Consider the following 56,444-nt stretch of genomic DNA (forward strand, 5'->3'; position numbering starts at 1 on the left):
GCAGACGAGCCTGTCGTACGTCATGCGCTTTCTCCTCCCGCGCGGCGGTGCCGCAGTAGACACGGGGCCAACGCTCAGGGAAATGGGTTGGTTCCCCTTCCACTGTGCCAGCTTCCGTCCGGTTCGGCGCGCCCCGCACGATTCCGTGCCGCATCCGTACCGGTTTCGTGGCCGTTTCGGCCGCCCCGCGACAGGTGGCTTGTCAACCGTTTGACCCCAATAGTGCAGTGAAGAAACCCACCCACGCCGGACGGCGGACTGCGCGCCCATGCGCGCTTCGCGTATGGTCACGCTCACCGACGGGAGCCGCTTCGGCTGCGACCCGTACCGCTACCCAGGTCACCGTGGTGCTCCAGTGATCCGATTCGACAACGTATCCAAGACCTACCCCAAGCAGAACCGTCCCGCACTTCGGGATGTCTCGCTCGAGATCGAGAAGGGCGAGTTCGTCTTCCTGGTGGGCTCCTCGGGGTCGGGAAAGTCCACATTCCTCCGCTTGCTGCTCCGCGAGGAGCGCGCCAGCCATGGCGCGGTCCATGTGCTCGGCAAGGATCTCGCGCGGCTGTCCAACTGGAAGGTGCCGCAGATGCGCCGCCAGTTGGGGACCGTCTTCCAGGATTTCCGGCTGCTCCCCAACAAGACGGTCGGGGAGAATGTCGCCTTCGCGCTCGAGGTGATCGGCAAGCCGCGCGGCGCCATTCGGAAAACCGTTCCCGAGGTGCTCGATCTCGTGGGTCTTGGCGGTAAAGACGACCGTATGCCCGGCGAGCTCTCCGGTGGTGAACAGCAGCGGGTGGCCATCGCCCGCGCGTTCGTCAACCGTCCGATGCTGCTGATCGCCGACGAGCCGACGGGAAACCTGGACCCCCAGACCTCCGTCGGCATCATGAAGCTGCTGGACCGGATCAACCGGACCGGCACCACGGTCGTCATGGCCACGCACGACCAGCAGATCGTGGACCAGATGCGCAAGCGCGTGATCGAACTTGAGAAGGGCCGCCTCGTCCGCGACCAGTCCCGCGGCGTCTACGGCTACCAGCACTGAAAGGACGCCATGCGCGCCCAGTTCGTCCTGTCGGAGATCGGCGTCGGTCTCCGCCGCAATCTCACGATGACCTTCGCGGTCATCGTCTCCGTGGCCCTCTCGCTCGCCCTGTTCGGCGGGTCCCTGCTCATGCGCGAGCAGGTGAGCACGATGAAGGGCTACTGGTACGACAAGGTCAACGTCTCGATCTTCCTCTGCAACAAGAACGACAAGGAGACCTCGGCCAACTGCGCCAAGGGTGCGGTCACCGAGGCGCAGAAGCAGGAGATCGAGTCCGAGCTCAAGCAGATGAACATCGTCGAGTCGGTGCACTTCGAGACCAGTGAGGAGGCGTACAAGCACTACAAGGAGCAGTTCGGCGACTCCCCGCTGGCCGACTCCCTGACCCCGGACCAGATGCAGGAGTCCTTCCGCATCAAGCTGAAGGACCCCGAGCGCTATGACGTCATCTCCACGGCCTTCGCCGCGCGGCCCGGAGTGCAGGAGGTCCAGGACCAAAAGGCCCTGGTCGACGACTTGTTCAATCTGCTCAACGGCATGAACTTCGCGGCGCTCGGCGTGATGACGCTGATGCTGATCGTCGCACTGATGCTGATCGTCAACACGGTGCGGGTGTCGGCCTTCAGCCGCCGCCGGGAGACCGGGATCATGCGGCTGGTCGGCGCGTCCAGCTTCTATATCCAGATGCCGTTCATCATGGAGGCCGCCATCGCGGGGCTGCTGGGCGCGGGCTTCGCCTGTGTACTGCTGGTGAGCGGGCAGTACTTCCTGGTCAACAACTGGCTGGTGGACAAGATCGATGTGATCAACTTCATCGGCTGGGACGCGGTGCTGGCGAAGCTGCCACTGGTGCTCGCGATTGGCCTGCTCATGCCCGCTCTCGCGGCGTTCTTCGCGCTCCGCAAGTACCTCAAGGTGTGACATTCGCCTAGGGCGCCGTACCGGATAACCCCCGGTATGGCGCCTGTTGGTGCCCTACACTCACCGGCATGTCGGGCCCGTGTTTGTTCGTCCATCCCCGCCGCATTCGCCGCGGGGCCGCCCTGACATTGGTCTTCGCCGGCGTGCTCGCCACCGGGGCGGCCGTCGGTTCCTGGGGCGCCGAGCCCGGATCGCGCCGGGACCCCCAAGCCGCCCGGATACCGGCCCGCGCGTACGTCGGCGCGGTCGAGAGCGACCAGGTCAAGGCCGCCGCGGCCCAGGCCCAGGAGGACGGGAAGTCCGGTTCCAAGGCCGCCCGCGAGGTGGTGAGCCGCAGCGGAGACCGGTGGGGCGCGGTCTACAGCGCCCGTGAGTACGAGGGCTACCGCCAGACCCTCGACGGCGCCTACGTCGGCGTCGGGATCTCCGCCCGCCGGGACGCCCAGGGGCGGATCGCGGTCGAGCGCGTCGAGCCCGGCAGCCCCGCCCAGAAGGCCGGGGTCCGGGCCGGTGACCGGCTGCGCACGGTCAATCACAGAGCCGTGACCGGGCGGCCCGTCACCGAGGTCGTCGCCCTGCTGCGCGGCCCCGCCGACGGCTCCCCGGGCACCCGGGTGGAGCTCGGGCTGCGGCGCGACGGCCACGAATGGACGCAAGAGCTCCGCCGGGCCCGGCTGACCACGGACCCGGTGACCGTCGACCGGCTCAGCGGCTACGACGACCACAGACCCGGCGCCGTCCGGATCAAGGTCGACTCGTTCACCAAGGGCACCGGGGACCGGATCCGGCGCGCGGTGCGCTCCATCCCCCGGGGCGACGGCGTCCTGCTCGACCTGCGGGGCAACTCCGGCGGGCTGGTCTCCGAGGCCGTCACCGCCGCCTCCTCCTTCCTCGACGGTGGCCTGGTCGCCACCTATGACGTCCGCGGTGAACAGCGAGTTCTCGACGCGCGGCCGGGTGGCGACACCGACAGCCCGCTGGTGGTGCTGGTCGACGGCGGCACCATGAGCGCCGCCGAACTCCTCACCGGCGCCCTCCAGGACCGCGGCCGCGCCGTCGTCGTGGGCTCCCGGACCTTCGGCAAGGGCTCGGTCCAGATGCCGAGCGAACTCCCCGACGGCTCGGTCGCCGAGCTCACCGTCGGCCACTACCGGACCCCCGCCGGGCGTAAGGTCGACGGCGAGGGCATCGCCCCGGACCTGACCGTCAAGGGCGACGACGGCCCCTCCGCGGAAGCCCGGGCGCGCACGGTATTGAGTGGCCTCGGGGGCGGGTCCTAGTGCGAGAATGGCCTGACCATGGCTAAAGAGACGGGTCGCAAGCTGATCGCGCAGAACAAGAAGGCGCGGCACGACTATCACATCCTGGACACCTACGAGTGCGGTCTGGTGCTGACCGGGACCGAGGTGAAGTCGCTTCGCCAGGGGCGCGCCTCGCTCGCGGACGGCTTCGCCCAGCTCGACGGCGGCGAGGCATGGCTGCACAACGTGCACATCCCCGAGTACAGCCAGGGCACCTGGACCAACCACTCGGCGCGCCGCCGGCGCAAGCTGCTGCTGCACCGGGCGGAGATCGACAAGCTGACCGGCAAGACCCAGGAGACCGGCCACACCCTGGTGCCGCTGGCCCTGTACTTCAAGGACGGCCGGGCCAAGGTCGAGGTCGCGCTGGCCAAGGGCAAGAAGGAGTACGACAAGCGCCAGACCCTCCGCGAGAAGCAGGACCGCCGCGAGACCGATCGGGCGATCTCGGCGGCCCGCCGCCGCGAGCGCGCCTGACCAGCCGGAAGGCGTGCCCCGGGCGGCGCTCCGGGCGGCGGGAATGATGTGGCCTTGTCGCGCGTTGTTCACCTATGATGGCTCTGCGCCCCACCGAGGGCGTGGCACCACCTTTGAAAAATCCACATGGGGATGATCGGTTTCGACAGCGGCTGTCGAAGCAGGGGAAGCGAGCCGAGGAAGCGGCAATGATCTCGTTAACCATATGTCGCAACCAATAATCGCCAACACCAAGCGCGATTCCTTCGCCCTCGCTGCCTAAGTAGCGACTTTGCGAAGTGTCAGCCCGGGGCTGTTCCCGACCCGGATCCTGGCATCGACTAGGGAACTAAACCACTAGACCCGGTCACGGGGTGTAGTGGGAAATCAAACAGTGACTGAGCCCGTCGGAGACTTGTCCGCGTGATCTCCGGGGCCGAGAAAATCACAGCGGACTGCGCTCGGAGAAGCCCTGATTCCGCACCGTTGGACGCGGGTTCGATTCCCGCCATCTCCACTCATCCCATGTACGACGAAGGGCCCCGCCACCACGGCGGGGCCCTTCGTCGCGTCTGCGGCCCGTGATCAGCCGAGCCGGTGTTCCCAACGCAGTGCGGGCCGGTCGCCGATCCAGTACGTGTGCGAGCGGGGGGGGTGACACGGAGCCGTACGGTGCCGATGCCGGGACGTTCGGCGTCCTGCCAGGCGGTGAGCGTCCGCTCGATGTCGTCCCACAGCGCCACCGGACCGCCTTGCCGGACGGTCCAGCCGGAGCCGATCTCGGCGAACGCGGCGAAGGACTCGCGGTCGGCGTCGATGACGTAGAGCTGCCGGTGGCCATCGCTCCCCGTGGCACGTACGAGCTGGGCGCGGGGCGCGGCGAGCTGGGCGAGGAAGGCGGGCATCCACTCCTCCAGCAGCGTCGGCGCCACCTTCGCCGGTCTGGCGTACCCAGGTATGGGGGACGCGGTGTACCGCACAGGTGGCGATCACCCGAACCAGCGACTTGGGGGGGCGGGTTCGGGGTCGGCGGCCTCGCTGAGGCGGAGGCCGGAGGGGCGGAGGGCTGTCAGGGCCAAGGTCCCGGTCAGCGCAAGGCGGCGCGGACGTGGTTCCTCAGCCGCTCGTCGCTGATGGTGTCCAGGCTCCGCCATGCGAAGCCGCTGACCTCCTCGGCCTGCAAGGTCACGTCGCTGCCAGTAGTGGTGCGGAACAGGTAGCGGAAGTCGAAGTGCTGGTGGTCGGGCTCGCCCTTGGCGTCGTTGGCCGGGATGGGGTGTACGTCGACGTGCACCGGGACGGGGGAGAGCGGGGCGATACCAGTACTGATGCCGGTCTCCTCGCCAGTTCCCGTAGGGCGGCCCCCATGAGGTCGGCGTCGTCGGCCTCCAGGTGGCCGCCGGGCAGTAGCCACTTGCCGAGCGCCAGATGCTCGATGAACAGGGCCTGCCCGTCGTCGTCGATCAGGACGGCCCCGGCAGTGGCGTGGCCCCGGAATTCCTTCCGGCTGGTGAGGTCGGCGCCGCTGTCCAGCAGATCGAGAACGGGTGCGAGGGTCGTCTTCTCCTCGGGGTGGGCGCTGATGTAGTCGCCGATGACGGCGCGGATCTGGTCGGCCGTGATGGTCACGGGTCTCCCTTAGCGGTTGTAGTAGTTGAGCCAGGTCGCGGCGATGGTCGCACGGTCCTCGGACGGCACCTCGTGCATGCCCGGGGCGAGGTCTCCCCGCGCCAGCATGCGGAGGGCGGCCAGTATCTCGGCCTGTACGAGGAAGATGAACGGGCCGACGCTGGCGCCGTGCAGAAAGTTGACGGCGTTGCCGTTGTTGAGGCAGGGGCCTGTGGGGTGGTGCGAGGGCCGCACCGGCAGGCGTGCGGGGCCTATGTGTGGGGTGGCGAGGTCATGGCGGTGGCGTGTGCCGTCGCTAAGGCGGACGGGGCTTCCGGTGTCGCACCGGTCGCCCGTCACGCCAGGTGACCCGGGGTGGCGCACTCGGCCCATACGCCCTTGCCCCACGGCTTGGGATCGATGCCCCACCGGGAGGAGATGGCCTCCACCACGGCCATGCCGCGTCCGGACTCGGCCGTTTCCGTCGACTGGACGACGCGGGGGACGGAGCGGGACCGGTCGAACGTCGAGATTCGTACCAGGTGATCGCTGGGGCGTTCGACCTTGAGGCGGAAGCAGCCGCGCTGCTCGGGGTCGGGGATATGGCGGGTGGCGTGCCGGATCGCGTTGGTGGCCAGCTCTGAGGCGATCAAGCGGGCGTCGTCCACCAGGTCCTCCAGCCCCCAGGCCCGCAGGGTCGCGGCGACCGATAGGCGCGCGATGCCTACGGACTCCTCGGCGCACGGGAGCGACTGGGTGTAGGTCGGATGGCCTGTGCCAGTGGGTGTGAGCGGTGAGGGCTTGCTGGTCATCATCGTGGTCATCTCGTCGGCATTCTGGTGAGTGGGCCAGGCGGCGTGGTGACCCCGGGGAACGGGCTGCTCGTGTGGACGGCCTGGCGCTGCATGACACCCAGTCAACGCTCGGGAGCGCTCCGTGTTTAGGGCATGTGCAAGCCGCCCTGCCCGCATGCACCCGGACCTTTTTGCCTGCCCTTGACCAAGTTCCTTGGTGGGCTGTGCGTGCGTGTCTACCGTGGAAGCATGGGGAACCAAGCCCTCCAAATGGCCCTGGACGATGCTGGATTAACGCAGGAGAAGTTGGCTGAGGCGGTGAACAAGGCCATCGAGCGGGTGACCGGAAGACCCGGCCGGATCGGTGACCGGGTGGTGCGGCGGTGGCTGAGCGGACAGACCCGCTGGCCCCACGAACTCCAGCGCCGCGCCCTCACGATGACACTGGGCCGGGCACCGGTCGAGCTGGGATTCGTTCCCCCGTCGGGCCCTCTCCCCGCCGCCCCTCCGGAGGACAACGTGAACCGCCGCCAGGCCCTCGCCACGGGAGCCGCGCTGGGAGCGGCCGTGACCGCACCGGCTCCCGCCACGCCTTACCACGTCGGCATGGGCGACGTACGGGCCCTGCAAGGCCGCTTCGCCAAACTCATCGCCGCCGACCACAAGAAGGGCGGGGACGAGCAGACCGAGGCCGCTGCCCTGGCCCTGGCGGATGAAGCCGTTGCCCTGCGCCAGCGTGGTTCGTGTTCCCAGCGCGTCAGGCACGCCCTGTACGCCACGGCCGCCGCCTGCGTGTCCAGCGCCGTGTGGGCCGCCACCGACGGGCGTCGTTTCGACGCGGCCCTACGGCATCATGAGCGGGCGGCCAGCCTTGCCCAGGAGTCCGGCGATCAGGCCATCCTGTTCCGCGTCTGGTCCCACAAGGGCAGTCTCTACCGCCACCTGGGCCGACCGGCCGATGCCCTCGACGCCAACGATGTCGCCCGGCGCCTGTCCATCACCCGCCGTGACTCGCTCTTCGCCTCCCTCGGCCACGCCCGGCACGCCGCGATCCTCGGCCTGACGCGGGACAAGGCCGGTGTGGATCGCGCCCTGGGCTGTGCCCGGGAAGCGATGGTCCGAGCCGATCCGGGCGAGCGACGGCCGCTGTGGCTGACCGCGTTCTACGACGAAGCCGAAGTGCACAGCCTTGCCACCACCGCGTACCTGGCCGCCGGGCGAGGGGCCGAGGCGGAGGCGCACGCCCATGTCTCCCTCACCCTGTTCCGCCCCCATCTCGTCCGCTCCCGGGCCATCACGACCGCCCGCCTGGCCCGCGCCCAGCTCGGGCAGGGCGAGGCGGAGCGGGCCGTGGCCACCGCTGCCTCCATTGACGTGGAGCACCCCCGGGTACGGTCCATGCTCGACTCGTTCACCCGTGACCTTCGCCGGATCTCGCCCGGACCTGTCTACGACTTGTGGGAGCAGCAGTGGAAGACGGCGTGAGTCTCGTCCGGATCGGGGACGTGGAGTCCGTGTGGGATGACCTCGTCGGGATCTACAAGGAGTGCTGGGCGCACAAGCTTCATCTGCCGCACTATGCCCCGGAGGCGTTCGGGGAGCGGCTGCGGCGGCATGCCGGTGAACCGGGGTGGGAGGCCGTGGTGGCGTATGACTCAGGTGAGCCGTTCGGCTACCTCTACGCTAACCGGCTCACCGGAGCGGACGACCGCTGGTGGGGCCGTACGCGCCCGGAGCCTGAGCCGGGCATCGCGAGCGCTTCGACCGTCGCGGTGAAAGAGATGATGGTCCGCCAGCAGTGGCGCAGGCAGGGGACCGCCTGCCAATTGCATGACGTGCTCCTGGCCGGGCGGCCCGAGACGCAGGTCTCATTGATGGTGAACCCTTTGAACCAGGACGGGAGGGTGCAGGCCCTGTACGCCTCGTGGGGGTACGCGGTGGTGGGCACCGCCCAGTCCTCGCCGGAGGCGCCGGTCCTGACGGTCATGGTGCGCCCGGTGCGGCCCGAGGTGGCCGCCGGGTAGCACCATTCCCTCCAGCGGATCTGCCTGCCGCATGACGGTCCGGCTCCCGCGGCGGGTCTGCAACCAGGTCACCACCGCCCCGGCCAGCACGGTGGCGACACCGCCGGGTTCCAGCAGGGCGAGGACCACGTCCGTCCCGGTGCCCATGGCGCCCGGCGGCGGGGCGTCGCCGGTGGCTCTGCGCACTCTGCCCCGCAGCGCGGGCTGCCTGGCCAGCCAGCGGCGCAGATGTGGCCTGTTTCGCGTAGCTTGTCCCCGGGATGGTAGTGGCGACCGTGTCGGGAGGGAGAGCCCTGATTGCGCCAATACGGCATCGTCCGGAGCGCGGTCCGGTGGGGCGGCCCCTCCGAAAACGCTTGATCTGGAGCAACTACCTTGTCAAGGGTTTTCGAGAAAGGTACCCCCTGCGGCGTCGAGCGCGACGGTGGACCGTCCAGGCATGGCGGTGGATGCGGAGTCCGGCGGTCCGGCGACGGGCCTCGCCCCCCCCGCACACGGATGCCGCCGCCGGCGGTCGCTCCCACCGGCCCGGCGGTCGGCGGTCGCCCCCACGCCCCCGCCCCCTGTCCCGCTGCTCAATCGCGCGAAGCGCGCGAGACGGCGCCGCACCCGGCCAACGCGCCGCACCCGACCGATGCGGCACCCCCGGCCGAGGCGGCCGGTCGGGCGAGGTGCGTCGGCCGTCTCGTCGGCCAGGTTTCGCGGACCCCGCTGGTGCACCGCGCCATCCGCCGCGTAGGCGCGGCCCGGGGGCGGGGACGACCTCAGCCGATGTCCAGGACCGCCTTGCCGTGGAGGCGGCGGTCCAGGAGGGCGGTGACGGCCTGCTCGGCTTGGTCCCAGCTGCCGCGCCAGGTGATCTGGGGGTCGAGGTCGCCCGTCGCGACGCGCTCCGCGAGCCAGCCGAGGTCCGTGCCGATGTCGGGGCGGTCGAGGAGGTAGAAGGTGACGATGGAACGGTTGTGGCGGCCGTCGTTTCCGTAGAGGGCGCCGAACGGGAAGGTCTCGGGCTGGCCCGTCACATGGCCGACGGATACCAGGGTGCCGTGCGCGGCGAGCTTGTCGTACGCGGTCACCAGCTGCGGTCCGCCGACCATGTCCACCACTCCGTGCACCGGCTCGCCGACCTCCTCCGGCCCCGCGATCACCTCATGCGCGCCCAGCGCCCGTAGGTCGTCGCCGTGGGCGGTGGGGTCGCCGGTGGTGGCGATGACGTGGGCGCCGCCGAGCCGGGCGAGCTGGACGGCGTAGCGGCCGACCCCGCCGGTGGCGCCCGTGACCAGGATGCGCCGGCCGAGGGTGTCGCCGATCCGGCGCAGGGCGCGCAGGGCGCTGCCGCCCGCGACCGGGATGGTGCTGATGGCGCCGGGGTCGGCACCGGCGGGCGGGACGCCGAGCATTCCGGTGTCCACCGCGCGCAGCTCGGCCCAGCCGCCGTCCGTGCCCAGGGTGACGACTGGGGTTCCGGCGGCCGGTCCGGAGCCGTCGGCGGCGGCGCGCTCGACCACTCCGGCGGCGTCCCAGCCCAGCACGGTGCCGTCGGGGGCCTCGGTCCGGTGGGCGACCTCGCCGTAGTTGAGGGAGGTGGCGGTCACCCGGACCAGCGCCTGGTGGGGGGCGGGTTCGGGGTCGGCGGCCGTGCCGAGGCGGAGGCCGGAGGGGGAGGAGTGGTCAACGAGCAGCGCGCGCATGGCGGTTCGCCTTTCCGGTGAATGATGGCGACATCATTTATGCCACTGAGTGGCAAACGCGTGCAAGTGGCGTCATCGATGACGGCTACACTTTTCGCCGTGACTGCCGCTCCCAACTCCTCACTGCGCGAACGCAAGAAGCGGCGCACCCGTCAGACGCTGATAGACACCGCTCTGGAGCTGTTCACCCGGCGCGGCTTCGGCGGGGTGACGCTGGACGAGCTGTGCGAGGAGGTGGAGGTCTCCAAGCGCACCTTCTTCCGCACGTTCACCAGCAAGGAAGACGTCGCGATGGCCCCCGACCAGGACCTGTGGCGGGCCTTCCTGGAGGAGCTGGAGACCGCGGACCCGGCCGCCGGGCTGCCGGTGGTGGAGCTGGGGCGGGACGCGCTGCTGGCCGCGCTGGCGCGGATGGACGACGAGGGCTGGGCCCGCCGGATGCTGCTCAGCCGGCGGCTGGCCGAGCGGACGCCTTCGATGGGCGCGCACGGTTTGCAGTTCTGCGAGGCCACCACGCAGGAGGCGCTGGGGATCCTGCACCGCCGGTTCGGCCTCGGCGCGCCGGGCGACCTCCGGCCGCGGCTGGCGGTGGACATGCTGGTCGCCGCGTTCCACGGGGCGCTGGCGAGCTGGGTGGCACAGGCCGAAGAGGCCCACGGGGCGGGCCGGGCCGAACCGCCCGCCGCCGGGGAACTGGCCGACCGCCTTCGCGAGGCCGTCGCCGCCCTTCCCGCGAGCCTCGCCCTGACGGCAGCGTCCGGTGGGGACGGCGGGGACGGCGGTTGACGTCCGGGCTCTGGGCCGAGAGCGATGGTCAGCTGAAGGCGATCACCAGGCCGAAGCCGAGGAAGATCGTGCCGATCAGGGTCAGGACCACCGCCGGGCCGAGTATGTGGCGTCGCATCCATACCCGGGCCTTCTGCGACTCGCCCGGGAGGTACAACACGTCCACCCTCCGGCCGGTCGCCAGCCCCAAGCCGACGCCCTGGACCGCGGTCGTGAACTCCACCATGTAGCCCTGGTGGTCGTGGAACCGGATGACCGGGGTCTGGGTCGTGCCTCGGTCCCGGCGGTTCACGATGTTGGCGACCACCACCCCCTCCGTACGGACCCCGTCGCGGCGCAGCCGTCGCACCAGCTGGGTGTCGCGCCAGGCGAAGACGTAGAGCAACAGGCCGACCGCGACGCACAGCAGATCGGCTCCGGGCATGGCCATCGGTGGGCCGCCTCTCGTCGTGTCCGAGTGTCCGAATCTCTGTCCGCCATAGGAGACGCGATGATCCGGAGCTTCGGTTGCCGCCCGCGCGCTCTGTCGCGAAATGGTGGCGTGCGGGATCCTCCCGTGACATGAGCAGACCCCTGAACCGTCGTGTGAGCGGCTGGATCTGGCCCCTCGTCATCCCTCTCGTCATCGGACTCGCCTTCACCCTTACCTGGAGCTCACCGGCAGGTGCGGACGCCTCCCGCGCCGGGATCGGCGACGCCATCGACACCATCCTCGCCGACCCCCTGCTGAAGGGCGGCGCGGCCGGGGTCGTGGTCGCCGACGCCGACTCCGGTGCCATGCTCTACCGGCACCGGCCCGACGACCGGCTGATGCCCGCCTCCAACACCAAGCTGTTCACCTCGGCCGCCGCCATGGGGGTGCTCGGCCCCGGCCACCGCTTCCGCACCGATGTGCTGACCGACGGCGCCCGCCGCGGGCACACCCTCCGGGGCGATCTCTACCTCCGCGGCACCGGCGACCCCACGATGCTCGCCGGGGACTACGACCGCCTGGCGAAGGGCGTCGCCGACGCGGGGATCACCAAGGTCAGCGGGCGGCTGATCGCCGATGACACCCGGTTCGACGCCCAGCGGGCGGGCCGCTCCTGGGCCGCCGACGACGAGTCCTCGTACTACGCGGCGCAGATCTCCGCGCTGACCCTCGCCCCCGACACCGACTACGACGCGGGCAGCGTCATCGTGGAGGTGACCCCGGGCGCGGCGACCGGCGACCGGCCGAAGGTCACCGTCACGCCGCCGAACGCGTACGTACGGATCGACAACCGCGCGACCACCGGAAGCGGCAGCCTCACCATCGAGCGGCAGCACGGCTCCAACACCATCACCGTCAACGGGGCCCTTCCGGCCGGGGCGGCGACCGCCAAGGAGTGGGTCAGCGTGTGGGAGCCCACCGGCTACGCCACCTCGGTCTTCGCCGACGCCCTCGAACGGCACGGCGTCCGCGTCGCCGGGCCCACCCGGCTGGGCAGGGCCGCCCCGGCGGGCGCCCGCACCCTCGCCGCGCACCGCTCCATGCCGCTGAAGGATCTGCTCATCCCCTTCATGAAGCTGTCCAACAACATCCACGCCGAGGCGCTCACCAAGGCCATCGGCTACGAGACGGCCGGGCGCGGCACCTGGGACGCGGGGCTCGCCGCCATCGCCGACTGGCTGAAGAAGCGGGGCGTGGACAGCGGCACGGTGCGCCAGGTGGACGGCTCGGGGCTGTCCCGGATGGACAACATCGCGGCCGGGCGCCTCACCGAACTGCTGCTGTCGGTGCGCGACGAGCCCTGGTACGCCGACTGGTACGCCTCGCTGCCGGTGGCCTGCGCCCCGGACCGGTTCGTGGGCGGCACCCTGCGTACGCGGATGTGCTCCACCCCGGCGGCCGGGAACGCGCGCGGCAAGACCGGCTCCCTGACCGGCGCATCGGCGCTCTCCGGCTATGTCACCGACGCGGACGGCAGGGAGCTGGTCTACAGCGTCGTCCTCAACAACTACCTCGCCGCGTCCGTGAAGAACCTGGAGGACGCGATCGTGGTGACGCTCGCGAAGTCCGGCGAGGGCCATGCGGAGGCGGTGCGGCCCCGTGCCGTACGGGGTGCCACGGACGCCTCGGCCGACGCCGGACGCGAGTGCTCCTGGGCCAAGCCCCGGCGCTGCTGATCGGCAGAGTCAGAGCGGCACCGTCAGCACCGCCGTCCCCGCCGCCGCCTCCGCGGACGGGCCGCCGGCCACCTCAAGCCGCCATGGCGCCGGGGTGCCGGTGGCCTCCGCGCGCAGTACCGCCCCGTCCCGGACGACGGTGAAGGTGGCGGCCGTCGTGCCGTCCGGGCGCGGCACCCGCACCGTGACCGGGTCCGCCGCCGGTTCGTACACCCGCAGCGTGATCCCGTCCGCCCAGTCGGCGTCGGGGCGGTCGTCGGCCGCCCCGAACGGGATCACCGCGCCGGGGCGGGCCAGCAGCGGGACGCTGCGGAAGCCGTGGGTCTCGCGCACCCAGCGCGGGCCGCGCACCGTCCGCCCGCTGGGCACATGCGTCCAGACGCCCTCCGGTACGTAGTACGTCACCTCGCCCTCGTCGTCGAAGACCGGGGCGACCAGCAGATCCCCGCCGAGCATGTACTGCCGCTCGAGACCCGCGCACCCGGGGTCGTCCGGGAACTCCAGGACCATGGCCCGCATCACCGGGACGCCCTCGGTGTGCGCCTGCCGCGCCGCCTCGTACAGATACGGCATCAGCCGCAGCTTCAGCCGGGTGAAGTGGCGCAGCACCTCGACCGACTCCTCGTCGAAGAGCCACGGCACCCGGTAGGAGGACGAGCCGTGCAGCCTGCTGTGCGAGGACAGCAGCCCGAAGGCGATCCACCGCTTGAACAGGGCCGGGTCCGGGGTGCCCTCGAAGCCGCCGATGTCATGGCTCCAGAAGCCGAAGCCGGAGAGACCCAGCGAGAGCCCGCCGCGCAGCGATTCGGCCATCGCCTCGTAGGTGGACTCGCAGTCGCCGCCCCAGTGCACCGGGAACCGCTGGCCACCGGCCGTGGCCGAGCGCGCGAAGACCACCGCCTCGCCCTCGCCGCGCCGCTCGCTCAGCGCCTCGTGGACGGTGCGGTTGTAGAGGTGGGTGTAGTAGTTGTGCATCCGCTCGGGGTCGGAGCCGTCCGCGTAGACCACGTCCAGCGGCACCCGCTCGCCGAAGTCGGTCTTGAAGCAGTCCACGCCCATGTCCAGCAGCGCGGTCAGCTTGGCCGCGTACCAGGCGCGGGCGTCGGGGCTGGTGAAGTCCACCAGCGCCATGCCCGGCTGCCACAGGTCCCACTGCCACACCGAGCCGTCCGGCCGCTTCAGCAGATGCCCGGCCGCCTTGCCCTCGGCGAACAGCGGGGAGCGCTGGCCGATGTACGGATTGATCCAGACGGAGATCTTCAGCCCCCGTTCGCGCAGCCGCCGCAGCATGCCCTCCGGATCGGGGAAGACCCGCGGGTCCCAGGTGAAGTCGCACCACTGGTACTCGCGCATCCAGAAGCAGTCGAAGTGGAAGACGGACAGCGGCAGCGCTCGCTCCGCCATGCCGTCGACGAAGCCGCTGACCGTCTCCTCGTCGTAGGAGGTGGTGAAGGAGGTGGACAGCCACAGCCCGAAGGACCACGCGGGCGGCAGCGCGGGGCGGCCGGTGAGCGCGGTGTAGCGGCGCAGGATCTCCTTCGGGGTGGGCCCGTGGATGACGTAGTACGTGAGCTCCTGGTCCTCGGCGCTGAACTGGATCCGGGACACCGCCTCCGAGCCGACCTCGAAGGAGACCCGGCCCGGGTGGTCCACGAAGACGCCGTAGCCCGCGTCGGTGAGGAGGAACGGGACGTTCTTGTACGCCTGCTCGGTGGCGGTGCCGCCGTCGGCGTTCCAGACGTCCACGGCCTGGCCGTTCCTCACCAGCGGGCCGAAGCGCTCGCCGAGGCCGTAGACGGCGGTGCCGACCCGCAGCGCGAGCCGTTCGCGCAGGTGGTGGTGGCCGTCGGCGGTCTCCATGATGCCCATGTCCTTGACGCCGCTGCTGGTGAGCGTGTGCCCGGCGGCCTCGAAGTCCATCCGCCAGGACCCGGTGCGGGCGAAGCGCACCGAGAGCGCGCCCGAGGTGAGCCGGGCCTCCCCGTCGTCGCGGCTCACCTCGGCGTCGTGCGTCTCGCGGGCGATGTCGAACGACGGGCCGCGCGCCACCCCGCCCGCGAAGTGGGTGATCCGGACGGCGATCACATCGGGCATGGGGGCGGTGCAGGTCAGGGTGAGGGCGGGGCCCTTGAGCAGATCGCCTCGGTGGCCTACGGGATGGGTGGGGGCGTGGACGGTGAGGGTGCCGGGGGCGGTCTCCACGTCGAGCACCCCCTGGGGGTACGCGGCGTGGACGCCCTCGCGCAGTCTCCAGTAGCCGTCGCTGAACTTCATGCGGCCCTCCTCGTCATTTGACCGCGCCCATGGCGATGCCACGGGTCAGGGTCCGCTGGAAGATCAGGAAGAAGCAGAACGCGGGGAGCACCCCCAGCAGGGCGGCCGCGTTGGTCATGGTGGCGTCCATCAGCCGCTGGCCCTGGAGGACGCCGAGCGCAACCGAGACCGTCTGGTTGTCGTTGGAGATCAGCATCACCAGGGGCAGCAGGAACTCGTTCCAGGTCCAGATGAAGAAGAAGACCAGCAGGACTCCGATGGTGGGGCGGCTGACCGGCACCACGACCCGCCACAGCACCTGCCATTTGGTGGCGCCGTCGATCCGGGCCGCCTCGATGACCTCCTTGGGGAAGGCGCCGAGCACGGAGGAGAGCAGATAGGTGCCGAAGGCCGACTGGATCACGGTGAAGACGATGATCACGCTCAGCCGGGTGTCGTACAGGCCCACCTGCTTGGACAGGTAGTAGACGGGGTAGACCAGGGCCTCCTGCGGCAACATGTTGGCCAGCACGAAGAAGGCCAGCACCCAGGGGCGGCCCCTGACCCGCCCGATGCCGATCGCATACGCGTTGAGCACCGAAAGCAGCGCGGCGAGCACCGCCACCGAGCCGGAGATCAGCGCGGAGTTGAACAGCTTCCGGCCGAAGTCGACCCGCTGCCAGAAGTCCCTCAGGCCGTCGAGGTGGATCCCCTCGGGCAGGCTCAGCGGGCCGTTCGCGGAGTAGTCGGCGGGCGATTTCACGGCGTTGAGGGCCACCACGAGGAACGGCAGCACCATGAGCGCGGCGGCCACGGTCAGCGCGGCCAGCACCGGAAAGCGGGCCGGGGCCTGGTGTCGTTTGAGGGCGTTCACTGGTCCTCCGCCCGGGTTTGCAGGCGCAATGCCGCCAGGGCCAGCGCCAGGATGATCACGGTGAGGGCGGTGGAGACCGCGGAGCCGTAGCCCACCTGCGTCTTCTCGAAGAAGGACTGGAAGGAGAAGTACGAGGGGACATTGGTGGCCCCGCCCGGCCCGCCCTTGGTGAGCACGTACACCGCGCCGAAGACCTTGAGCGCCGCGATGGTGCACCACAGCAGCACGACATAGATCTCCGGGCGGATCTGCGGCAGCGTCACGTGCCAGAACCGCCGCCACCACGAGGCCCCGTCCAGCTCCGCCGCCTCGTGCAGGGACGGATCGGCGCGCTGCAGCCCCGCCATGAAGACCACCAGCGGAAAGCCGAGCTGGACCCACACCATCACGGCCATCACGCTGTAGAGCGCGAAGTCCGGGTCGCCCAGCCAGTCCTGGCGCAGCGAGCCGAGGCCGACGGCGCCCAGCGCCTCGTTGAGCGCGCCGTTCTCCGGGGCCAGGATCCAGCTCCAGACGATTCCGGCCACCGCGATCGGCAGCACCTGCGGCAGATAGAAGCAGGCGCGCAGCACGCTCGCGGTGCGGGTGCCGATGTGTTTGGCGATGTAGTCGAAGAGCGCGGCGGCCAGCACCAGGCCGAGGGCGGTGGGGAGCACCGCCATCGCCACCACCATGGCCAGGCTGTGCCGGAAGGACTCCCAGAAGGCGGAGTCGTCCAGCAGCTCGCGGTAGTTGGCGAGCCCGGCCCACTTGGGGCTGCCCACGCCCTGCCAGTGGGTGAGGCTGATCCCGGTGTTCATCAGGAACGGGACGACGATGACGGCGAGGAAGGCCAGCGCGCCGGGGAGCAGGAACAGGGCGTACGGATATTCGCGGCGCCCGCGGCGGACGCCGTGGCCGTGGGAGCTCATCGGGAGCTCATCCCTTCGGCGCGCCCGCGTCGTACGCCTTCTTCAGCGCGTCCAGATAAGCGTCGGGCCCGGCGCTGCCGGTGATCAGCTTCTGGGTTTCGGAGACGAGGACGTCGTAGAAGCCGGGGACCGGCCAGTCGGGGTAGAAGGCCAGGCCGTCGCCGTCGGCGTAGGTGGTGAAGTCCTTGATCAGGGCCTTGGACTTGGGGTCGGTGATCGCCGAGGGGTCGGCGGCCACGGGCACCCCGCCGTTGTCGCCGAGGGTGTTCTGGATGCCCTTCTTCATCGTGATGTCGATGAAGTCGTAGGCGAGTTCCTTGTTCTTGGCGCCCTTGGGGACGACCCAGAGATTGCCGCCGGAGCCGAGGGTGAGCTTGGAGCCGGGGAAGGGGAAGGTGCCCCACTCGTCCTTCATCTCGGACTTGAAGCGGCCGAACCACCAGCTGCCGGAGAAGAACATCGGATACTTTCCCGCGATGAAGGCCGCGCCCGCGTCCTCGGCCTTGGCGCCGCTCGAACTCTTGGCGATATAGCCCTTCTTCACCCAGTCGGCGAAGGTGGTGGCGCCATAGGTCCAGGCGGCGTCGTGGAAGTCCGGCTTGCCCTGGTACTGCTCGTAGGCGTCCACCCAGGAGCGGTCGGCCTTGGAGAGGGCGAGCTGGTAGACGTACTGGTGGGCGGGGTATTCGGCGCCCGCGCTGGCCAGTGGGGTGACGCCCTTGTCCTTGAACGCTTTCAGGGCGGCGGTGAATTCGGCGAAGGTGGCCGGGACCTTGACGTGGTGCTTGGTGAAGAGGGTCTTGTTGTAGAAGACCATGGTGTATTCGGCGTAGTTGGGGATCCCGTACCAGTTGCCGGAGCCCATCAGGCCCTGGGCGTCGTAGCGGCTGGTGGTGCGCACGCCGGGGCTGAGCGGCTTGTCCCAGCCGCGCTTGGTGACCTCGGGGGTGAGGTCGGTGAGCAGGCCCTGTTTGGAGAGCAGCCCGGTGGTGGCGTTGCCCTTGTTGTACTCCATCAGATCGGGCGCGTCACCGGAGTTGAGGACCATCGAGGCGGTCTTCTGGATCTGTTCGAAGCCCTTCTCCTCGACCTTCACCGTGACGCCCGGATGGCTCTTCTTGAACTCCTCGATGGCCTGCTTCCAGGCGATGCCCATGGCGCTGTTGGGCGCCTCGTAGTGCCAGAGTTTGAGCGATTTGCCGTCCCCGGCCTCGTCCCCGCTGTCCCCGCAACCCGCTATGACCAGGGATGTCGCGAGCGCGGCCGCGATGAGGGCCACCGTTCGTTTCGTCCGTTTCCGTGCCGCCAACATCCGCTGCCTCCGGGTTGGTTGGAAGGAAGGGCGCATGTGCAACGTTCGTCGAAGCGCTTCGATGGGGAGAGGTATACGAGGGGTGATAGAGATATGTCAATGCCGTTGACAAAACGGGCTTACCCGGAAGCGCGGAAGCGGCGGGGGCCTCAGCCCTTGTGGACCTGGCGCACCGTACGGAGGAAGGCGCCCAGGACGCTCGGGACCGGGCCGAAGCGGTGGGCGAGGTGGAACTCCAGCCCGGCGGCGGCCGGTTCCAGCGGCAGCAGGGCCACCCCCACATGCCGGAAGCGCCGCATCCCCGCCGGTCCGATGCCGATGCCGAGCCCGCAGGCGACCAGCCCCAGCAGGGTGTGCAGATTGTGCGCCTCATGCGCGATCCGCGGCTCGACCCCGGCGGCGCGGCATACGGTCAGCGCCACATCGGCGGCGGCGGGCTCGGCCTGCCGCGAGGAGAGGATCAGCGGCTCGCCGTCCAGCGCCCGTACGGGCACGGCCGCGGCGCCGGTCAGCGGATGGCCGGACGGCACCGCCGCCACCAGGGTCTCCTGGGCCAGCGGCAGGCTGGTCAGCCGCCGCCGGGCGGCCGTGGGCGGCGGGCCGCAGATGACCCCGGCGTCCAGGCTGCCGTCCAGCAGCGCCTCGATCTGCCGGGCGCTGGGGAGTTCTCGCAGCTCCAGCCGGACCTGCGGGCGGCGGGCCCGGAAGGCGGTGAGCACCTCGGGCAGCACGGCGGCCAGCGCGGTGCCGAGGAAGCCGATGGCGAGCGAACCGGTCTCGCCCCGCCCGGCGTCGGCCGCGTCCCGTACGGCGAGGTCGAGATGGTCCAGCACCTGCCGGGCCCGGGCCAGGAACGCCTCACCCGCGGCGGTGGGCCGCACCCCGTGCCCGGTGCGGTCGAAGAGCCGTACGCCCAGCTCGGTCTCCAGCGCCTTGATCTGCTGGGACAGCGGGGGCTGCCGGATGCCCAGCGCGGCGGCGGCGCGGCCGAAGTGGGCGTGCTCGGCGAGGGCGAGCGCGTAGCGGAGATGGCGCAGCTCCATAAGGGCCAAGCCTATATCTGCTCGCGAATAATCCCTTCACGTCTCATATATCAAAGAGGAAAGCATCGTCACACTGGTGCTCGACTGCCCCACATGAGCGAAACACGAGAACACCGCGAGACGACGATCGAAGGCGTACGGCTGCACTGGGTGCGGGCGGCGGGGCCGGGGACCCCCGTCGTGCTGCTCCACGGCTGGCCGCAGACCTGGTACGCCTGGCGCAAGGTGATCCCCGAACTCGCCCGCCACCACGAGGTGTTCGCGGTGGACCTGCCGGGCCTGGGCGACTCGGGCTCCTCCCCGCACGGCCACGGGGTCCGGATCGCCGCCGACCTGCTCGACGCCTGGCGCGCCGAGCTGGGCCTGGACCGGGTCCATGTCGTCGGCCACGACCTGGGCGGTCCCATCGGCTATGCGTGGGCCGCCGCCCACCCCGCCCGGGTCCGCAGCTTCACCCTGCTCGCCGTGCCACTGCACGGCTTCGGGCTGAGCGAACTGATCGCCCGCGCCGGGCTCTGGCACTTCGGCTTCTTCTCGGTGCCCGGCCTCGCGGAGGAGCTGGCGGAGGGCCGGGAGCGGATCCTGCTGGAGCACTTCTACGGGCACGCCCTGGAGACCGGGGCCATCCGCCCCGCCGACGTCGACACCTATCTGCGCACCTACACCCGCCCGGGGCGGCTGGCCAACGGCTTCGCGTACTACCGCAACGCCCCCGCCGACACCGCCGCCCTCGCCGAACTCGCCCGCACCCCGCTCCCGATGCCCACCCTGGCCGTCGGCTGTGGCCGGGCCGGTGGCCCGGCCCCCGTCCACAGCCTCGGCCAGGTCGCCCCGGCGACCCGCGGCGCCGTGATCGACGACAGCGGCCACTTCCTCCCCGAGGAACGCCCCGGCCCCCTGCTGTCCCTGCTCGAACCGTTCCTGGCGGAGGCCGACGCGTCATGACCGCCCGCTCGGATCGGGCACCGCACCGTAGCGGGGCCGCAGCCGATCCCGCCCCGCCCAGGCGATGGCGAAGGCGAGGGCGGCCGCCGTCGCCGGGGTGAGGTAGGCGGAGGTGGAGCCCAGGTGGTCCACCGTCCAGCCGCCGGCCGCGGCACCCGTGGAGATGCCGATGAGCAGACCGGTGTAGACGGTGGTCATCCCCTCGTTGAGGCGGGCGGCCGGGATCAGCCGGTGGACCAGGGTCATACCGGTGATCATCGTGGGGGCCGTGGCCATGCTCGCCAGGAAGAGCAGCGGGGCGAGGGCGGCGAGGCTGTGGGCGGTCCCTGCCGCTTTGGCGCTCGGGTGATCACCAAGCAGTGATCTGCGGCAGGTAGACGCGCTCGTGCCGGGGAACCACCTGGCAGAGGAACATACCGCCGGGCACAAGAACGTTCTCACCGCGCGGCGACGGCCGCTGGTACGCCGGACCGTCCAGGTACGAGGCGGCCGCCGCGCGGACCAGCTCGTCCGCCTTCTTCTCCACTTCGGCGATCAGAGAGGGCGGGGCGCCGCTCGCGACGTGGTCTTCGCTGGGGTCGTACTACCAGGCCCAGCTCACGCGGTGGCCTCTCGGGCCTCGTTCACCACGGCCAGGAGTTCGTCCATGGCGGCCCGCCAGGCCGGGTCGTCCTTGCCGAGAGTGTGCACCGCGTGTTCGGCGTTACGCCGTCGTGCGGCCAGGTCGGGGCGGCGCTCGATCTCCACCTCGCCGGCCCAGATGGGCAGCCATTGGCGGATGGGGCCGAGGTTGTTGTGTTCGGCTGCCAGGGCGAACGCCTCGTTCTTCTGGGTTTCCATCTCGCCCAGTCGATGGGGAGCTACGCGGGCGAGCGCGAGGCGCAGCGATTCGGGAGTGCGCTCCGGCCGGGGGATGAGGCCCCCCGTGGGCGGCTCCATAGGGTGTGCGCTCATACGGTCCTCCGGGCTGTTCGGTGTCCGTATGCACCGTACTGGCCATGAAGGCACCCGGGCGGCGAGCGGCGGCTTGTATGACGAATCCGGCCGATGGCAGGGGACTCGCGCCGATCGGGGGCATCAGCGTCGCGCCGACCGGGACCCGTGTGGTTGGGGTGTCGGCTCGGCCACGCGGGTGCGGTTCCAGGCCCGCAGTCGTCGGACGAAGGTCGCGAGGGTGGTGAGCGGGGAGCGGCGGGGTGGCGGGGTGGTGCCGGAGTGGGAGGGGCGGGGGACGACGGGTCGGGAGGCGAGGAAGAGGATCACGCCACTACGGTCCCGGGCCCGGCCGGGGGCGGTCCAACACCTGATCGGGGGCCGTTCACGCATCTCCGTTGTCAATGCCGGCCGGGTGAGGACCGGGCGTCGCGTCGGTCACCATGTGCGAGTGAACCGGGACATCGAACCGCGCCTGCTGCGCGCCTTCACCGCCGTCGCCGACGAGCTGCACTTCACCCGCGCCGCCGCCCGCCTCTACGTCGCCCAGCAGGCCCTCAGCCGCGATATCCGGCGCCTGGAGCGGGAGTTGGGCGCGGAGCTGTTCGTCCGTACCACCCGCCAGGTCGCCCTCACGGCCGCGGGCGAACGGCTGCTGCCGTACGCCCGGCGGGTGCTCCAGGCCCAGGACGACCTGGCGGCGGCCTTCAGCGGGGCCGAGCGCCGCCCGCTGCTGGTGGACGTGAGCGCCCCGGTGAGCACCGGAAGCCAGGTGCTGGCGGAGGCGCGGCGCCGGATCGGCCCCGAGACCGAACTGGTGGCCCGCTTCCACAGCGGGCTGGCCGGGGCCGCCGCCGAACTCCTCGCCGGACGCCTGGACGTCTCCTTCGGCCGGGCCCGCGGCCTCGACCCCGCCGTGCTCGCCCGGCTGGACCACCGGCTGATCCGCCACGAGCGCATCGCCGTGGTCCTGCGCGAGGACCACCCGCTGGCCCGGCTGGAGGAGATCCCGCTGTCCGCGCTCACGGGCGAGACCCTGTACGCGGCGGCGGGCAACGACACCACTACCGAGTGGACGGACCTGGCCGCCCAGCTCTTCGCGGGGCGCGGGATCGCGATGGCGGAGCCGTTCCCGGAGATCGACGGGGACGAGGAGTTCATCCGGGTGGTGACCAAGCGCCGCTGGTCGGTGCTGGCCAGCGAGGTGTTCACCCAGCTCCCCGGCGCGGTGCTGCGCCCCCTCACCGAGCCCGTTCCGCTCTCACCGGTCTCCATCGTGTGGCGCAAGGGCCTCACCCACCCCGGCCTGGACGCCCTCCACGCCGCGGCCCGCGCGTTCGCCACCGCGTCCGGCTGGCTCCACCGCCCACCGGGCGCGTGGCTGCCGCAGCCTGAGGCGGGCGTGTTGATCAGAGATTGACGCGGTTGATGTAGACGCGCATGCGATGCGGAATCACCTGGTACCAGACGAGCATCGTCTCGACGCTGTACGTGCGCAGGCGATGGGGTTCGGGGTCGTCGTCGAGGAGACCGTCCGGGCCGAGCCCCTGGGCCGCGAGGTCGGCCAGAGCGCTGCCGATCACCTCGACCGCGCACCGGTCCGTGTCCTTCATGCCGCCGACGACCCACTCGGCGTCGGGGTTGTACTCCCAGGCCCAGCCGGCGGTGTCCTCGACGCCTTCGCCCCGTGTGTTCACCTGGCGGCCCCGGTCTCGGCGGACGCCTCGCGGAGGATGCGGGCGATGGTCTGCTGCGCGGCCCGGAACTCCTCTTCCGTGGCCCGGGGATCGCCGGTGACGCGCTCCGCCTCGCGCATGGCATGGAACCTTCCGGGGTGGCGTTCGATCGCGACGACGGTCGCCCACTTCTCGAGGAACAGTCGCATCGGCGTGGTGGAGGCGGTCTGAACGGCGCGGTCGAACGCCTCGCCCAGCTCGCGGTCGAACTCCGCGGTGCGCGCGAGGTCGAGCCGTTTGACCGCTTCCCGCAAGGCGTCCCGCGTCATCGGTGGCTGCGGGATGACGGGCACATGCGGGTGATCCGGCTGGCTGCTCATGCGATCCTCCGGCGGGGCGGGGCGGGGCGGGCGGTGCACCGCGTACGGTACCGGGCGATACCTCGCGTCGCGTATGCGATGGGCACGGCTCCACCGGATGAGGGAGTCCCCGGGGCGCGGGACCCGGGCCCCGGGAATCCCCCTCACCGCCACCCGGCTCCCCGGGTGAGAGCAAGGTTTCGTCCGCGTCACCTGCCGCCACAGCCCGGAAATCCGCCGTCCCTACCGTCTGTAGCCACACCGAGAACTGTGGAGGCGTGATGACTGCCCCGACCACCATCGCCGCGCGCAAGGGGGGCCGCTGGATCGAGCAGTGGGACCCGGAGGACGAGAGGTTCTGGAGGGAGCGGGGCGAGCGGATCGCCGCCCGGAACCTGGTCTTCTCCATCCTCTCCGAGCACATCGGGTTCTCGATCTGGAGCCTGTGGTCGGTGATGGTGCTGTTCATGGGGCCGGAGTACGGGGTCGACCCGGCCGGGAAGTTCTTCCTGGTCGCGATGCCCACTCTGGTGGGCGGGGTGCTGCGGGTGCCGTACACCTTCGCCGTCGCGCGGTTCGGCGGGCGCAACTGGACGATCGTCAGCGCGGGGATGCTGCTCGTGCCCGCGATCACCGCCGCCGTGGTGATGGAGCCCGGGACCTCGTACACCACGTTCATGGTGGTCGCGGCGCTCACCGGGGTCGGCGGCGGCAACTTCGCCTCGTCCATGACCAACATCAACTCCTTCTACCCGCTGCGCAGGAAGGGCTGGGCGCTCGGCCTCAACGCGGGCGGCGGCAACATCGGCGTCCCCGTGATCCAACTGGTCGGGCTGCTGGTGATAGGCACCGCCGGAGCGGCCCATCCGCGGCTCGTGCTCGCCGTCTACATCCCGCTGATCGTCGTCGCGGCGGCGCTCTCGGCGCTGTTCATGGACAACCTGGCGCCGGTGCGCAACGACGCCGGGGCGGCCAAGGAGGCGGCGCGGGACGCCCACACCTGGATCATGTCGCTGCTCTACATCGGCACCTTCGGCTCGTTCATCGGCTACAGCTTCGCCTTCGGTCTCGTGCTGCAGAACCAGTTCGACCGCACCCCGCTCCAGGCCGCCTCGCTCACCTTCATCGGCCCGCTGCTCGGATCGCTCATCCGGCCCGTCGGCGGCCGGCTCGCCGATGCCCACGGCGGTGCGAAGATCACGCTGTGGACCTTCGCCGCCATGGCCGCCGCGACCGTCGTGGTCGTCTACGCCTCCGCGCAGAAGTCGCTGTCCGTCTTCCTGATCGGCTTCATCGCCCTCTTCGTCCTCAGCGGGCTCGGCAACGGCTCCACCTTCAAGATGATCCCCGGCATCTTCCAGGCGAAGGCCGTGGCCCGCGGTCTGACCGGCGAGGAGGCCGCGGCCTACGGGCGGCGGCTGTCGGGCGCGGCGATGGGACTGATCGGGGCGGTCGGCGCGCTCGGCGGGCTCGGGATCAATCTCGCCTTCCGGGAGTCGTTCGCGGGCGCCCACTCCGGGACCCCCGCCTTCGTCTCCTTCCTCGGCTTCTACGCGGTGTGCTCCGTGGTCACCTGGGCCGTATACCTCCGTGGCGCCCGCCGCCCGGCCGCGGTGTCCGCCGCGCAGGCGGGTGCGCATGATCCGCGGTCGGAGCGGCAGCCCGCCTACGCGGACGTCTGAGCGGGCCGCCGAGCGGTCCGCCGAGCGGGGTCCGAGCGGGGTCCGAGGGGGTCGAAGGGCGGGGCCCGAGCGCGCCGCAGGGCGGGCTCGGGCGGCCTCCGGGCGGGCGTCCCGGCGGTTCGGGGCGTACGGTCGGCCGGTGGGACCCGTACGGTCGGCCGGGGAAGCTCCCGGCCGGCCACTCCGTTACGCCTGGGAAACCTCCGTGAACCGCCACCGACACGGGACGGCGACAGGATGCGGAACCGAAGGCGCCCAAACACGAGTGAATCGGGAGACCGGAAGATCGGGACGAGAGCCATGCACCGAGAACAGACCGGAGCCGCGGGCGACGAGACGCCCGTCGGCCCTCTCGCCGGATTCACCGTGGGAGTCACCGCCGCGCGCCGCGCGGATGAGCTCGGCGCCCTGCTGCGGCGCCGCGGCGCGGAGGTGATGCACGCGCCCGCGCTGCGGATCGTGCCACTGGCCGACGACTCCGAACTCCTCGCGGCCACGAAGCAGTTGATCGACAGCGCACCGGATGTCGTGGTCGCCACCACCGCCATCGGCTTCCGTGGCTGGGTCGAGGCCGCCGACGGCTGGGGCCTGGGCGACGCCCTGCTCGACCGGCTGAGCGAGGTGCGGCTGCTGGCCCGCGGGCCCAAGGTGCGCGGGGCGATCCGGGCCGCCGGGCTCACCGAGGAGTGGTACCCGGCCTCCGAGTCGATGGCCGAGGTGCTCGAGCGGCTGCTGGAAGAGGGCGTCGAGGGCCACCGCATCGCCGTCCAGCTGCACGGCGAGCCGCTGCCCGGCTTCGTCGAGTCGCTGCGGGCCGGGGGAGCGGAGGTGGTCGGGGTGCCGGTCTACCGCTGGATGCCACCGGAGGACATCGGACCGGTGGACCGGCTGCTGGACGCGACGGTGGCCCGCGCCCTGGACGCCGTCACCTTCACGAGTGCGCCCGCCGCCGCGAGCCTGCTGGACCGGGCGGAGCGGCGCGGAATGCGCGACGAGCTGCTGGACGCGCTCCGCCATGATGTGCTGCCCGCGTGTGTCGGACCGGTCACCGCGCTACCACTGGAGGCCCACGACATTCCCACCTCCCAGCCCGAACGGTTCAGGCTCGGGCCGCTGGTGCAGCTGCTGACCGCGGAACTCCCCGGGCGGGTGCGGCCGTTGCCGGTCGCCGGGCGGTGGCTGGAGATCCGCGGCCACGCGGTGGTCGTGGACGGGGAGCTGCGTACGGTGCCGCCCGCCGGGATGGCGTTGCTGCGGGCCCTGGCCCGCCGGCCCGGCTGGGTCGTGGCGCGGTCGGAGCTTTTGCGGTCGTTGCCGGGGGCTGGGCGCGATGAGCATGCGGTGGAGACGGCGATGGCTCGGCTGCGGACGGCTCTTGGCTCGCCCAAGCTGATCCAGACGGTGGTCAAGCGGGGGTATCGGCTGGCGCTCGATCCGTCGGCCGACACGAAGTACGCGGACGTGTAGCTGTTCTGTTGCCGGGGCTCCGCCCCGGGCCCCGGCGGGGCTCCGCCCCGGGCCCCGGCGGGGCTCCGCCCCGGGCCCCGGCGGGGCTCCGCCCCGGACCCCGCTCCTCAAACGCCGGAGGGGCTGGGGTTCCGCCGGAGGGGCTGGGGGTTCCTCCGGAGGGGCTGGGTTGAAGGGGTTACGGGTAACACGCGGGGCGGGCACTCTGAAGGGTGACCGGATCGGGCCTTCCCCGAAGGGGTGACGGGAACATGGCGTCGGCGTCGGCCTACGACCTGCGGTTCGACTCGGGGCGGATCTGCCTGGACCTGGTGGCCACGGTCGGCGGCCGGCTCAGCGAGGCGCCCGTCGAGCGGCTCGGCGGGGTGGAGCCCCTCAGGGCGTGGCTGCTGGGCGCCGGGCTGGTGCCCGGTGGCACCTCGCTCGAGGCCGTGGACCACCGCTGGCTCATCCGCTTCCGGGCCGCTCGTGACCTGCTGCACCGCATCGTCCACACCGAGGTCGAGGGCCATGCCGCGGCCGCCGATCTGGAGCGGATGAACGCGCTGGCCGCCACCGCCCCGCCCGCCCTGCGCGCCGTACGGACCTCCGACGGCGCCCTGGTCGGCGCCCTCGCCGGGAAGGCGGACTGCGGTGCGCTGCTCTCCCAGATCGCCCGGGACGCGGTGCAGCTGCTCACCGACCCGGTGGCGCGCGGGCAGTTGCGGCGCTGTGAGGGGGAGACCTGCTCGCTGGTCTACCTGGACACCTCGCGCGGCCGCCGCAGGCGCTGGTGCTCCAGCGAAGTCTGTGGAAACCGCGAGCGGGTTGCCCGTCACCGCCGCCGGGTAAACCCGAGCATCAGCAAAGCATGAGCGATATTCAGTCATGACCCGGACACCACCCGGACATGACGCAGGCCCCGGATGGGGGGACCGGGGCCTGCGGGGCGGATTTGGGGAGGGAGCCCTTCCTGGCAGCCGGCGCCCGCCCGGCGTCGGCCTTACTCGGACTCAAGTACGCACCGCACAGCGGGAGATGTTCAGTCCGGGAATGGGATGTACATCACACGGTGGTCGATGAACGGCGAGCGTTTCCAGCCCGTACCCCCCTCGACCCGGCGGCTTGCGTACGCAAAGATGCCCTCGTGACCGAGAGGACGACACCGGACGACGCGCTCATGCGCGCGCTCTACGCGGAGCACGCAGGCCCGCTTCTCGCCTTCGTCCTGCGCCTGGTCGCGGGCGACCGGCACCGCGCCGAGGACGTGGTCCAGGAGACCCTCCTGCGCGCCTGGCGCAACGCCGACCAACTGCGGCGCTCCGGAGGATCGGTACGACCCTGGCTGGTGACCGTGGCCCGCCGCATCGTCATCGACGGCCACCGCCAACGCCGCGCACGTCCCCACGAAGTGGACGCGGCGCCGCTCCATGTGATGCCCGCCGCGGACGACATCGACCGCGCATTGCGCCAGATGACCATCTCTGACGCGTTGAATGACCTCACCGACGCACATAGAGCGGCGCTCGTAGAGACATACTTCAAGGGACGGACGGTGAGTGAGGCGGCCGAAGTGCTGGGCGTTCCCGCCGGGACGGTGAGGTCCCGGGTCTTCTACGCGCTGCGCTCCCTGAAGCTCTCGCTCGAGGAACGGGGGGTCACGGCATGATGCCGGCAGCGGACGACCAGCAGCACACCGCGGTCGGCGCCTATGCGCTCGGGGTGCTCGACCCCGCCGACGCGGCGCGCTTCGAGGACCACCTCATCGGGTGCGAGCGGTGCGCCGCCGAGCTCGACGAGCTGATGGGCCTCCCGCCGCTGCTGGCCGAGTACGCCACCGCCGCCGACGGCACCGCGCTCCCGGATCCGGCGGTGGTCACCGCCCGCCCGGGGCCCGAACTGCTCGACCGGCTGATGGACGACGTCGCGGTGAGTCGCAAGGCCTCCGGCAGACGGCGTCTCTTCCTCGTCGCCGCGGCCGCCGTCCTCATCGTCGGCGGTCCGCTCGCGGGAGCGGCCATCACCGCGAGCTCCGACGACGGCGGGGGCAAGGACCAGGTGGTGGCCTCCTCCTCCAAGCAGGTGTACGACCAGGGTGAGAAGTTCAGCTCGGTCGACCCCGTCACCAAGGTGGACGCCTCCGTCTCGCTCCAGCAGAAGGGGTGGGGCACCTCCGTCGCCCTCAAGCTGGGCAACCTGAAGGGGCCGCGCACCTGTGACCTGGTCGCCATCGGCAAGGACGGCCACGAGGAGACCATCACCACCTGGGCCGTGCCCACCTCGGGCTACGGCGTCAAGGACGGGGACGGCTCCCGCTGGAGCAAGGAGCCGCTCTACGCCCAGGGCGGGGCCGCCATGAACACCGACGACATCGAGCGGTTCGAGGTCCGCACCCTGGACGGCCAGCGCCTGGCCCAGGTCAGGCTCTGAGAAACCGCTCCCCTTCAGGTGTACGGTTGACGGCTGCCCTTAAGAACACAGAAGGGGGCCTGGGTGGCCGCGCAGAACGCCACGCATGACGACCGGACGGCACCGCGGGGGGACCGCGGGGACGGGGTCCGGGACAGCGAGATCCGGATCGAACAGGCGCATCTGGACCGGGTGTACCACCGCCTCGCGGAGAAGATCCACGAGGCGGAGTTCCTCATGGACGACGCCGCCAAGCGCGGGCAGGTCGGCACGCCCGGCGCACTCGCCGAACGGGACGCCCAGGTCTTCCGGGCCGGTGTCCACCTCAACCGGCTGAACAGCGAGTTCGAGGACTTCCTCTTCGGCCGCATCGATCTGCTGCCGGGCAAGGACGGACGGCGCGGCCCCGACGGCGCCTACACCTCGGTCGAGCCCGCCGACGACGCCATCCGCACCGGCCCGGACGGCGACCGCGCGGAGATCGCCGAAACGTTGCACATCGGCCGCATCGGCGTCCTGGACGCCGACTACGCCCCGCTGGTGATCGACTGGCGGGCGCCCGCCGCCGCGCCCTTCTACCGCTCCACACCGGTGGCCCCCGGCCGCGTCGTCCGCCGCCGGGTGATCCGCAGCAAGGGCCGCCGGGTGCTCGGCGTCGAGGACGACCTGCTGCGCCCGGAGCTCAGCGCCACCCTCGACGGCGGGGCGCTGCCGGTGGTCGGCGACGGCGCGCTGATGGCCGCGCTCGGCCAGGCCCGCGGCCACACGATGCGCGACATCGTGGCCTCCATCCAGGCCGAGCAGGACCAGGTGATCCGCGCCCCCGCCGCCTCCATCACCGAGGTCGAGGGCGGCCCCGGCACCGGCAAGACGGCGGTCGCGCTGCACCGCGCGGCGTATCTCCTCTACCAGGACCGGCGGCGCTACGCGGGCGGCATCCTCGTGGTCAGCCCCACCCCACTGCTGGTCGCCTACACCGAGGGCGTGCTGCCCTCGCTGGGCGAGGAGGGCCAGGTGGCCATCCGGGCGGTCGGCTCGCTGGTGGAGGGCGCTGAGGCCACCACGTACGACACCCCGGCCGTGGCCCGGGTCAAGGGCTCGTCCCGGATGGTGAAGGTGCTGCGCAAGGCCGCGCGCGGCGCGCTGGAGCTGCCGCGCGGAGCCGCCGCACCCGCCGGTTCGGCCCCCTCGTCGCCATCCCCTTCGTCGTCATCGGCGTCGTCCGCGTCGTCCGAGTCATCCGAGTCATCCGGCAATGGCCAGCTGACGCTGGACGGGGCGCTGGAGGCCCACGGCGGCAGACCCGGTGCGGGGGCCGGGTCCAGACCCGGCGGCCCGCCCGAGCGGCTGCGCGTGGTCGCCTTCGGCGCCCGGATCGAACTGGGCGCCGATGAGCTGCGCACCATCCGCCAGAACGTGCTGGGCGGCACCGCGCCCGTCAATCTGCTGCGCCCCCGCGCCCGGCGGCTGCTCCTGGACGCGCTGTGGACCCGATCCGGCGCCCCCAGGCGGTACACCGACCCCGAGCTGGCCGCCGAGGCGCGGGAGGGCTTCGACGAGGACATCTCCACCGAGGACTCCTTCCACGAGTTCCTCGACGCCTGGTGGCCCGAGCTCACCCCCCGCTCCGTCCTCGCCGCCATGGCCGATGAGAAGCGGCTGAACCGCTGGTCACGGCGGGTGCTCAACCCCCGCGAGGTCCGGCAGGTGGCCCGTTCGCTGGCCCGGCTCGGCCCGGACGGGCAGGGCCCGCTGTCGGTCCACGACGTGGCGCTGCTGGACGAGCTGACCACCCTCCTGGGCACCCCCGCCCGCCCCGCCCCCCGCGAGGCCGATCCGCTGGACCAGCTCACCGGTCTGGACGAGCTGACCACTTACGCCGACCGGGCCGGCCCCCGCCGCAGCCGCGCCGAGCGGGCCGAGCGGGAGCGCGCCGACTACGCCCACGTGATCGTCGACGAGGCGCAGGACCTCACCCCGATGCAGTGGCGGATGATCGGACGCCGCGGCCGCCACGCCACCTGGACGGTCGTCGGCGACCCGGCTCAGAGCTCCTGGTCCGACCCGGACGAGGCGGGGCGGGCCCGGGACGAGGCGCTCGGCAGCCGCCCGCGCCGCCGCTTCACCCTCACCGTCAACTACCGCAACCCGGCGGAGATCGCCGAACTGGCCACCAAGGTCCTCACCCTCGCCATGCCCGGCACCCCCGCCCCCGAGGCGGTCCGCTCCACGGGCGTGGCGCCGCGCTTCGTACCGGGCGCGGACGGCGACCTCGGCGCGGCCGCGCGCCGCGAGGCGGCACGGCTGCTGGACGAGGTCGACGGCACCGTCGGCGTCGTCGTCGCGATGAACCGGCGCGCCCAGGCCCGTCAGTGGCTGACGGGCCTGGGCCACCGGGTGGTGGCGCTGGGCAGCCTGGAGGCGAAGGGGCTGGAGTACGACGCGACGGTCGTGGTCTCGCCCGCCGAGATCGCCGACGAGTCCCCGGCGGGGCTCCGGGTGCTGTACGTGGCGCTCACCCGCGCCACCCAGCGGCTGACGGTGGTCTCGGGCGACCGTGACGAGCCGGACGGCAACGCCGTCCCCGACCTGCTGCGGGACTGACCACCACCCCGGCCGGAGGACCCCCGCGCCCGGTGCTCCGGGGCCCTCCGAAATCCACCCCCCGGGAGGGGAATCCCTTCCCGGGCCTGTTTGTTAGCCTTGGTGTGGCACCGGCCCGATCCAAGCCCCCGGGCCCAACCTTCGTCGCTTCGAGCGACCACTTGCCGCGAGGCGAGCATGGCGGGTCGGTGCCACCTTTCATCTCTTCCGCAAGAGGTCCGCGCCCGGCGGCATCAGCCGCCCAGGACGCGGACCTCTTCCGCTTGGGGGCCCTTGCGGCCCTGCACGATCTGGAATTCGACCCGCTGCTCGTCGACCAGGCTGCGGTAGCCGCTGCCGTCGATCGAGCTGTAATGGACGAAGACATCCGGTCCGCCGTCCTCCTGGGCGATGAAGCCGTAGCCCTTCTCGGCGTTGAACCACTTCACGGTGCCCTGAGCCATGCCCGCGCTCCTCGTTGTCTCTTCCTCGACGTCCTTACGACGCTGTAGCGCGCCAGAGCCTAGGGCGGCGGCTGCGGCGGACGGCCCGCCTCGCCAGGCGTTCCCGCGAAGGAGTGGGGCTTTCCACTCGCCTGACCCCACTCTGCTATGTCAGAACAATATGTCCGAAAGTCGGGCCGGGTTACCCCGTACCCAGAGGTAGGTGTAACCATCTGAGGACGTGGCCCGGCATTCCGAGGCCCGGAGAGCATGAACAAGGGAAAGCAGAGGAAGCAGGCCATGGCAACGGCGCCCAGCGTCTCGTACTCGATTACGGTCCGGCTGGAGGTGCCCGCGAGCGGTACCGCGGTCAGCCAGCTGACCACGGCCGTGGAGTCCTCCGGTGGCTCGGTAACGGGCCTCGATGTGACCGCCTCCGGCCACGAGAAGCTCCGTATCGACGTGACCATCGCCGCGACCTCGACCGCGCACGCCCAGGAGATCGTGGAGAAGCTGCGGGGCATCGAGGGTGTCTCGCTCGGGAAGGTCTCCGACCGTACGTTCCTGATGCACCTCGGCGGCAAGATCGAGATGTCGTCGAAACACCCCATCCGCAACCGTGACGACCTCTCCATGGTCTACACGCCGGGCGTGGCCCGGGTCTGCCAGGCCATCGCGGACAACCCCGAGGACGCCCGCCGTCTCACCATCAAGCGCAACAGTGTGGCCGTCGTCACCGACGGCTCCGCGGTGCTGGGCCTCGGCAACATCGGCCCCAAGGCCGCCCTGCCGGTCATGGAGGGCAAGGCGGCCCTCTTCAAGCGGTTCGCGGGCATCGACGCCTGGCCGATCTGCCTGGACACCCAGGACACCGACGAGATCGTCGCGATCGTGAAGGCCATCGCCCCCGGCTTCGCGGGGATCAACCTGGAGGACATCTCCGCCCCCCGCTGCTTCGAGATCGAGGCGCGGCTGCGCGAGGCCGTGGACATCCCGGTCTTCCACGACGACCAGCACGGCACCGCGATCGTGGTGCTGGCCGCCCTCACCAACGCGCTGCGGGTGGTCGACAAGAAGATCGAGGACGTGAGGGTCGTCATGTCCGGCGCGGGCGCCGCCGGCACGGCCATCCTGCGGCTGCTGATCGCCGCGGGCGTGCGGCACGCCGTGGTGGCCGACATCCACGGTGTGGTGCATGCCGGGCGCCGGGACCTGGTCTCCGCCGATCCGGAGTCCCCGCTGCGCTGGATCGCCGACAACACCAACCCGGAGGGCGTCACGGGCACCCTGCGCGAGGCCGTGCGGGGCGCGGACGTCTTCATCGGCGTCTCGGCTCCGAACGTGCTCTCCGGCGACGACGTGGCCGCCATGGCGGACGGTGCGATCGTCTTCGCACTGGCCAATCCGGACCCCGAGGTGGACCCGGCGATCGCCCGCCAGACCGCGGCCGTGGTGGCCACCGGACGCTCGGACTTCCCGAATCAGATCAACAATGTCCTGGTGTTCCCGGGCGTTTTCCGTGGTTTGCTGGACGCGCAGTCGCGTACGGTGAACACCGAGATGATGCTGGCTGCTGCCGGTGCGCTCGCCGACGTCGTCCACGACGACGAGCTCAATGCCAACTACATCATTCCGAGCGTCTTCAACGACAAGGTCGCGGGGGCGGTCGCCGGGGCCGTGCGAGACGCGGCGCGCGCTGTGACCGGTACCACTGCGGTCTAGGCGGGGTACGGCGCGTCGCGCGCTCCGGGGTCCCGGAAGCGGCCATAGGGTGGCGGGCAGGAAAACGACCGCCACGGCGCTTTTCGTGTGACTCTCCAGGGCTCCGGATTGGCATTCCCGCCACAGGTGGGGGCAGGATGCGTTCCGGGCGCGAGGGTCTGAACAGCAGACCCGGGTCCGGGGACTGTCCGAGGGCCCTGGCAGCATCGGCTTCGATCTCACGCCTCATTGGCAAGATGAACACGGGAGTACAACATGAACCGCAGTGAGCTGGTGGCCGCTCTGTCCGAGCGCGCCGAGGTGACCCGAAAGGACGCCGACGCCGTGCTGGCCGCCCTCGCCGAGGTGACTGGTGAGGTCGTCGCGAAGGGCGACGAGAAGGTCACCATCCCCGGCTTCCTGACCTTCGAGCGCACCCACCGTGCCGCTCGCACCGCGCGCAACCCGCAGACCGGTGAGCCGATCGAGATCCCGGCCGGCTACAGCGTGAAGGTGTCCGCGGGCTCCAAGCTCAAGGAAGCCGCCAAGGGCAAGTAAGCCCCCGCGCATGAGAAGGGGCGGCCACCCGCACGGGTGGCCGCCCCTTCGGCGCTCCTACGGGCCCTGAGGCCCGTCCACGAGCCTCTACGAGGCCCCAGGGAGGCTATGCGAGGCCCGGCGGAGGCCCTACACGGCGTTGCCGCCGCCCGGGAGCTCCACCTTCGCGCCGAGTTCGACCAGTTTCTCCATGAAGTTCTCGTAGCCGCGGTTGATCAGGTCGATGCCGTGGACCCGCGAGGTGCCCTGGGCGGCCAGGGCCGCGATCAGGTAGGAGAAGCCGCCGCGGAGGTCGGGGATGACCAGGTCGGAGCCCTGGAGCTTGGTGGGCCCTGAGACGACCGCGGAGTGCAGGAAGTTGCGCTGGCCGAACCGGCACGCGGAGCCGCCCAGGCATTCGCGGTAGAGCTGGATGTGCGCGCCCATCTGGTTGAGCGCCGAGGTGAAGCCCAGCCGGGACTCGTAGACCGTCTCGTGGACGATGGACAGGCCCGACGCCTGGGTCAGGGCCACCACCAGCGGCTGCTGCCAGTCGGTCTGGAAGCCGGGGTGGACGTCGGTCTCCAGGGCGATCGCGTTGAGCTTGCCGCCCGGGTGCCAGAACCGTATGCCCTCGTCGCCGATGTCGAAGGCGCCGCCGACCTTGCGGTAGGTGTTCAGGAAGGTCATCATCTCGCGCTGGCGGGCGCCGCGCACATAGATGCCGCCCTCGGTGGCCAGCGCCGCGCTCGCCCAGGAGGCGGCCTCCAGGCGGTCCGGGAGGGCGCGGTGGTTGTAGCCGCCGAGCTGGTCGACGCCGGTGATCCGGATCGTACGGTCGGTGTCCATGGAGATGATGGCGCCCATCTTCTGCAGTACGCAGATGAGGTCCTCGATCTCCGGCTCGACCGCCGCGTTGGAGAGTTCCGTCACACCCTCGGCGAGCACCGCCGTCAGCAGCACCTGCTCGGTGGAGCCCACCGACGGGTACGGCAGCCGGATCTTGGTGCCGCGCAGCCGGTGCGGGGCCTCCAGGTACTGGCCGTCCGCCCGCTTCTCGATCGTCGCCCCGAACTGGCGCAGCACGTCGAAGTGGAAGTCGATCGGCCGGCCGCCGATGTCGCAGCCGCCCAGGCCCGGGATGAAGGCGTGGCCGAGGCGGTGCAGCAGCGGGCCGCAGAAGAGGATCGGGATCCGCGAGGAACCTGCGTGTGCGTCGATGTCGGCGACATTGGCGCTCTCCACGTGTGTGGGATCGAGCACCAGCTCACCGGACTCGTCACCGGGGCGCACCGTCACGCCGTGCAGCTGCAGCAGCCCGCGCACCACCCGCACATCGCGGATGTCGGGGACGTTGCGCAGCCTGCTGGGCGCACTGCCGAGCAGGGCGGCCACCATGGCCTTCGGCACGAGGTTCTTCGCGCCGCGGACACGGATCTCGCCTTCGAGCGGGGTGCCGCCATGGACGAGCAGGACATCGTTCGAGCGGGTCATCTGGTCTCGCGTTCCTGAGACGGGCAAGGGCCAAAGGCACAAGGGCCAAAGGGCAAGAGTAATAGCCCCGGAGACCGCCTCCGTAAGGCTCTTGCACCCTTTGCGTCACCCCGTAGGCGACACAACACGTTCCGTTTCGATCGGAGGGCCCGCAGTCACGTGCGCCGCATCTGCTGTCTTGCGCCCCGACCTGCTCTCATACGGGACTCGACTTCCACTCCCCCTCCGGCCCGGATATGGGGGATCATGTGGCCATGACCGAGGTGTCCTCGCTCACAGGACGGCTGCTTGTCGCGACACCGGCGCTTGCTGACCCGAATTTCGACCGTGCGGTGGTGCTCCTCCTCGACCATGACGAGGAGGGCTCGCTCGGCGTGGTCCTGAATCGCCCGACCCCGGTGGGGGTGAGCGACATCCTGGAGTCGTGGGCCTCGCTGGCCGGGGAGCCGGGGGTGGTCTTCCAGGGCGGCCCGGTCTCGCTGGACTCGGCGCTGGGCGTGGCCGTCGTGCCGGGCGAGTCGGGCCGGTCCTCGGCGCGCACCGAGGACGGGCCACTCGGTTGGCGCAGAGTGCACGGCGCCATCGGCCTGGTGGACCTGGAGGCGCCGCCGGAGTTGCTGGCGGCGGCCGTGGGCTCGTTGCGCATCTTCGCCGGTTACGCGGGCTGGGGGCCGGGTCAGCTGGAGGACGAGCTCGCCGAGGGCGCGTGGTACGTGGTGGAGTCCGAGCCGGGCGATGTGTCCTCGCCCGCCCCCGAGCGGCTGTGGCGGTCGGTGCTGCGCCGCCAGCGCAGTGAGCTGGCCATGGTCGCCACGTATCCGGACGACCCTTCTCTCAACTAGGCATGAGTACCCTAGGGCTGTATGAGCACTCTTGAGCCCGAGCGCGGGGCAGGCACGGGGACCCTCGTTGAGCCGACACCACAGGTGTCGCACGGTGACGGCGACCACGAGCGCTATGCCCACTATGTACAGAAAGACAAGATCATGGAGAGCGCCCTCTCCGGATCTCCGGTCGTCGCACTCTGCGGCAAGGTCTGGGTCCCGGGTCGTGACCCGAAGAAGTACCCGGTCTGCCCGATGTGCAAGGAGATCTTCGAGGGTATGGGCGCCGGTGGCGACAAGGACAAGGGCAAGGACGGCGACGGCAAGAAGTAGCCGGTCCGTCGGCCCTGGGCGCTGACGAGAAGCCTCGCGCGAACAGACGGCACGCCCGGCCCGCGATCCCGAGACGGGGTCGCGGGCCGGGCGTGCCGTGCCTCGTGCGCCCTGCCGCGCGCCGGACGGCCCCAGTAGGGTCGGCCCATGAGCGGGCGTACGGAGAACGGGGCGGCGCGGGCCGCCTATCTGGTGTTCGGGGCGCGTGAGGTCGACGAGCCCGAAGCGGAAGGCGCCAGCGCCTACTGCCAGTTCGAGAAGGACTGGGACGCCCAGCTGGAGCGGTGCGGGCGGCTGGCCGCCGAGCGGGGCTACCGGCTCTCCGGCGGCTGCGTGATGTCGGTCGCCCAGCCGACCCTTCCCAGACTCCTGGAGTGGGCGGAGGACCCGGGCGCCGAGGTGGTGCTGGTGGCCAGCGACCGTGTCCTTGAGCGGTTCCGGAAGACCTGGCCGGACTGGGACCGGGTGGTCGAGCGCCTGGCGGAAGCGGGTGCGCGGGTGGAGGCCGTGCCGTATGTTGAACCCGCCTATCCGGGCGAGGAGTTGCCGCGTCGCTAGGGTCCTGCTGACGCGAAGTTCCTTTTGTCGCGGAGTGCTTCGGCTCGCTTTATCACGAAGTGGTTCAGACCTCTTGTGGGGTCGCTCAAGGTTCCCTAGCCTCACGCATATTGTGCTGAGTGAAACATGCGTTGCATTACTTGCAACGCCAAATGTTTAAGGGTCCTTATGAAGTCGTCCCATCTCTCTGTTTCCTCCCGGTTGTCCTCCCGCGTCACCGTGCCCGTGGTGGCACTCGCCCTGGCGGGGCTGGCCATGACCGGATGCGCCCCCTCCACCTCCGACAACAGCTCCAAGGAGGACGAGAAGAGCGGCAAACTGCGGGTCTGGCTCTTCCAGGAGGTCAACAACGCGCCCAAGAAGAAGGTGATCGACGCGGCGGTCGCCGGCTTCGAGAAGGAGCACGACGGCACCGACGTCGAGGTGACCTACATTCCCATCGACACCCGGGCGCAGAAGATCAAGGCGGCTTTCAACGACCCCAAGAGCGCTCCCGACGTCATCGAGTTCGGCAACACCGACACCGCCGGCTATGTCAAGGACGGCGGGCTGCTGGACATCAGCAAGGAGTTCGGCGCCTGGACCGACTCGACCAATATCGACCCCACCGCGAAGTACTCGCTGACCATCGGCGGCAAGGTCTACGGCGCCCCGCTCTTCGTCGGCGTACGGGCGCTGTACTACCGGACGGACGTCTTCAAGGAGCTCGACCTGGAGCCGCCGGCCACCCAGGACGAGTTGATTGCGACCGCGAAGAAGATCCACTCGGAGCGGCCGGATCTGTACGGTCTCGCGGTCGGCGGCGCCTACACCTACGGCGCGATGCCCTTCATCTGGGCCAACGGCGGCGACCTCGCCGATGAGAAGGGCAAGTTCGGCTCCAACGAGTACGAGGCGGCCATCGACAGCGCCGACGCCCAGAAGGGCGTGAAGGCGTACACCTCGTTCTTCGGCAACGACAACTGCCCGGCCGCCAAGTGCGCCCAGTGGGGCGGCAACGACACCGTCGAGGCGTTCGCCTCGGGCAAGGCGGCCATGGCGATCGGCGGCGACTTCAACCGCCAGGCCATCGAGGCGGGCAAGGTCAAGGGCAAGTTCAAGGTCGTGCCGCTGCCGGGCGTGAAGAAGGGCGACATCGCACCGGCCTTCGCGGGCGGCAACAACCTCGGGGTGCTCAAGAGCACCTCGCACCGCACGATCGCCGTGGACCTGCTCAAGACGCTCGCCGGGAAGCAGACCCAGCGCGAGCTCTACGACGCCATGGGCTTCCTGCCCACCTTCACCGATGTGCGCGGCGACGTCTCCCACAAGGACGCCTTCGTCAAGCCCTTCGTGAAGACCCTCAACGACAGCGCCAAGTTCGTGCCCACCTCGCCCGGCTGGGCGGCCATCGACGCGCAGCTCGTCCTGCCCACCATGTTCCAGGAGATCGTCAGCGGCCGTAAGAGCGTGCCGGCCGCCACCCAGGACGCCGCGAAGAAGATGGACGAGGCATTCGAGCAGTGAGCGCCGGCACCGCACAGCACGCCCGGCGAGCCCCCGCCAAGGGCCGCCGGTCCCGGCCGGGATCCACCGTCCCGGCCGGGCGCCGATCCGGGAAGGGCGCCCGGCGCGGCACCTGGACCCCCTGGCTCTATCTCGCCCCGGCGCTCGTCGTCCTGGGCGGGCTGCTCGTCTACCCCATCTACCAGCTCGGTCTGATCTCCTTCCTGGAGTACACCCAGGCGCAGGTCAGCGGCGGTGAAGCGACCACCTTCCAGGGGTTCGCCAACTACGCCGAGCTGTTCGGCGACAGCGAGTTCTGGAACGTCGCCGTCGCCACCCTGCTCTTCGCCGCCGTCTGCGTGGTGTCCACCCTCGCGGTCGGCTGTGCGCTGGCGGTCCTGCTGACGCGCGTACGGGCGATTCCGCGGCTGGCGCTGATGCTGGCCGCGCTCGGCGCGTGGGCCACCCCGGCGATCACCGGCTCGACGGTCTGGGTCTTCCTCTTCGACCCCGACTTCGGGCCGGTGAACAAGGTCCTGGTGTGGCTCGGCCTCTCCGGCTTCGAGGACTACTCCTGGACCTACGACCGCTACAGCGCCTTCGCCCTGGTGCTGTTCGAGGTCGTGTGGTGCTCGTTCCCGTTCGTGATGGTCACCGTCTACGCGGGCATCCGGGCCATCCCCACCGAGGTGCTGGAGGCCGCGGCCCTGGACGGCGCCTCCACCTGGCGGATCTGGCGCACGATCATGGCGCCGATGCTGCGGCCCATCCTCGTCGTGGTGACCATCCAGTCCATCATCTGGGACTTCAAGGTCTTCACACAGATCTACGTCATGACGAACGGCGGCGGGATCGCCGGCCAGAACATGGTGCTCAACGTGTACGCGTACCAGAAGGCGTTCGCGTCCTCGCAGTACAGCCTGGGCTCGGCGATCGGCGTGGTGATGCTGCTGATCCTGCTGGCCGTCACGCTGGTCTATCTGCGGCTGCTGCGACGCCAGGGAGAAGAACTGTGAGCCACTCGCGCGTCTCGCTGCGCATCCGCCGTCCCTGGCGCTTCGCGGCCGAGGTCACCGCCCTGATCGTGGCGGCCGTCGTCGCCTTCCCGCTGTACTGGATGGTGCTCTCGGCCTTCAAGCCGGAGGGGGAGATCCAGTCCACCGAGCCCCGGCCGTGGACGGGGTCCCCGTCGCTGGACTCCTTCCGGCGCGTCTTCGAGCAGCAGGACTTCGGGCGCTACTTCCTCAACAGCCTGTTCGTGGCCGGGGTGGTGGTGGTCGCCTCGGCGCTGATCGCCTTCCTGGCGGCCACGGCGGTCGCCCGCTTCAAGTTCCGCTTCCGCACCACGCTGCTGATCATGTTCCTGGTCGCCCAGATGGTGCCGATCGAGGCGCTGACCATCCCCATGTTCTTCCTGATGCGCGATCTGGGGGAGACGGTGCCCGGGGTGGGGCTCAACACCCTGGGGTCGCTGATCCTGCCGCATATCGCCTTCTCGCTGCCGTTCGCCATCTGGATGCTGCGCGGCTTCGTCAAGGCGGTGCCCGAGGCGCTGGAGGAGGCGGCCTATCTGGACGGGGCCAGCCGCTCCCGCTTCCTGTGGCAGATCCTCTTCCCCCTCGTCTTCCCCGGACTCGTGGCGACGAGCGTCTTCTCCTTCATCTCCGCCTGGAACGACTTCCTCTTCGCCAAGTCCTTCATCATCAGCGCGACCGAGAACTCCACCCTTCCGATGGCGCTGCTGGTCTTCTTCAAGGACGAGGGGAACGACTGGGGAGGGATCATGGCGGCGTCCACCGTCATGACCATCCCCGTGCTGATCTTCTTCGTGCTCGTCCAGCGCCGGCTGGTCTCCGGCCTCGGCGGCGCGGTGAAGGACTGACGAGTACAGCGGTGAAGGACCGACGGGTACTGAGGACCGACGAGTACCGAGGCCCGACGAGCACTGACCAGAGCTGACGAGGGGCCGACAGGGGAGCAGATGACTCACGACGCCGCGGGGCTGATCCCCGCGCCCCGCCATGACCAGAGCCGTCCCGGCCGCGCGGGCGCGCGGATCCACCCGCGGCGCACCGCCCTGGCCGCCGGGCCCGGCACCGAGGGGGTGGCGCGGCTGCTGCGCACCACCCTCGGCCAGGCGCTCGGCCTGTCCCTGCCGGACGGCGCGCCCGGCGGCGACGACACCATCAGCCTGCGGATCGACTCCGCGCTGGAACCCGAGGGCTACCGGCTCACCGTGGCCGACGGCCGGGTGGAGATCGCGGGCGGCACGGCCGCGGGCGTCCACTGGGGTACGCAGACCCTCCGTCAGCTGCTGGGCCCCGACGCCTTCCGCCGCGCCCCGCTCAGGGTCGCGGAGGCCGGCTGGGAGCTGGCGGAACGGACGGTCGAGGACGCGCCGCGGTTCGCCTGGCGCGGGCTGATGCTGGACGTGGCCCGCCACTTCATGCCCAAGGACGGCGTCCTGGCCTATCTGGACCTGCTCGCCGCCCACAAGCTCAATGTGTTCCACTTCCATCTCACCGACGACCAGGGCTGGCGGGTCGAGATCCGCCGCTACCCGAAGCTGACCGAGGTCGGCGCCTGGCGCGAGCGCACCAAGCTGGGCCACCGGGCGTCCCCGCTGTGGGACGAGCGGCCGCACGGCGGCCACTACACCCAGGACGACATCCGCGAGATCGTCGCCTACGCCGCCGAGCGGCATATCACCGTCGTGCCCGAGATCGACATCCCCGGACACTCGCAGGCCGCCATCGCCGCGTACCCGGAGCTGGGCAACACCGACGTCATCGACACCGCCTCCCTCGGAGTCTGGACCACCTGGGGCATCAACCCGAACGTACTCGCCCCCACCGACAACACGCTCCGCTTCTACGAACACGTGCTGGAAGAGGTCCTGGAGCTGTTCCCCGGCGACTTCGTCCACATCGGCGGCGACGAGTGCCCCAAGGACCAGTGGAAGGCGTCCCCGGCCGCCCAGGAGCGCATCCGCGCCCTGGGCCTCGCCGACGAGGACGAGTTGCAGAGCTGGTTCATCCGCCACTTCGGCCACTGGCTCGCCGAGCGCGGCCGCCGGCTGATCGGCTGGGACGAGATCCTCGAGGGCGGCGCGCCCGGCGCCCCGCTGCCCGAGGGCGCCGCGGTCTCCTCCTGGCGCGGCTACGCGGGCGGGATCGCCGCCGCGCGGGCCGGCCACGACGTCGTCATGTGCCCCGAGCAGCAGGTGTACTTCGACCACCGGCAGGCCCCCGGTGAGGACGAACCGGTGCCGATCGGCTATGTCCGCACCCTGGAGGACGTCTACCGTTTCGAACCGGTTCCCCCGGAGCTCACCGGCGCCGACGCGGACCGGGTGCTGGGCGCCCAGGCCAATGTCTGGACCGAGGTGATGGAGGACCGCCGGCGGGTGGACTACCAGGCATTCCCCCGGCTCGCCGCCTTCGCCGAGGTCGTCTGGTCGGCGCTGCCGCCCTCTCCCGAACGGGACTTCGAGGCGTTCCAGGGGCGCATGGAGGCACATTACGCGCGCCTGGACGCGATCGGCGTGAGCTACCGCCCGCCCGCCGGGCCGCTTCCCTGGCAGCGGCGCCCCGGCCTTCTCGGACGCCCGCGCGAGGGGGCGCCCCCGATCGTGTGAGCCGCCCTCAAGGTGCGCACCGCGCTCGGCCGCCCCTGGGAGCGTAGTCCCACCGGCGCAAGCCCAAATCGCACAAGGGTCCCTGAAACGTGGCAATCCACTCCCGACGGAGACGTCGTAAGAAACCCGTACCATCCCCCAGGTCAGGGACGGATCCACGGATCACGGACCCCCGCGACGGCGGGCTCGCAAGATGTGCCAGAGTTGCCACGTCCGGGCTGTCAGCACGTACCGTACGGCGCAACAGCCGGGACACCGGGGAAGGGGCAGCTGGGTTGACCACGCACGCACCGCAGGCGGCGCACACGGTGACGTTGCCGGGCACGCTCGACGAGGCCGTGGCGGCACTGGCCGCCATGCCCGCCGCCGTGCCCGTGGCGGGCGGTACCGATCTGATGGCCGCGGTCAACTCCGGCCTGCTGCGGCCCGCCGCGCTCGTCGGCCTCGGCCGGATCAGCGAAATCCGCGGCTGGCGCTATCTGGACGGGCACGCCCTCCTCGGCGCCGGACTCACCCACGCCCGGATGGGCCGCCCGGACTTCGCCGCGCTGATCCCGGCGCTGGCCGCGGCCGCGCGCGCCGCCGGGCCCCCGCAGATCCGCAACGCCGGCACCCTGGGTGGCAACATCGTCACCGCCGCCCCCACCGGCGACGCGCTGCCGGTGCTCGCCGCCCTGGAGGCCACGGTGATCATCGCCGGGCCCGAGGGGTCCCGCCGCGAGATCCCGGTCAGCCATCTGCTCGCCGGGGTCGATCTGCTGCGCCCCGGTGAACTCGTCGGATTCGTCCGGGTTCCGCTGCTGCACGCCCCGCAAACCTTCCTGAAGGCCACCGGGCGCACCGGGCCCGGCCGGTCCACCGCCTCCGTCGCCCTCGTCCTGGACCCCGCGCGGCGCGGGGTGCGCTGTGCCGTCGGCGCGGTCGCGCCGATGCCGCTGCGCCCCCTGGAGGCCGAGCGCTGGGTCGCCTCGCTCATCGACTGGGACGGCGACCGCGGCCATCTGGACCCGCAGGTCACGACCGCTTTCGGCGAGTACGTCGCCGCCGCGTGCATCCCCGATCCGCTGCCTCCGGAGGACGGAAGCGAGCCGGTCCCCCTGCCGCCTGCCGCGATCCACCTGAGGCGTACCGTGGCAGCTCTGGCCCGCCGAGCGCTGGGGAGGGCACTCGCGTGAGTGATGAACAGCAGCCGCACCGGCCGGAGCCGGGGAGCGGATGGCAGCCGATGCCGCACGGCCCGGAGTACGACGCCGAGTCGACGGCCTTCGTCCAACTGCCGCCCGAATTCGCCCACCCGGACCCGACCGACCCCTCCGGCCGTTGGGACCCGCTCGCGGCGCCCGGCACGGGCTACGCGCCCCCGCCGATGGACACCGGTGACCCGTCCCAGGGCGGCCACTGGCAGCCGTCAGGACACGGCCAGGGCGCGCCCCATGACCAGGGCATGCACGACCAGGGCATGCACGACCAGGGCAGGACCGGGCACTGGACCACCGCCGAGACCGACGGTGGCTACCTCTACGGCGGCCACCACGAGCCCCATCACGGGTCCGGCCAGTGGCCGATGCCCGCCGAGGACCAGCAGGGCCACCACCCGCCGCACACCGGCCACTGGCCGGCTCCGGCGGCCGAGGAGCCGGTGGACGACTGGCCGGTGGACGACTGGCCGGTGCCCGCCCCGTCCGACGACGGCACCGGCGGGCCCGTGCAGACCAGCCAGTGGACCATCCCGGTCGCGGGCGACGACGGTGTGGACGAGACCGGTGAGTACCGCGTCGACGACCACCCCGGCCCGGCCGCCCCTCCGTACGGCGGCCACGCGGACGGTCCCCAGGACCCGCAGACGACGGCCCAGTTGCGGATGCCCTTCGCCGGGCCGGCACAGCCTCGGCACCACCACCAGCCCCATCAGCCGCATCCTGGGCAGCCGCGGCCCGGGCGGCAGCAGGGCCACTCCGGCCAGTGGTCGGTTCCGGCCGCCGACGAGGGCACGGAGGACTCCGGGGAGTACGCGGTCGAGGGCCACCCGGGCCCGGCCGCGTCCGCACCACCGGCCGCGCCCATGCCGCCGCCCGCCCGCCGCCGGCTGCGCATGCCCGACCGCGACGAACCGGCCCCGGCCGCGGACCCGGCGTGGCCGGGCCCCTCCGCCGGGGACTCGGGCGAGTTCGCGGCCGAGGGACACCAGGGGCTGCACACCCCGCCCCGCGGCACCCCCCCGCACGGCACCTCGCCGCACGGCGGCCCCGCGCCCGGGCGGCCCGCCGCCGACGACCCCGGCTGGCGACCGGGTGATCCGGTCCCCGGGGGCTCCGGCGAGTTCCCGGTCGACGGGCAGCACGCCGGGCTGGAGACCCCGCCGCACGGCAGCCCGGCGCCCGGGCTGCCCCAGGAGGCGTCCTGGCACGACGCGTTCGCGGACGACCGGTTGACGGGCGACCGGCTGGCGGGCGCCCCATTCGCGGGGGACGCCCATGGGCACGCCCCGCACCCCGGCCCCGAGGACGGCGCGGGCCGCGCCGACGCCGCCGACGCCGCGCCGGGCGCCGCCGAGGCCCCGGCCGAGGCGGTACCGGACGACGCCGGGCCCGAGTTCACCGATACCGCGGCCGAGCCCGAACCGGCCGCGGCCGAGGGCGAGTTCCCGGACGCGGCTGACGCCGCCGGAGGGCCCGCCCCGGCCGGGACCCCGGCCGACGCCCCCGAGGCCGCCGACACCCCCGTCGAGCCCCTTGCCGAGGCCGCTCAGGCCGCGGACGAGAGCCCGAGCCACAGCGAGCATCCGCTCGCCTCGTACGTGCTGCACGTCAACGGCGCCGACCGCCCCGTCACCGACGTCTGGATCGGCGAGTCGCTGCTCTACGTCCTGCGCGAGCGCCTCGGCCTCGCCGGGGCCAAGGACGGCTGCTCCCAGGGCGAGTGCGGGGCCTGCTCGGTTCAGGTCGACGGGCGGCTCGTCGCCTCCTGCCTGGTGCCCGCCGCCACCGCCGCGGGCAGCGAGGTCCGTACCGTCGAGGGCCTCGCCACCGGCGGACAGCCCTCCGACGTCCAGCGCGCGCTCGCCCAGTGCGGGGCCGTGCAGTGCGGCTTCTGCGTGCCCGGGCTCGCGATGACCGTGCACGACCTCCTCGAGGGCAACCACGCCCCGACCGACCAGGAGACCCGCCAGGCGATCTCCGGCAACCTCTGCCGCTGCTCCGGCTACCGCGGGGTCCTCGACGCCGTCCGCGAGGTCGTCGCGGGCCGTGAGGCCGCCGACGAGGCGGGGGCCGAGGCGGACGAGGGACACGACGCCCACCAGGACCCGGCCCGCATCCCGCACCAGACGGGACCGCACGGCGTCACGGGCAACGGGAGCGTCAACGGAAGCGGTAGCGGTAGCGGAAGGGCATCGGCATGACCGGAATCGCGGACGGCGCGGGCGCCGTCACCGCCACCCCCGCCGCCGGAACACCCCTCAAAACCCCGTCCACCATGGGCCTCGGTGTGTCCCTGCCGCCCACCGACTCGGCCGCCAAGACCTCGGGCACCTTCCCGTACGCGGCCGACCTGTGGGCCGAGGGGCTGCTGTGGGCCGCCGTGCTGCGCGCCCCGCACCCGCACGCCCGCATCGTCTCCATCGACACCAAGCAGGCCGTCGACATGCCGGGCGTACGGGCCGTGGTGACCCACACGGACGTGCCCGGCGACGCCTCGCACGGCCGCCGGGTCGCCGACCGTCCGGTGTTCGCCAAGGACCTGGTCCGCCACCACGGCGAGCCCATCGCCGCGGTCGCCGCCGACCACCCCGACACGGCCCGGCTGGCCGCCGCCGCCATCGCCGTCGAGTACGAGGTGCTGGAGCCGGTCACCGACCCCGAGCAGGCGTTCTCCGCCGAGCCGCTGCACCCCGACGGCAACCTGGTCCGCCACATCCCGCTGGCCTTCGGCGACCCGGACGTGGTCGGCGAGGTCATCGTCGAGGGGCTGTACCGCATCGGCCGCCAGGACCCGGCGCCCATCGGCGCCGAGGCGGGCCTGGCCGTGCCGCGCCCCGACGGCGGGGTGGAGATCTACACCGCCTCCACCGATCCGCACGCCGACCGCGACCTGGCCGCCGCCTGCTTCGGTCTTGAGCCGGAGCGGGTGAAGGTCGTCGTCACCGGCGTCCCCGGCGCCATGGGCGAGCGCGAGGACCCGGGGATGCAGCTGCCGCTCGGGCTGCTGGCGCTGCGCACCGGCCATCCGGTGAAGCTGGCCGCGACCCGTGAGGAGTCCTTCCTCGGCCACGCCCACCGCCACCCCACCCTGCTGCGCTACCGCCACCACGCGGACTCCCAGGGCAAGCTGGTCAAGGTCGAGGCGCAGATCCTGCTGGACGCGGGCGCCTACGCCGACTCCTCCGCGGACACGCTGGCCGCCGCCGTCTCCTTCGCCTGCGGCCCCTATGTCGTTCCGCACGCCTTCATCGAGGGCTGGGCGGTGCGCACCAACAACCCGCCCTCCGGCCATGTGCGCGGCGAGGGCGCGATGCAGGTGTGCGCCGCGTACGAGGGCCAGATGGACAAGCTGGCGGCCAAGCTGGGCCTCGACCCGGTCGAGATCCGGATGCGCAACGTGATGGCCACCGGCGATCTGCTGCCCACCGGACAGACCGTCACCTGCCCGGCCCCGGTCGCCGAACTGCTGCAGGCCGTAAGGGACGCACCGCTGCCCACCCTCCCCAAGGACGACCCCGAGGAGGAGTGGCTGCTGCCGGGCGGCCTGGAGGGCGCGGGTGATCCGGCCGCGGTGCGGCGCGGGGTCGGCTACGCCCTCGGCATGGTCCACATGCTCGGCGCCGAGGGGCGGGACGAGGTCTCCACCGCCACCGTCAAGGTCACCGGCCCGGTGGCCACCGTCATCTGCGCGGCCGTCGAGACCGGACAGGGCTTCACCACCCTGGCCCGCCAGATCGTCCAGGACGTCCTCGGTATCGAGGAGGTCCATGTGGCGCCCATCGACACCGACCAGCCCCCGGCCGGGCCCGCCTCGCGCGGCCGCCACACCTGGGTCTCGGGCGGTGCGGTCGAGCGGGCCGCGAAGATGGTCCGCACCCAGCTGCTGCAGCCGCTGGCGCACACGTTCGGCATGTCCACCGAGCTGCTCAGCATCGCCGACGGCAAGATCACCTCGTATGACGGGGTGCTCAGCACCACCGTCGAGGAGGCGCTGGAGGGCAAGGAGCTGTGGGCCACCGCGCAGTGCCGCCCGCACCCCACCGAGCCGCTGGACGAGACCGGCCAGGGTGACGCCTTCGTGGGGCTCGCCTACTGCGCGGTGCGCGCCGTGGTGGACGTCGACATCGAGATCGGCGCGGTACGGGTCGTCGACATGACGGTGGCCCAGGACGTGGGCCGGGTCCTCAACCCGCGTCAGCTCAAGGCCCGTATCGAGGCGGGCGTCGCCCAGGGCATCGGCGCGGCCCTCACCGAGAACCTGCGCACCTCACGCGGTGTGGTCCGGCACCCCGACCTGACCGGCTACGCCCTGCCGACCGCCCTGGACATCCCCGACGTCCGCATCGTCAAGCTGGTCGAGGAGCGGGACGTGGTGGCCCCCTTCGGCGCCAAGGCGGCCAGCGCGGTGCCGGTGGTCACCACCCCGGCCGCGGTGGCGGCGGCGGTCCGCGCGGCCACCGGCCGTCCGGTCAACCGCCTCCCGATCCGCCCCCAGGCGGCGGTGGTCAACCGGGGCTAGGGGGCTTCTGATGGATCTCCGCGGCGCGGGATTGTACGAGACGTGTAACAGAGGGATCCCTCCCCGTCCCAACCCCATCCTCATGTTTGCGAAAGCGACACAGGAGACATGGGGAGCGAGGCGGACATGGCACGGCACCGGGTCCTGGGGACGAACAGCCGAGTACTGGTGGCGGCGTTCGGCGTGATGGGGGTGACCGCCCTGGCCGCCGTGTGGACCGCCCAGGCCGGAACCGCCGAGGCGGGGGCGGGTGCGTCACCGACGACGAAGCCGACGCCGATCGTGGGCCAGACCTCCAAGCCGGACCCCGAACTGCCCGCTCCCGTGGTCAACATGGACATAGCCCACGCCTCCGACAAGGGCGACAAGGGCGTCAACATCACGATCGACGACGGTCCGGATCCGACCTGGACCCCGCAGGTCCTCCAGGTGCTCAAGGACAACGGCGTCAAGGCCACCTTCTGCATGGTCGGTCCGCAGGCCCAGGCCCATCCGGACCTGGTCAAGGACGTGGTCGCGGACGGGCACCGGCTGTGCGACCACTCCATCTCGCACGACACGGCGATGGACACCAAGTCATCCGCCTACCAGTCCAAGGAGATCCTCGACGCCCAGCGAATGATCACCAAGGCGTCAGGGGGTGTCAAGCCGCTCTACTACCGCGCCCCGGGCGGTGCGTTCACCCCGTACAGCCGCCAGATCGCCGCCTCGCAGGGCATGCGGCCGCTGGGCTGGAACGTGGACTCCAAGGACTTCGAGAAGCCGGGGGTCGACGCTATGGTCAACACCGTCAAGAACGAGATCTCCAGCGGCCCCACCGTGCTCTTCCACGACGCGGGCGGCGACCGCGGCCAGACGGTCGAGGCGCTGCGCCAGGTCCTGCCGTGGCTGAAGCAGGAGGGATACGGCTTCGGTTTCCCGGTGCGCTGACGGTCGCCGTGGCCGTCACCGGCGGGCGCCATCCGCCCCGCCGGTGACAGACACCGGTCTCAGGCCGGGTGCGGACCCGTCAGGGCGGGCTCGCGTTCGTCCTCGCGGGCGGCGAACGGGCACTGCCAGTCGGCGGGCTTCGGGCGGCCGGAGTAGCGGCGGGCCTCGGAGAGCTCCTCGTACTCGAGCAGGTTGGGGTTTATGTCGCCCTGGAGCTGGATGTCCTGCTTGCGTATCTTCTCCGCCAGCCGGTCCCACATCTTGGCGCCCTTGATGCGGTCGAACTGCTCATGCGAGTTGAAGGCCAGCATCGGGAAGGGCGGACGGCGGCCCCAGCGGCGGTGGGTCTCGTGCAGGCCGATGACGAAGAAGGGATGGCCGGCGACGCTGTAGGCGAACTCCCTGGCCTGCGGATCGGACGAATGGCCCTCGGCCCAGCGATAGGACCGGGAGTCCTGTTCGTGGAGCAGCTGGAGCTGTTCCCACAGCAGCTCCTCGAACCGCAGCTCATCCACCCCGCGAGGCCGCTCGAAGGTCGCGATGAAGCTTGTGAACGACCGGTGGCTCCAGTCGGCCGCGGTCACGAAATCCGCGAGATCGAGTGCCATCAGCCGGGCCGAGTCGTCCGATCCCATCTGGTCGTAGTGACGATGGGTGATACCACCCTTGCGCCAGGCGGACCGTCCCGCCAGGCAGGCGAACCGGTCCCCCAGAATGAACCGCTCCACCTCGTCACGCGCGTCCACTGTCATGGCCAGCCTTCCTTCCAACTACGTGCCTCCTCGCTGGGAGCTCATCTCCTTCTCCACATGAAGGCGCCCACCCTGCTCACCTGCGTAGGAGAGCAGGAGAACCAGATGGGGCGCCTGGCTGAATTGTGATCGGCGAAGGGCTTATCGGCGAAATCCGGGCCGGGGCCGCCCCCGAGGGAGCGGCCCCGACCCGGCGTCCGGGCCCCGGCCCGTCAGTTCCGGGCGCGGTCCAGCGCCGCCGCCACCACCGGGCCGATCCGGTCCAGGGACTCCTCCCGCATCATCCGGTAGTGGTGATCGGGGACGCCGTACACCACCAGGGCGCCGTCCACGGAGGAGAGCCAGGCGTCCGCCACGTGCAGCGGATCGCGCCGGTAGCCGGGGATCTCCGCCACGGCCCGGAACAGCAGCATGTCGCCCTGGAACCGCTCGGGCGCGAACTTCCGCATCAGCTCCTGGTCGTTGAGCAGGATGTCGAGCAGCGGGAAGCTGGTCTCGCCCTCCAGCAGCCGGGGCGGCAGCCCGGTCTCCCGGCAGAGGTCGGCCACCAGGTCGGCGGTGCCGTCCGCCCCGTCGGGGTGCGCCTCCAGCCAGCCCGGGGCGAAGATGTCGCCGCCGCCGATGTCGTCGAGCAGCACACCCAGCCACTGGCGCTTGCTGAGCTCGGGCGCCTGGGGCAGCGCCTGGGCGTTGTCGGGGTAGGCGTCGACCACGGCCAGGGTGGCGACCTCCTCGCCCCGCGCCTGGAGCCGGGTGGCCATGGCGTGCGCGATCAGCCCGCCGAAGGACCAGCCGAGCAGATGGTACGGACCGGTCGGCTGGACGGTCCGGATCTGCTCCAGATAGTCGGCGGCCATCTCCTCGACGCTCGCCGGGAGGACGTCCGGTTCGGTGAGACCGCGCGCCTGGAGGGCGTACACCGGCTGGTCAGGGGCGAGATGGCGGAGCAGCCCGGTGTACGACCAGCCGAGACCGCCGCCGGGGTGGACGCAGAACAGCGGCGGGCGCGCCCCCTCGCCGCGCAGCGGCAGCAGGATGTCCAGCGGCTGCCGCTGGTCCGCCTCGGCCGGCCCCGCGGCGTCCAGGCGGGCCACCAGCCGGGCCACGGTCGGCGCCTCGAAGAGGTCGCGCATCGACAGCTCGGTGGCCAGGGCGGCGCGGGCCTGGCTGGCCAGTTTGGAGGCGAGCAGCGAATGGCCGCCGAGCAGGAAGAAGTCGTCGTCGACGGTGACGCCGTCGACGCCCAGGACCTCGCCGAAGAGCGCGCACAGCGTCTCCTCGCGCGGCGTGCGGGGCGCGCGCCCGCCCGTGGTGGCCTCGAAGGAGGGCGCGGGCAGCGCGGCGCGGTTCAGCTTGCCGTTGGCGTCCAGGGGGAGGGTGTCGAGGACCACGAACGCGCTGGGCACCATGTGCTCGGGCAGCACCTCGCCCAGCGCCTCGCGGACCGCGGCGGCGTCCGGCGGGGTGTCCCCGGCGGCCGTCACATAGCCGACCAGCCGCTGGTCGCCGGGCCGGTCGGCGCGGACCGCCGCGGCGGCCTCGGCCACCTGGGGGAGCGCCCGCAGAGCCGCCTCGACCTCGCCCAGCTCGACGCGGAAGCCGCGCAGCTGGACCTGGCCGTCGGTGCGGCCCATGTACTCGACGTCGCCGTCCGGCCGCATGCGGGCCAGGTCGCCGGTGCGGTACATCCGGGTGCCGGGCGGGCCGTAGGGGTCGGCGACGAAGCGTTCGGCGGTCAGGGCGGCCCGGTTGAGGTAGCCGCGGGCCAGCTGCGCCCCGGACACGTACAGCTCGCCGGTGACCCCGGCCGGGCAGGGCTTCAGCGCGGTGTCCAGGACGTACATCCGGGTGTTCCACACCGGCCGGCCGATCGGCACCGGGCCCTCGCCGCCGGGCGCGGAGGGGTGGTGGGCGATCTGGATGGTGGTCTCGGTGGGCCCGTAGAGGTTGTTCAGCGGCACGCCGGGGAACCGCTCGTGGAACAGTTCGGCGGTCCCGCGCGGCAGCGCCTCACCGCCGCTGGAGGCCCGCCGCAGGACGCCCGCGCACGCGTCGGCGGCGCCCGGCTCGGCGAGGAACGCCTGGAGCATCGACGGCACGAACTGGAGCGCGGTGATGCCCTCCTCGCGCACCGTGCGCGCCAGGTACGCCGGGTCCTTGTGGCCGCCGGGCTTCGCCACCACCAGCGTGGCGCCGCTGAGCAGCGGGAGGAAGAACTCGCAGACGGAGGCGTCGAACCCGGCCGGGGTCTTCTGGAGCATCCGGTCCCCGGGGGCGAGCCCGTACGCGCCCTGCATCCACTCCATGCTGTTGGCCACGGCCCGGTGGGGCACCAGGACGCCCTTGGGGCGGCCGGTGGAGCCCGAGGTGTAGATGATGTACGCGGGGTGCTCGGGGTCGATCGCCACCGCCGGGGCGGAGCCGCCCCCGGCGTCGCCGCCGCCCGTGAGGTCCACGACGTCCAGCAGCAGCCGCCCCACGCCGTGGCGCGCGGGCAGCGCACCGGCGCTGTCGGCGCGGGTGACCACGAGGGCGGGGCCCGCGTCGTCGAGCATGTACGCCAGCCGCTCGGCCGGGTAGTCCAGGTCCAGCGGCAGATACGCGGCCCCCGTCCTCAGCACCGCGATCAGCGCGATGACCAGGTCCGCGGAGCGGGGCAGGGCCACGCCGACGGTGCGCTCGGGCCCGGCGCCGCGCGCGATGAGCACCCGGGCGAGCCGGTTCGCCGCCCGGTCCAGCTCCGCGTAGCTGAGCACGGTGTCATCGCAGACCAGGGCCTGGGTGTCGGGGGTCCGGGCGGCCTGGGCGGCCAGCAGCTCCGGGAGGGTGGCGCCGGAGGTGGGGTGCGCCGTGTCGCCCGGCGCGCCCAGGACCCGCCGGCGCTCCTCGGCGGACAGCAGCTCCAGCGAGCCGACGGTCCGCCGCATGTCGGAGGTGTCGGAGAGGGTGCGCAGCAGGCCGAGATAGCGCTCCCGGTGGCCGATGAGGGCGTCCTCGGTGTAGAGGTTGGAGTTGGCGTTGAGGTCGATCCGGATACCGGTGCCGTCGGACCGGTCGTACCCCATGATCGAGAGGTCCTCGACGGTGCCGTTGGAGAGGTTGTGCGCCCTGACCCGGTGACCGGCGAAGTGGAAGTCGTAGTCGTACGTCATGATGTTGACGTGCGGGCCGAGCAAACCGTTTCCGCCGTCCGGCAGTCGCAGATCCCGGGCCAGGTCGATACGGCGGTATCGCTGATGGCGAAGGGCCTGCCTGACTTCCCGTGAGATCTGCCGGACCAGCTCCCGTATTCGCATATCGGCGCGCACCTGGATGCGCAGCGGCACCACATTGGCGAACATCCCGGGAATGGCGCGGGAAGTGACATCGGTACGGCCGGATACGGGCAGCGTCAGAATGATGTCCGATTTACCGGTCAATCGGTGCAGATACAGCGCGGTCGCCGCAATGATCATAGCGGACCAGTGGGTGGCGTATTTACGCGCGGCGGCCCGCAGCTCGACCGCTTCCGCCTCGGTCAGGTAGGCGGTCTGGCGGAGGACGGTGGAAAGTTCCCTGGTGGGGTGGGTGGAAAGCCGCGCCGGGCGCGGGGAATCACCGAAGTGTTCCAGCCAGTACGCACGGTCTTTGGCGAAATCCGGTGAGGCCCGGTATTCCGCGTCCTGGTCGAGCATCGCCCGCAGGGAGCCGAAGACCGTTTCCCCCTCGGCCGGGTCGGTCCCCTCGACGAGCGCGGTGTACACCTCGGCGGTCCGCCGGCCCAGCAGGGCGGCCGAACCGGCGTCCGAGACGATGTGGTGGGTGCCCTGGTACCAGAGGAAGCGCTCGGCCTCCACCTTGATCAGGGCGAATGAGAACGCCGGGTGGTCGCCCAGCTTGAGCGCCCCCGTGGCCAGGTCGTTCTTCATCCACCGCTCGGCCGCGGCCCAGGGGTCGTCCTCGGCGGTGAGGTCCGGCTTCGGGAGCTCCCAGTCGGTCACCGGGTCAAGGGCCTGCCAGGGCTCCCCGTCGTCCTCACCGACCCGGATGTTGTAGGGCTCGGCCTCCGCCACGGCCCTGCGCAGGGCCCGCTCGAATAGCTCGGTGTCTATCGGTCCTTGTATCTCCAGGTACTCACCGACCCGGAAGGTGGTGCTCTCCGGCGGCTCCAGCTGCTCTATGAACCAGATTTCACTCTGGCCGGTCGAGAGCGGCAGACGGGCGGCCGGTACGGCGGGCTGCACATTTCCCCCACTGAGAATGGGACCACGGTCGAAGAATGTGCCCGCCGACCGGGAGTAGATTTCCGCGCGGTCACAGGCACCACACGTGACCCTATGAGACGGAATTGCACTCAGTGCGGGGGTCAGGAGACCGTTCGGTGGCGAGACTGTGAAAATCGCCGAGCCCTAGGTGTTTACCTGGAGTATCCACAGTGCCGAACGGCATGAGCGCGTGCATGAGCATGCGCCCTACGGACGCAAGTGTCCAGAGGATGTCGGGGAGTTCACCGAGCGGCAACCCAATGCGCGGGCGCCGAGTGAGGCGCCCGCGCCGGGGTGTGGAGGCCGTGGCGGGAATCGAACCCACGTAACTCGATTTGCAGTCGAGCCCCTCAACCACTCGGGCACACGGCCGATGTCGTGCTGTGTTCCCGACGATAGGACCGGGGCGGGGCGGGCACAACGGAGCGGCGGGGGCTGCCATACGACTGACACACTGCGTTCACGGCCGCCGTTCATGGCCCGCCGGGCGCGCCCCCGCCGGGTCGCGCCCCGGCTCCCCTCACGGCGCGGGCACGCGGCCCGTCCCCGCCGCGTGGGGCGCCTTCACCGCGGGGGGCGCTGCGTTTCGCTGCGTGGGGCGCTTCACCGCGTGGGGCGCTGCGCCAGGAAGTCCTCGACCACCTGGCGGAAGAGGTCCGGCTCGTCGACCCACGGATAGTGGCCCACCCCGGGCAGTGGCCGCGCCCGGCCGTCCGGGAAGGATCCGGCCACCAGCTCCCCGGCCCGCATCCCGGTCACCGCGTCCCGGTCGCCGGTGATCGCCAGTACCGGGCACGGCACCTCGTGCAGCCGGGCCAGCACCGCGCGCCGCCCCGCCTCGTCGACGCCCTGCCAGAAGCCCGCCCGCGCCACCCGACCCAGCTGCTCGCCCTCGCTCTCGGCGTGTGCCCGCTGGGGCTCCTCCCAGCGGCCGTACGCCATGGGGGCTGCCTGGAGCAGCAGTCTGCGCATCTCGGCGAGGTCGGTGGTGTCGGGCAGCAGCTGCACCGCCGCGTACGCGTCCTGCCACCAGGGTTCGTCGGCGCGGGATTCGAAGATCTCCCGGGCGTCCTCGGGGAGTTCGCCCTGCAGCCGCGCGCCCGGGCTGACCAGGATCAGCCGGCTGAGCCGCTCGGGGTGGGCGGCCGCGTACGCCTGGGCGGTGGCGGCGGCCGCGTCATGGGCGAGCAGCGGGAAGCGGACGAGGTCCAGATGGCGGCGGAGCGCCTCGAGGTCCTCGGCGAGCCCGGGGAAGGCGTAGCCGATGGGGTCGAAGGCCGGCGGGGAGTCCCCGGTGCCGCGGCTGTCGGGGATGAGGAGGGTGTGGTGGGCGTCCAGCCCGCCGAGGTCGCCCAGATACGCGGCGTTCCGCCCCGGCCCGCCCGCCAGGCAGATCAGCGGTGGGCCCGCCGAGCCGTCCCGGGCCTCCAGGACGCGGTAGGCCAGCTCGGTTCCGTCGTACGAGGTGTAGTGCGGCATGGGGTCAGCTTGCCCCAGCTTCGTCATCTTGACCGTGCTTGACCGGGTGTCCTCGGGCACCGGGTGTGGCGCCGGGCCGTGGCGCGGCTCCGGCCCGGCTCCGGCCGGGCTCGGTGGTCCGGCTCCGTGGCGCGGCGGTCCGCGTGACGCAAAAGCGCCGGTAGGGGCGATCTTGTGCGGCCCCAAATCCCGCTTATGGTTTCGGTTCCGGGCTCCGTATGATGCGAGTGTGTTCGATTCCCGGCACATCAAGACGTTCCACGAGGTGGTCCGCTCCGGCTCCTACTCCGGGGCCGCCCGTGCCCTCGGCTACACCCAGCCGGCCATCACCCAGCAGATGAAGGCGCTCGAACGGGCCGTGGGCAGTCCGCTGTTCATCCGGGTCGGCCGGGGAATGCGGCTCACCGAGGCGGGGGAGACCCTCGCCCGGCACGCCGACACCATTCTGACCAGCATCTCCACCGCCCAGCAGCAGATGAGCGCCATCACCCGGCTGCGCTCGGGCCGGGTGCGGGTCTGCGCCTTCCCCAGCGCCAACGCGACCCTCATCCCCGAGGCCATGGCCCGGCTCGCCGCCGCCCATCCGGGGGTGCGGGTGGAACTGCTGGAGGGCGAGCCGCCGGATTCGCTGGGGCGGGTGGTGCGCGGGGAGTGCGACATCACCCTCGCCTTCACCTATCCGGGGCTGCGCGAGGAGACCCCCGCCGAGCTGGTGGAGATCCCGCTGCTGGAGGACCAGCTGACGGTGCTGCTGCCGACCGGCCATCCGCTGGCCCGGCGGCGGGCGGTCAAGCTGGCCGAGCTGAGCGAGGAGCGCTGGATCGCCGGATGTCTGCGGTGCCGCGCCAACTTCCTGCACGAATGCGCCGAGCAGGGCTTCGCCCCGGACATCGCCTTCACCACCGACGACAATCTGGTGGTGCAGAGCATGGTCGCGGCCGGGCTCGGCGTGGCGATGATGCCGGGCCTGGTGCTGTCGTTCCTGTGCCATCAGAAGGTCACCGGGCGCGCCCTGGACCCCGCCTCGCGCCGCCATGTCTCGGCGTACGTCCTCCGCGAGCACCTGGGGATACCGGCCACCGCGCGGGTGCTGGAGGAGCTGAAGACCG

General features: G+C 71.5%; 51 protein-coding genes, 1 tRNA gene, 1 other RNA gene and 2 pseudogenes (2 of these 55 cut by a window edge). 31 read left to right on the forward strand and 24 right to left on the reverse strand.

Annotation, left to right across the window (positions count from 1 at the left end):
• Nucleotides 1-24, reverse strand: the 5' end (the start) of a protein-coding gene (locus LIV37_RS30230) for a hypothetical protein (protein WP_020870883.1). Its footprint begins 171 nt before the window's first position; 24 of the gene's 195 nt are visible here — the first part of the coding sequence; it begins with the start codon at nt 22-24; its stop codon lies off the left edge, out of view.
• A gap of 331 nt (nt 25-355) precedes the next feature.
• Between LIV37_RS30230 and ftsE the strand changes: the two genes are divergently transcribed.
• The 5 genes from ftsE to ssrA all read left to right on the forward strand — a co-directional run bounded on the left by ftsE (nt 356) and on the right by ssrA (nt 4,243).
• Entirely contained in the window at nt 356-1,045 is a 690-nt protein-coding gene (gene ftsE, locus LIV37_RS30235; protein WP_069863504.1) for a cell division ATP-binding protein FtsE, read from the forward strand.
• A 9-nt stretch (nt 1,046-1,054) separates the two neighbouring features.
• The gene (gene ftsX / locus LIV37_RS30240) at nt 1,055-1,966 is read left to right on the forward strand and encodes a permease-like cell division protein FtsX (protein ID WP_020870885.1); all 912 of its coding nucleotides are present in this window, start codon (nt 1,055-1,057) and stop codon (nt 1,964-1,966) included.
• Between the two features lie 68 nt (nt 1,967-2,034).
• Nucleotides 2,035-3,246: a S41 family peptidase gene (locus LIV37_RS30245; RefSeq protein ID WP_121824334.1), complete on the forward strand. Its 1,212-nt coding sequence runs from the start codon at nt 2,035-2,037 to the stop codon at nt 3,244-3,246.
• A gap of 18 nt (nt 3,247-3,264) precedes the next feature.
• Complete coding sequence (smpB, locus tag LIV37_RS30250; protein WP_020870887.1) at nt 3,265-3,744, forward strand: SsrA-binding protein SmpB; 480 nt, start codon at nt 3,265-3,267, stop codon at nt 3,742-3,744.
• A gap of 128 nt (nt 3,745-3,872) precedes the next feature.
• Nucleotides 3,873-4,243: a transfer-messenger RNA gene (ssrA, locus tag LIV37_RS30255) on the forward strand.
• On the opposite strand, the gene LIV37_RS30260 is transcribed toward ssrA, so the two are convergent.
• The 4 genes and pseudogenes from LIV37_RS30260 to LIV37_RS30275 form a co-directional block, all read right to left on the reverse strand.
• On the reverse strand, nt 4,242-4,655 hold the full coding sequence (locus LIV37_RS30260; RefSeq protein ID WP_309471173.1) for a methyltransferase domain-containing protein: 414 nt from the start codon (nt 4,653-4,655) through the stop codon (nt 4,242-4,244). The genes ssrA and LIV37_RS30260 overlap by 2 nt on opposite strands.
• A 253-nt stretch (nt 4,656-4,908) precedes the next feature.
• The gene (locus tag LIV37_RS30265; RefSeq protein WP_309471174.1) at nt 4,909-5,352 is read right to left on the reverse strand and encodes an NUDIX domain-containing protein; all 444 of its coding nucleotides are present in this window, start codon (nt 5,350-5,352) and stop codon (nt 4,909-4,911) included.
• Nucleotides 5,353-5,361: 9 nt separating this feature from the next.
• Nucleotides 5,362-5,553 (reverse strand): annotated as a pseudogene (locus LIV37_RS30270) (adenosylhomocysteinase); the annotation flags it as partial.
• Nucleotides 5,554-5,687: 134 nt separating this feature from the next.
• Nucleotides 5,688-6,155 (reverse strand): ATP-binding protein, encoded by a 468-nt coding sequence (locus LIV37_RS30275; RefSeq protein ID WP_020870890.1) that lies wholly within the window; start codon nt 6,153-6,155, stop codon nt 5,688-5,690.
• A gap of 219 nt (nt 6,156-6,374) precedes the next feature.
• Here LIV37_RS30275 and LIV37_RS30280 point away from each other — a divergent pair, with 219 nt between their 5' ends.
• A complete protein-coding gene (locus LIV37_RS30280; protein ID WP_148717789.1) occupies nt 6,375-7,610 on the forward strand; it encodes an NsdA family TPR-like regulatory protein in 1,236 nt (411 codons plus the stop codon).
• A complete protein-coding gene (locus tag LIV37_RS30285; RefSeq protein ID WP_020870892.1) occupies nt 7,607-8,149 on the forward strand; it encodes a GNAT family N-acetyltransferase in 543 nt (180 codons plus the stop codon). Before LIV37_RS30280 ends, LIV37_RS30285 begins: the two co-directional genes overlap by 4 nt.
• Before the next feature lie 45 nt (nt 8,150-8,194).
• Here LIV37_RS30285 and LIV37_RS52670 read toward each other — a convergent pair.
• Both LIV37_RS52670 and LIV37_RS30290 read right to left on the reverse strand, forming a co-directional pair.
• Nucleotides 8,195-8,455, reverse strand: a pseudogene (locus LIV37_RS52670) (effector-associated constant component EACC1); the annotation flags it as partial.
• 458 nt (nt 8,456-8,913) lie between these two features.
• A complete protein-coding gene (locus tag LIV37_RS30290) occupies nt 8,914-9,840 on the reverse strand; it encodes a zinc-binding dehydrogenase (protein WP_020870893.1) in 927 nt (308 codons plus the stop codon).
• A 99-nt stretch (nt 9,841-9,939) separates the two neighbouring features.
• Here LIV37_RS30290 and LIV37_RS30295 point away from each other — a divergent pair, with 99 nt between their 5' ends.
• Nucleotides 9,940-10,626: a TetR/AcrR family transcriptional regulator gene (locus LIV37_RS30295; RefSeq protein WP_020870894.1), complete on the forward strand. Its 687-nt coding sequence runs from the start codon at nt 9,940-9,942 to the stop codon at nt 10,624-10,626.
• A 28-nt stretch (nt 10,627-10,654) separates the two neighbouring features.
• Here LIV37_RS30295 and LIV37_RS30300 read toward each other — a convergent pair whose 3' ends face one another.
• Complete coding sequence (locus LIV37_RS30300) at nt 10,655-11,056, reverse strand: DUF3592 domain-containing protein (protein ID WP_020870895.1); 402 nt, start codon at nt 11,054-11,056, stop codon at nt 10,655-10,657.
• Between the two features lie 131 nt (nt 11,057-11,187).
• Here LIV37_RS30300 and dacB point away from each other — a divergent pair, with 131 nt between their 5' ends.
• Entirely contained in the window at nt 11,188-12,774 is a 1,587-nt protein-coding gene (gene dacB, locus LIV37_RS30305) for a D-alanyl-D-alanine carboxypeptidase/D-alanyl-D-alanine endopeptidase (RefSeq protein WP_121824330.1), read from the forward strand.
• A 9-nt stretch (nt 12,775-12,783) separates the two neighbouring features.
• Here dacB and yicI read toward each other — a convergent pair whose 3' ends face one another.
• From yicI to LIV37_RS30330, 5 genes are all read right to left on the reverse strand, one after another.
• Entirely contained in the window at nt 12,784-15,048 is a 2,265-nt protein-coding gene (gene yicI / locus LIV37_RS30310; protein ID WP_020870897.1) for an alpha-xylosidase, read from the reverse strand.
• Nucleotides 15,049-15,061: 13 nt separating this feature from the next.
• Nucleotides 15,062-15,826, reverse strand: a complete 765-nt coding sequence (locus LIV37_RS30315) for a carbohydrate ABC transporter permease (RefSeq protein WP_121825177.1) — start codon at nt 15,824-15,826, stop codon at nt 15,062-15,064.
• Nucleotides 15,827-15,897: 71 nt separating this feature from the next.
• Nucleotides 15,898-16,812, reverse strand: coding sequence for a carbohydrate ABC transporter permease (locus tag LIV37_RS30320; protein ID WP_020870899.1), 915 nt, complete (start codon nt 16,810-16,812; stop codon nt 15,898-15,900).
• Between the two features lie 7 nt (nt 16,813-16,819).
• On the reverse strand, nt 16,820-18,124 hold the full coding sequence (locus LIV37_RS30325; RefSeq protein ID WP_121824329.1) for an ABC transporter substrate-binding protein: 1,305 nt from the start codon (nt 18,122-18,124) through the stop codon (nt 16,820-16,822).
• Between the two features lie 149 nt (nt 18,125-18,273).
• Nucleotides 18,274-19,167: a LysR family transcriptional regulator gene (locus LIV37_RS30330; protein WP_020870901.1), complete on the reverse strand. Its 894-nt coding sequence runs from the start codon at nt 19,165-19,167 to the stop codon at nt 18,274-18,276.
• Between the two features lie 93 nt (nt 19,168-19,260).
• Between LIV37_RS30330 and LIV37_RS30335 the strand changes: the two genes are divergently transcribed.
• Entirely contained in the window at nt 19,261-20,112 is an 852-nt protein-coding gene (locus LIV37_RS30335) for an alpha/beta hydrolase (protein ID WP_020870902.1), read from the forward strand.
• Here LIV37_RS30335 and LIV37_RS51825 read toward each other — a convergent pair.
• The 3 genes from LIV37_RS51825 to LIV37_RS30350 all read right to left on the reverse strand — a co-directional run bounded on the left by LIV37_RS51825 (nt 20,107) and on the right by LIV37_RS30350 (nt 21,066).
• Nucleotides 20,107-20,541 (reverse strand): MFS transporter, encoded by a 435-nt coding sequence (locus LIV37_RS51825; protein ID WP_274596670.1) that lies wholly within the window; start codon nt 20,539-20,541, stop codon nt 20,107-20,109. The genes LIV37_RS30335 and LIV37_RS51825 overlap by 6 nt on opposite strands.
• On the reverse strand, nt 20,462-20,638 hold the full coding sequence (locus LIV37_RS30345) for a hypothetical protein (RefSeq protein WP_020870905.1): 177 nt from the start codon (nt 20,636-20,638) through the stop codon (nt 20,462-20,464). The genes LIV37_RS51825 and LIV37_RS30345 overlap by 80 nt, the downstream gene beginning before the upstream one ends.
• Before the next feature lie 71 nt (nt 20,639-20,709).
• The gene (locus LIV37_RS30350; protein ID WP_121824327.1) at nt 20,710-21,066 is read right to left on the reverse strand and encodes a hypothetical protein; all 357 of its coding nucleotides are present in this window, start codon (nt 21,064-21,066) and stop codon (nt 20,710-20,712) included.
• Between the two features lie 430 nt (nt 21,067-21,496).
• Here LIV37_RS30350 and LIV37_RS30355 point away from each other — a divergent pair, with 430 nt between their 5' ends.
• Nucleotides 21,497-22,465, forward strand: coding sequence for a LysR family transcriptional regulator (locus tag LIV37_RS30355; RefSeq protein ID WP_020870907.1), 969 nt, complete (start codon nt 21,497-21,499; stop codon nt 22,463-22,465).
• On the opposite strand, the gene LIV37_RS30360 is transcribed toward LIV37_RS30355, so the two are convergent.
• Together LIV37_RS30360 and LIV37_RS30365 are read right to left on the reverse strand one after the other, a co-directional pair.
• On the reverse strand, nt 22,455-22,742 hold the full coding sequence (locus LIV37_RS30360) for a hypothetical protein (RefSeq protein WP_020870908.1): 288 nt from the start codon (nt 22,740-22,742) through the stop codon (nt 22,455-22,457). The genes LIV37_RS30355 and LIV37_RS30360 overlap by 11 nt on opposite strands.
• Nucleotides 22,739-23,101 carry a DUF6247 family protein gene (locus tag LIV37_RS30365; protein ID WP_020870909.1) on the reverse strand — a complete coding sequence of 121 codons (363 nt, stop codon included), beginning with the start codon at nt 23,099-23,101 and terminating at the stop codon, nt 22,739-22,741. Before LIV37_RS30365 ends, LIV37_RS30360 begins: the two co-directional genes overlap by 4 nt.
• A gap of 260 nt (nt 23,102-23,361) precedes the next feature.
• On the opposite strand from LIV37_RS30365, the gene LIV37_RS30370 reads away from it, so the two are divergent.
• The 6 genes from LIV37_RS30370 (at nt 23,362) to LIV37_RS30395 (ending at nt 31,221) form a co-directional block, all read left to right on the forward strand.
• Nucleotides 23,362-24,762, forward strand: coding sequence for a nitrate/nitrite transporter (locus LIV37_RS30370; RefSeq protein WP_020870910.1), 1,401 nt, complete (start codon nt 23,362-23,364; stop codon nt 24,760-24,762).
• A 300-nt stretch (nt 24,763-25,062) separates the two neighbouring features.
• Nucleotides 25,063-26,229: a uroporphyrinogen-III synthase gene (locus LIV37_RS30375; protein ID WP_020870911.1), complete on the forward strand. Its 1,167-nt coding sequence runs from the start codon at nt 25,063-25,065 to the stop codon at nt 26,227-26,229.
• A 251-nt stretch (nt 26,230-26,480) separates the two neighbouring features.
• Nucleotides 26,481-27,083, forward strand: coding sequence for a CGNR zinc finger domain-containing protein (locus LIV37_RS30380; protein WP_020870912.1), 603 nt, complete (start codon nt 26,481-26,483; stop codon nt 27,081-27,083).
• A 272-nt stretch (nt 27,084-27,355) separates the two neighbouring features.
• The gene (locus LIV37_RS30385) at nt 27,356-27,877 is read left to right on the forward strand and encodes a sigma-70 family RNA polymerase sigma factor (protein ID WP_020870913.1); all 522 of its coding nucleotides are present in this window, start codon (nt 27,356-27,358) and stop codon (nt 27,875-27,877) included.
• A complete protein-coding gene (locus LIV37_RS30390; protein WP_020870914.1) occupies nt 27,874-28,638 on the forward strand; it encodes an anti-sigma factor family protein in 765 nt (254 codons plus the stop codon). Before LIV37_RS30385 ends, LIV37_RS30390 begins: the two co-directional genes overlap by 4 nt.
• Before the next feature lie 63 nt (nt 28,639-28,701).
• Nucleotides 28,702-31,221 carry a HelD family protein gene (locus tag LIV37_RS30395; protein WP_020870915.1) on the forward strand — a complete coding sequence of 840 codons (2,520 nt, stop codon included), beginning with the start codon at nt 28,702-28,704 and terminating at the stop codon, nt 31,219-31,221.
• Between the two features lie 233 nt (nt 31,222-31,454).
• On the opposite strand, the gene LIV37_RS30400 is transcribed toward LIV37_RS30395, so the two are convergent.
• The gene (locus LIV37_RS30400) at nt 31,455-31,664 is read right to left on the reverse strand and encodes a cold-shock protein (RefSeq protein ID WP_020870916.1); all 210 of its coding nucleotides are present in this window, start codon (nt 31,662-31,664) and stop codon (nt 31,455-31,457) included.
• A gap of 279 nt (nt 31,665-31,943) precedes the next feature.
• Between LIV37_RS30400 and LIV37_RS30405 the strand changes: the two genes are divergently transcribed.
• Together LIV37_RS30405 and LIV37_RS30410 are read left to right on the forward strand one after the other, a co-directional pair.
• Nucleotides 31,944-33,365 (forward strand): NAD-dependent malic enzyme, encoded by a 1,422-nt coding sequence (locus LIV37_RS30405; protein ID WP_020870917.1) that lies wholly within the window; start codon nt 31,944-31,946, stop codon nt 33,363-33,365.
• Nucleotides 33,366-33,620: 255 nt separating this feature from the next.
• Nucleotides 33,621-33,902: an HU family DNA-binding protein gene (locus tag LIV37_RS30410; RefSeq protein WP_009717479.1), complete on the forward strand. Its 282-nt coding sequence runs from the start codon at nt 33,621-33,623 to the stop codon at nt 33,900-33,902.
• A gap of 129 nt (nt 33,903-34,031) precedes the next feature.
• Here the strand turns inward: LIV37_RS30410 and murA are convergent, their stop codons facing one another.
• Nucleotides 34,032-35,375, reverse strand: coding sequence for a UDP-N-acetylglucosamine 1-carboxyvinyltransferase (gene murA / locus LIV37_RS30415; protein ID WP_020870918.1), 1,344 nt, complete (start codon nt 35,373-35,375; stop codon nt 34,032-34,034).
• Between the two features lie 254 nt (nt 35,376-35,629).
• On the opposite strand from murA, the gene LIV37_RS30420 reads away from it, so the two are divergent.
• From LIV37_RS30420 to LIV37_RS30470, 11 genes are all read left to right on the forward strand, one after another.
• Nucleotides 35,630-36,217, forward strand: a complete 588-nt coding sequence (locus LIV37_RS30420; RefSeq protein WP_020870919.1) for a YqgE/AlgH family protein — start codon at nt 35,630-35,632, stop codon at nt 36,215-36,217.
• A 21-nt stretch (nt 36,218-36,238) separates the two neighbouring features.
• Entirely contained in the window at nt 36,239-36,532 is a 294-nt protein-coding gene (locus LIV37_RS30425; RefSeq protein WP_014061089.1) for a DUF3039 domain-containing protein, read from the forward strand.
• 147 nt (nt 36,533-36,679) lie between these two features.
• Complete coding sequence (locus tag LIV37_RS30430; RefSeq protein WP_020870921.1) at nt 36,680-37,090, forward strand: hypothetical protein; 411 nt, start codon at nt 36,680-36,682, stop codon at nt 37,088-37,090.
• Nucleotides 37,091-37,258: 168 nt separating this feature from the next.
• Nucleotides 37,259-38,596 carry an extracellular solute-binding protein gene (locus LIV37_RS30435; RefSeq protein WP_121824326.1) on the forward strand — a complete coding sequence of 446 codons (1,338 nt, stop codon included), beginning with the start codon at nt 37,259-37,261 and terminating at the stop codon, nt 38,594-38,596.
• On the forward strand, nt 38,593-39,591 hold the full coding sequence (locus LIV37_RS30440; protein WP_020870923.1) for a carbohydrate ABC transporter permease: 999 nt from the start codon (nt 38,593-38,595) through the stop codon (nt 39,589-39,591). Before LIV37_RS30435 ends, LIV37_RS30440 begins: the two co-directional genes overlap by 4 nt.
• Nucleotides 39,588-40,457, forward strand: a complete 870-nt coding sequence (locus tag LIV37_RS30445) for a carbohydrate ABC transporter permease (protein WP_020870924.1) — start codon at nt 39,588-39,590, stop codon at nt 40,455-40,457. The genes LIV37_RS30440 and LIV37_RS30445 overlap by 4 nt, the downstream gene beginning before the upstream one ends.
• A 99-nt stretch (nt 40,458-40,556) precedes the next feature.
• Nucleotides 40,557-42,212, forward strand: a complete 1,656-nt coding sequence (locus LIV37_RS30450; RefSeq protein WP_020870925.1) for a beta-N-acetylhexosaminidase — start codon at nt 40,557-40,559, stop codon at nt 42,210-42,212.
• A 275-nt stretch (nt 42,213-42,487) separates the two neighbouring features.
• Nucleotides 42,488-43,387, forward strand: a complete 900-nt coding sequence (locus tag LIV37_RS30455) for an FAD binding domain-containing protein (protein WP_020870926.1) — start codon at nt 42,488-42,490, stop codon at nt 43,385-43,387.
• Nucleotides 43,384-45,612, forward strand: a complete 2,229-nt coding sequence (locus LIV37_RS30460) for a 2Fe-2S iron-sulfur cluster-binding protein (RefSeq protein WP_243146136.1) — start codon at nt 43,384-43,386, stop codon at nt 45,610-45,612. Before LIV37_RS30455 ends, LIV37_RS30460 begins: the two co-directional genes overlap by 4 nt.
• Entirely contained in the window at nt 45,609-47,930 is a 2,322-nt protein-coding gene (locus LIV37_RS30465) for a xanthine dehydrogenase family protein molybdopterin-binding subunit (RefSeq protein WP_020870929.1), read from the forward strand. The genes LIV37_RS30460 and LIV37_RS30465 overlap by 4 nt, the downstream gene beginning before the upstream one ends.
• A gap of 126 nt (nt 47,931-48,056) precedes the next feature.
• Nucleotides 48,057-48,860: a polysaccharide deacetylase family protein gene (locus LIV37_RS30470; RefSeq protein WP_121825175.1), complete on the forward strand. Its 804-nt coding sequence runs from the start codon at nt 48,057-48,059 to the stop codon at nt 48,858-48,860.
• Nucleotides 48,861-48,919: 59 nt separating this feature from the next.
• On the opposite strand, the gene gntA is transcribed toward LIV37_RS30470, so the two are convergent.
• From gntA to LIV37_RS30490, 4 genes are all read right to left on the reverse strand, one after another.
• A complete protein-coding gene (gntA, locus tag LIV37_RS30475) occupies nt 48,920-49,612 on the reverse strand; it encodes a guanitoxin biosynthesis heme-dependent pre-guanitoxin N-hydroxylase GntA (RefSeq protein WP_020870931.1) in 693 nt (230 codons plus the stop codon).
• A gap of 212 nt (nt 49,613-49,824) precedes the next feature.
• Nucleotides 49,825-53,835 carry a non-ribosomal peptide synthetase gene (locus LIV37_RS30480; RefSeq protein ID WP_020870932.1) on the reverse strand — a complete coding sequence of 1,337 codons (4,011 nt, stop codon included), beginning with the start codon at nt 53,833-53,835 and terminating at the stop codon, nt 49,825-49,827.
• Between the two features lie 318 nt (nt 53,836-54,153).
• Nucleotides 54,154-54,228 (reverse strand) — tRNA-Cys (locus tag LIV37_RS30485).
• A gap of 231 nt (nt 54,229-54,459) precedes the next feature.
• Entirely contained in the window at nt 54,460-55,335 is an 876-nt protein-coding gene (locus tag LIV37_RS30490) for an alpha/beta fold hydrolase (RefSeq protein WP_121824323.1), read from the reverse strand.
• Between the two features lie 229 nt (nt 55,336-55,564).
• On the opposite strand from LIV37_RS30490, the gene LIV37_RS30495 reads away from it, so the two are divergent.
• A protein-coding gene (locus LIV37_RS30495) for a LysR family transcriptional regulator (protein WP_020870935.1) crosses the window boundary here: on the forward strand, nt 55,565-56,444 show its 5' portion. The gene runs 26 nt beyond the window's last position; the window shows 880 of its 906 coding nt (coding positions 1-880); the start codon lies at nt 55,565-55,567; the stop codon falls past the right edge of the window.

Source organism: Streptomyces rapamycinicus NRRL 5491, from assembly GCF_024298965.1.
In the GTDB taxonomy this organism is placed as follows: Bacteria; Actinomycetota; Actinomycetes; order Streptomycetales; family Streptomycetaceae; genus Streptomyces; species Streptomyces rapamycinicus.

Coding starts and splice junctions, on each gene's coding strand:
- LIV37_RS30470 (WP_121825175.1), top strand. CDS start 48,057: ATGGCACGGCACCGGGTCCTGGGGACGAACAGCCGAGTACTGGTGGCG.
- LIV37_RS30390 (WP_020870914.1), top strand. CDS start 27,874: ATGATGCCGGCAGCGGACGACCAGCAGCACACCGCGGTCGGCGCCTAT.
- LIV37_RS30380 (WP_020870912.1), top strand. CDS start 26,481: ATGGCGTCGGCGTCGGCCTACGACCTGCGGTTCGACTCGGGGCGGATC.
- LIV37_RS30275 (WP_020870890.1), bottom strand. CDS start 6,155: ATGACCACGATGATGACCAGCAAGCCCTCACCGCTCACACCCACTGGC.
- LIV37_RS30370 (WP_020870910.1), top strand. CDS start 23,362: ATGACTGCCCCGACCACCATCGCCGCGCGCAAGGGGGGCCGCTGGATC.
- gntA (WP_020870931.1), bottom strand. CDS start 49,612: ATGACAGTGGACGCGCGTGACGAGGTGGAGCGGTTCATTCTGGGGGAC.
- LIV37_RS30490 (WP_121824323.1), bottom strand. CDS start 55,335: ATGCCGCACTACACCTCGTACGACGGAACCGAGCTGGCCTACCGCGTC.
- LIV37_RS30375 (WP_020870911.1), top strand. CDS start 25,063: ATGCACCGAGAACAGACCGGAGCCGCGGGCGACGAGACGCCCGTCGGC.
- smpB (WP_020870887.1), top strand. CDS start 3,265: ATGGCTAAAGAGACGGGTCGCAAGCTGATCGCGCAGAACAAGAAGGCG.
- yicI (WP_020870897.1), bottom strand. CDS start 15,048: ATGAAGTTCAGCGACGGCTACTGGAGACTGCGCGAGGGCGTCCACGCC.
- LIV37_RS30425 (WP_014061089.1), top strand. CDS start 36,239: ATGAGCACTCTTGAGCCCGAGCGCGGGGCAGGCACGGGGACCCTCGTT.
- LIV37_RS30315 (WP_121825177.1), bottom strand. CDS start 15,826: ATGGTGCTGCCGTTCCTCGTGGTGGCCCTCAACGCCGTGAAATCGCCC.
- LIV37_RS30410 (WP_009717479.1), top strand. CDS start 33,621: ATGAACCGCAGTGAGCTGGTGGCCGCTCTGTCCGAGCGCGCCGAGGTG.
- LIV37_RS30325 (WP_121824329.1), bottom strand. CDS start 18,124: ATGTTGGCGGCACGGAAACGGACGAAACGAACGGTGGCCCTCATCGCG.
- ftsX (WP_020870885.1), top strand. CDS start 1,055: ATGCGCGCCCAGTTCGTCCTGTCGGAGATCGGCGTCGGTCTCCGCCGC.
- dacB (WP_121824330.1), top strand. CDS start 11,188: ATGAGCAGACCCCTGAACCGTCGTGTGAGCGGCTGGATCTGGCCCCTC.
- murA (WP_020870918.1), bottom strand. CDS start 35,375: ATGACCCGCTCGAACGATGTCCTGCTCGTCCATGGCGGCACCCCGCTC.
- LIV37_RS30330 (WP_020870901.1), bottom strand. CDS start 19,167: ATGGAGCTGCGCCATCTCCGCTACGCGCTCGCCCTCGCCGAGCACGCC.
- LIV37_RS30435 (WP_121824326.1), top strand. CDS start 37,259: ATGAAGTCGTCCCATCTCTCTGTTTCCTCCCGGTTGTCCTCCCGCGTC.
- LIV37_RS30450 (WP_020870925.1), top strand. CDS start 40,557: ATGACTCACGACGCCGCGGGGCTGATCCCCGCGCCCCGCCATGACCAG.
- LIV37_RS30465 (WP_020870929.1), top strand. CDS start 45,609: ATGACCGGAATCGCGGACGGCGCGGGCGCCGTCACCGCCACCCCCGCC.
- LIV37_RS30430 (WP_020870921.1), top strand. CDS start 36,680: ATGAGCGGGCGTACGGAGAACGGGGCGGCGCGGGCCGCCTATCTGGTG.
- LIV37_RS30420 (WP_020870919.1), top strand. CDS start 35,630: ATGACCGAGGTGTCCTCGCTCACAGGACGGCTGCTTGTCGCGACACCG.
- LIV37_RS30300 (WP_020870895.1), bottom strand. CDS start 11,056: ATGGCCATGCCCGGAGCCGATCTGCTGTGCGTCGCGGTCGGCCTGTTG.
- LIV37_RS30335 (WP_020870902.1), top strand. CDS start 19,261: ATGAGCGAAACACGAGAACACCGCGAGACGACGATCGAAGGCGTACGG.
- LIV37_RS30290 (WP_020870893.1), bottom strand. CDS start 9,840: ATGCGCGCGCTGCTCGTTGACCACTCCTCCCCCTCCGGCCTCCGCCTC.
- LIV37_RS30405 (WP_020870917.1), top strand. CDS start 31,944: ATGGCAACGGCGCCCAGCGTCTCGTACTCGATTACGGTCCGGCTGGAG.
- LIV37_RS30280 (WP_148717789.1), top strand. CDS start 6,375: ATGGGGAACCAAGCCCTCCAAATGGCCCTGGACGATGCTGGATTAACG.
- LIV37_RS30350 (WP_121824327.1), bottom strand. CDS start 21,066: ATGAGCGCACACCCTATGGAGCCGCCCACGGGGGGCCTCATCCCCCGG.
- LIV37_RS30320 (WP_020870899.1), bottom strand. CDS start 16,812: ATGAGCTCCCACGGCCACGGCGTCCGCCGCGGGCGCCGCGAATATCCG.
- LIV37_RS30365 (WP_020870909.1), bottom strand. CDS start 23,101: ATGAGCAGCCAGCCGGATCACCCGCATGTGCCCGTCATCCCGCAGCCA.
- LIV37_RS30400 (WP_020870916.1), bottom strand. CDS start 31,664: ATGGCTCAGGGCACCGTGAAGTGGTTCAACGCCGAGAAGGGCTACGGC.
- LIV37_RS30245 (WP_121824334.1), top strand. CDS start 2,035: ATGTCGGGCCCGTGTTTGTTCGTCCATCCCCGCCGCATTCGCCGCGGG.